Below are 57671 nucleotides of genomic sequence, written 5' to 3' on the forward strand. Positions count from 1 at the left end.
TTGTTGTACACAGACAGGACTTCCTCATTCCTTCCGAAAGATGCCTCGATAAGCCGCCGCTATCACGCGGTTTCTCGCTTAACTAAAGACGGATGGGACATAGAGTTCAGCACGTTGGCTTACCACCCGGATCAGTTTTTCAGCCAGTCTCCCCCGTCTGATGCGCTGGTTTGGCCCGTAGAATATTAATCAATTGGCTCTGTTCAAATCCTCAATTGGTGATAGGTCTCTCGCATCGTGCTGTATATAGAGCCAACATGCAGCACAGGCGGTTCGTTGCTTCCGACAATCAGAGCCGTTTCTTCGATGATTTGCCTCTTGGAGCATCCAATAGAGAGTAGCAATCACCCGGAGCAATGCAGATTATCGCAAGAACATATCGGTCCCGAAAAGCTCTTTAGTCAGAAAGACACCGGCAATATTGGTTTTATTGACGCCATGCTCGGGGGTGTCAACCTTAGAATACAGTAATTTTACCGTAATATGGACTAGACGTATATCCATGCCTCCTGAAGGATATACGAGCGTCACGATTTCAGACGAGACAGCTGCCAAACTCACCGAAATTGTGGTTGGTCAGGATCTGGAAAGCATCGCTGAAGCAATCGACTATGCAGGTGATGTTGCACGAGATCCAGAAACACTCTCAGAGGCCGAATTAGCACGTCTTCTCCATCGAAAACTCGCAGACTAAGCGAGGTTACGGTAGACCTACCGTAATTCACTCTGCTAAGGTTGACACCCTTCCATCAGCATATCAAGGATATAACCCACGCTCTTGTTCGCTGTTTAACTGAGTACGATCCCTCGTTGGTGAAGCGTTCGACCCCACCGCTTGTTCGCCGGGCCACCATCCGCAGCGACCTTTCAGAGGACTCCTCATCTCAGGCAGAGGTATCTGACCAGTCGATGTTGAACGTTATTCACGCTGCCGACTCCCACGCAGCCGCTCGTGAGGAGGCAGGCTCTTGGTTCCCATCGTGGACAGTGGAGGACCACTAGTCGGCGTAGCCTCCGAGAGTCTCGCGGATAGTTTCGCGAAAAGTCGCAAGGTCATCTTCATTCCGGATCACAATGTCTGCCCGCTCCAGAGCCTCTTCCAGCCCATAATTAAATGCTCGGCGGTCCCGGGCGGCGAGTCCCCTTCGTGATTTAATGTCGTCGCTCCGCCCCCGTGACCTGATTCGCTCGAATCTGGTCTCGAAGTCTGCCGCAATATGGATCGTCACGAACTCGTCGCCGAGCGCAGACTCAAACAGTTGTACCTCCTCCCAACTTCGGATGCCATCTATGAACACTCCGTCGCTCGCTGCAATATTGAAATCATCAAGGCAGAGTCGGGCGACGGCACCCCTACCATGCTCTTCCCGGAGGTCAGCCGAGACCTTGGCTAAGTTGTCTTCAGTCACCGACAGACCTCGCCGCTCAATCTCTCGTCGAACGACATCGCCCATCGAGATCCGTCTTAGACCCATCTCTTCGGCCACGCCCGCTGCTTCGGTTTTCCCGCTCCCCGGAAGGCCGACAGCGGCAACAACGGTCATATTGACTGTTATTACCTAGATATACAAATATCTGCACGGCGATAGGGAAGCGTCTCAATTTCGCTCTTGATGAAATGAAGCCTGCTAAGTCCCCAGCGTGTGGAGTAAGAATGGGTGGTAAAGCCTGATGATACACAAGCGTCTCCGAACGCTTGCTCTTGATTGGTCTACGTGCCAAAGAAGCCGTATCATGGGACGCCGCCCTCTGTCTGACAGGCGGCGGCAGCGAGCCCGAATAGGTGTATTTCCGCACCATGCGCTCCCACTCCAGAGGTCACCATGTATTACCTCGGGACCTTCACAAGGACGAATCACACATCGCTGATTACTGCGCCAACTGTTCTGTTGAATCCGCAGAAGGCGGCGAAATAGCATCGCTCTGAAGGAGGAAGCGAAGCGGAAGAAGTGGATGTGCCTAAACTACTCTTCCGCTTCGTTAAGCAAGCGGTGTCGCTGGCTCAAAAGCGCTGTGCTGCCAGTCCAACGGCGGTGAGTGATCCGACTGGCAACAGATTTCCGGGTGGAAGCATGTGACGCTGCACTTTTTGCGGGTTCACATGGACGCGACGTACCGCGAGATCGTCGATTAGGCGAGTGAGATGGATCGCGTTCGTGGTCTATTACAGCTCGCTCGAACGGCATTTCCCGCACCCTCAACGCTGTACCGGTCGTTTGAGAGGGTGCCCATGTCCGTGTGGCGCGGATTCCTTCGGGAGTCCGCGAAACAGTGCGATCCGGGGTCGCACGGAGCTATCAATACCACGTTCTTCGACCGCGAAGCGGCATCGAGACACTACCAACACCGCTCGGATCGCCACATACGCACGCTCAAAACGACGGCGCTGGTCGATACAGACTCGTGTGCCGTCCTCGACATCCACTGCTCGGCACACTGGCCTCACGACACCCAGACTGGCCGTCAAGTCGCCCTTCGCAACACCTAGAAAATAGAAAGTATAGCCGGCGACAAAGGCTATGACGACCAATCTCTCCGGGACGCCCTCCAGTCAGAGGGCGTCCGACCCTTGCTGCGCCACCGGCTGTTCGCGCACTACGATCACGCACACAACGCCCGGTTGGACAGCAAATTATACGGCCAGCGGTGGATGGCCGAGACTGCGTTTTCGGCCATCAAGCGTCGGTTCGGCCCCGCTGTCCTCCCTCGCGCTTGGTACCGCGAGTTCCGCGAACTCGTGTTGACCGCCGCAGTTTACAACCTCGAACAAACTCTCAAACAGTGATCCCCACGCCGTCATCGGATTCAACAAAGCAGAGCCAACCGATCAGAACGCAGTAGTAAAAGCGAGCTGTATATCCACAGCAGCAAGAACGGCCAATCTCGGGCTAGTATAGCTCAGAGCTGTCGCTGACAGCTTAGAGTGATAAGCCGTGGGGTAACCCGGTCAGCCTGCGGTCGTCGCCCACTCGTATGTCTCAGGAACCCCTACACCGTTGGCCTCAAAGTACCAGCGCCGCTCAAGCTCTCCCTCCAGTTCCTTCCGAGTCCAGTCGCAACTTGTTGAACGTGAGCTCCTCGGGCAGGTCGCGCCCGCCCCATTGTGGGCGGGCGGCGACCGCCCATCTCAACACGAGCCAGAGGTTCTCTAATAGTGCCACAACCAGCATGATTGTAAACCGCACGACGGGTTCACGTGTCGTCGTGATCCCTCGTGCTTCCCGGAGCAGTGATAGGTCGTTTCAATGCCTGAGCGCTTCCAGTAGAGCCGTACGACTTGCTTCGGTGACCGATCAGAAACACCACAAGTCACGTATCCACGAACCATCTCACCGTGCTTTTTTCGGCCACCATTCTGGTAAGAGACGACGACAGCGAGCGGGAAGCGGAATTCCCGTTCGCGGTCTTTGTACATGCGATAGGTCGTCATGTAGGACTTATGCACGTCGAGTTTCTCCTTCAGCGGCTCACCTTTTCGGATGCCTTGTTTTGCCGCCAATTGACGACAGTCTCAGCCACCTCATCTCCGATATTCCGTCAGATTAAGTGGGAAATGGACGCCGTCTGGCGATATGGCATCGCTCAGACGGCTTGCATGGATGTGTCGAAACCTTGCCAAACAGCATGTTGACGATCCAGATGTACCCGCCGCGCCGGATGGCGCGGACGGGTACGCCCAATGGACCCAGATCGCGTTGATTCTGTTCCGTGTCGAATTGGAAAAGAGCCTCCGGGAGACGGAAGATTACCTCAATGAGATGCCCGGTGTCCTTGCCGTATTTGACCTCGATGAGGCACCTCACTACAGCTCATTCTGCCGGTGGGAAAACGAGTATCGAATGCGTGAACTCCGCCGCCTGCTCCGCGCTTAATGAGCGCGACGCGATCTGAAAGTTAGCTCAGAATTCGCAGTTTAGGAGCCCTCTACGGCGACATTTCAAGCGGAGTCTCAACGCAGAACGTGGTTTATATGGTGGTGGACAAAACGTCCCTTAGAGAGCTTTTACTGCTTGTCTTCGACACCCAACTTTTTATCCGAAAGTTGTATCAAAAATACTACTATCTCATAGAGACGGCCTCAGATCGCCGTGCACCTAGTGCACGCTTCTCTTAGTCCGTCATATCTAACAATCGAATTAGTTTTCAAACCTTCTCTGAGCCATTATTCTGCGGAGCAGGCGGGCTGGAGTGGTGAAGCCGCAATCGACGCCAGTGGCTTCCAACGCGATCAGACCAGCTACCACTACCGTGATCGCGCGAACTGCTCGCTCCAGTCGATGAAGACCACGATCCTGATCGATGTGAACTCACTGGCGATCAGAGACGTCCATTTCACGACGCAGAAGGCGTGGGACGGACATATTGGGATGCAGGTCTTCCGCCGGAACGCGGAAGACCTGCGGGTTTTGTCTGCCGACGCGAATTACTCATGGAGCGACCTCCGCGAGGAGTGTCGCTCCAACTCGACGCGACCGTTGATCAAACACAGAGAGCAGACACCGCTACAGAAGGCTCACAACGCCCGGATGACCGAGGATTACAACCAGCGGTGGATGAGTGAAACGGGCTTCTCGCAGTTGAAGGAAGACGACGGCGAGAAGCTGCGCTCCCGGAGCTGGCACGGCCAGTTCCGGGAGCTGACACGGAAGTGCATCATCCATAACCTAACGCAGGCGGCGAGTTAGGGCTCGCTGCCTGCTCTCCTTCTCCGGACGTATCCGGGAGAGGAATCGCCGTCGTCACCGGAACAACGAACCAAGATACCATAGTTCTGACCCTTTGATGAACACTGCTGGCGACAGCTACTGCAACTTCTGAATCCGAGAACAGGGTTCTGACACCGTGAAAGTGTGAATAATCTACCCCACCCCGGCGCTGTCTTGCGTTCAACAAGGCATTTTCGGAACGTGGAGGACCGTTGCGACAATTTCACCGGAGGAGCGGACGACACGTTCGTTGTAGAATCCGCTGTCCGCAAGCAGCATTTCGACCTCGAATGAATAGTTCTCGACGCGGTCGAGGCTGCAATCGACCGCGTCGGTACGAACGTATGTTATAGCCATCGTCACGGACGTGCCGTTGGAGACGACGTACGCCGTACAGTAGCGATGGTAAGTGGTGGTGCTCTCTAGGTGCCATCGAGCAGAGTTCGCCTTCATCCATGTAATGGACGCCGTGATAGGAGTTAATGATGGAGTCGGTAGAGCCGATTCTCGACCGGTCAGGGTCGAGAACCGATGGATACCCGCAGTGGGCCCGAGTACGGCCTATGAGAACTGGTGATAAATTATTTCTCCCCGGAAACTAATGTCTTTATATGAGGGTGTTAAACGATGTTGGGGAATATGGTATGCACGAGTATATGTCAGAGATTGCACATTCTGGAGAGGATGTTGTGGTGCCGATGGGTGAGGACGATTGTTCTGTCGTGAAAATAGATGGCACATACCTAATCCAAAGTTGTGACGCAATAAGTTCAAAGCCATTAACTTCAAAATATGGGAAACGGAATCCGAAAGGTGTTGCAAACTATCTAGTCCAAGCCAATTTGAGCGACATACTATCAAGTGGCGCTATACCCCAAGGAATACACACACTTTTTGAATTCCCTAGCTCTTATAGTTATGACAAGTACAAAGAATTTGTCAAAGGATTTTCTGAAATTACAAATCACTATAATATATCATGGTTAGGTGGTGACTTAAAAGAAACAGAAGGTACGCGTTTGGCTGCTATGATTCAAGGTACAGTCTCAAATAAAGAGCAGATCCGTACGAGAGCAGGCGCAGAGGTTGGTGACGTGATTATTGTAACAAGAAATATTGGGACAATAAATGCTGCCACCTTTTTTATTGATAAATATGACAGCATATCAAAAAAAGATGAGGAGTATCTTTACGAAAAAACCAAGATGCCAGAAGCGCCATACGAGGAATCTATATATATGACAAAAAACAATATTGGTAATGGAGGGCTTGATATCACGGACGGATTGGGAATGGATTTGAAAAAATTAGCTGATAAAAGTGATGTTGGTCTTAGGATTAAAGAAAGCAAGATACCAATGGACGATCAAGTTGTGAAAATAATTAATCAATATACTGAGTATCATCCATCAGCTTTCGCATTCACTTTAGGAGGCGATTGGCAAAGTGTGGTAACTATGTCGCCTGACGATTGGAATGAAATCAAGGATCCAGTGAACAATGTTGGAAAAGCAACTAAGATTGGTAGAGTTATTGAGAAGTCTAGAGGTCTAGAGTATATCACTGATGAGGGGGCTCGCACCACTCTCCCGACAGGTGGAAAAGAGATTTTCACAGGATCTACAAGTTTTTCTTCAAAAACAGAAGAATTGCTGAATAAATACCAACAGACCACAAAAAAGGCTTGAATTATGAGTACAGAGAAATGTGAATTTTGTGGTATAGTGTCAGGAATTGAAGAGTTATACCAAACTAATCCACATATTGAAAATAAATATGATCCACCATACTATTCACGGTATTGGGTTGCGTGGCCTGATCCTGCACCCCTGACCAAAGGGCATATTCTTTTGGTACCATATCAACACGAACTAAGTATTGCTAGACTCAGTAGACATCAAAAAGAAGATTTAGTAAGAACGTCTACACTACTATCCGACTCATTACAAGAGTATTTTGATGAACAAAAGAATACCCTCTATTTTGAACACGGGTCCACAAAAATTGACGAAGAGACGGGCTGTATCGTACATCCACATTTTCATCTTATATTTGCTGAGGATGACATATTAGATAGTGTCGACAGTACTATATGGAACTCTTACAATAGCCTCATGACTGCTTGGGATAAACTGAATACAGGTTACTATCTATTTGGAAGGTTAGATGGGAACCGTACATATGGTGCTGGAATTGAAGAGTCAGGGGAATTAAGATGCAAAATGTTCCTTAGGCAATTCTTTGCCAACAAGTTATCAAAACGGGAGTTATATAACTATCACCGATATTCTGAAGGAATGGAGTCCGACGACTTATGTTCCTCAGTACCGATGTATGATCGTATTTTACGGAGCTTTCGTAATCCATAATATGGGATTAAATATCTCTATGATTATTAGCAAAGTATAAATTATGGCTCAAAATGGACCAACACTCGTTGAATATATTGGATCTCATAATGCAAAGAGAATAGTTGACTTAATCCAATTCTTTGGATTGGCTTCGCTCACTGTTGTATTTGGTACAAATATAACTACTAGATATGCATATCCAATTTTATTTATACTTTTCATATCCGCGGTGGCAGATTTTATTGGTTACAGATCCCGCAGCAGAAACTGGTTATCGCAAAGAATCGAAGCACGACTTTTGGCACTCAACCGAGTACTTGAGTACCCTGAAGGGTCTCATGTACGTTTCACTTACCATCGTGTCCTTCCACGACATATTCGAGAAAAGAAATTCATTATGGATACTGACATTATATGTAATGGGAATGAACAAAGGGGTGGAGGGGGGAGGCTATTTGACCTTGATAAAGGTGTAATTGGGGAGGCTTACAGAACGCGAGAACCAGTTGTCTATAATTGTTATAGTCGGGAAGATTGCATTGACAAGCTCACGGAAGGTCAAAATTTTGATCGTAAAGAGGCGAAAGAACACGCCTACAAACGTTCATATCTAGCATTTCCAATCGTTGACCCATCGAGATCATCAGAGGTAGTTCACGGGGTGGTGTATTTTGATTCACAGTTACCCGATACTTTTCCTCAGGATGAAAGCGAACACAAACTCGTCAATATTCGGGAGAGAGATCGATCCATGGTAGACGGGTTCGCTGTGAGAGCTGAAGACATTTTGAGTTCATCAAATAGTTCGGTTAAATTATATCTACAAGAATTAGAGCAAGAAACATCCAATACGGAGTACCTTTCCAAAGGTTGTACAATAAGAGTGTCATGGGGAGAGGTTCTACCTACAAATGCTGATGCAGTAATTTCTGAATCAAATGTCGAAATAGAGGATGGAACTGTGATTATTGACTCAGAGGTGATTTTAGGTGGAATAAGAGGTAAAAATGTCGATCAAAATACCAAAAAAATTATATCTACGTGCAGGGATATCAAAGCCGATGTGATTTCATCCCCTTCTTGGTGAACGGCACTCAAAAATTCCAGTATCAGCCTTAGCTTTTAATTGCTGATCGTTTTCGAATTGTATTGTGAGTTTCCGTCGTACATCTCTTAGATCCTCCTCCGAACAGTAAGTCTTTGACCTACTCTTGTGTAGCACGTTGTTGATTTCAGAAAGTCGCTTTGAGGGTGTGTTTAGGTGCTCCTTGTCCGGGTTTGTAATAAAGATGCCTTGTTTTGCCGCCAATTGACGACAGTCTCAGCCACCTCATCTCCGATATTCCGTCAGATTAAGTGGGAAATGGACGCCGTCTGGCGATATGGCATCGCTCAGACGGCTTGCATGGATGTGTCGAAACCTTGCCAAACAGCATGTTGACGATCCAGATGTACCCGCCGCGCCGGATGGCGCGGACGGGTATGCCCAATGGACCCAGATCGCGTTGATTCTGTTCCGTGTCGAATTGGAAAAGAGCCTCCGAGAGACGGAAGATTACCTCAACGAGATGCCCGGTGTCCTTGCCGTATTTGACCTCGACGAGGCACCGCATTACAGCTCATTCTGCAGGTGGGAAAACGAGTATCGAATGCGTGAACTCCGCCGCCTGCTCCGCCGAAGCGCGGAGCAGGCGGGCTGGAGTGGTGAAGCCGCAATCGACGCCAGTGGTTTCCAACGCGATCAGACCAGTTACCACTACCGTGATCGCGCGAACTACTCGCTCCAGTCGATGAAGACCACGATCTTGATCGATGTGAACTCACTAGCGATCAAGGACGTTCATTTTACGACGCAGAAGGCGTGGGACGGCCATATTGGGATGCAGGTCTTCCGCCGGAACGCGGAAGACCTGCGGGTCCTGTCTGCCGACGCGAATTACTCATGGAGCGACCTCCGCGAGGAGTGTCGCTCCAACTCGACGCGACCGTTGATCAAACACAGAGAGCAGACCCCGCTACAGAAGGCTCATAACGCCCGGATGAACGAGGATTACAACCAGCGGTGGATGAGTGAAACGGGCTTCTCGCAATTGAAGGAAGACGACGGCGAGAAGCTACGCTCCCGGAGCTGGCACGGCCAGTTCCGGGAGCTGATACGGAAGTGCATCATCCATAACCTAACGCAGGCGGCGAGTTAAGGGCTCGCCGCCTGCTCCCCTTCTCCGGACGTATCCGGGAGAGGCATCGCCGTCGTCACCGGAACAACGAACCAAGATGCCATAGTTCTGACCCTTTGATGAACACTGCTAGCGACAGCTACTGCAACTTCTGAATCCGAGAACAGGGTTCTGGCACCGTGAAAGTGTGAATAATCTACCCCACCCCGACGCTGTCTTGCGTTCAACAAGGCAAGATAGAACCAAGCACGTCTCAATCACACTCGCTGGTCGACTATGTCTTGCTCGAACGACGTCTGCCTAAGAAAGCATTATTCTCATTCATGCGGACCTGAAGGGTGTCAATCTTAGTAGAGAGAATCACAGTAAAATTATTGTAACCACGCTCAGTCTGCGATTTTTCGATGGAGAAGACGTGCTAATTCAGCCTCTGCGAGTGTTTCTGGGTCTCGTGCAGCATCAGCTGCATGGTCGATCGCTTCAGCAATGCTTTCCAGATCTTGGTTAACCACAAATTCGGTCAGTTTGACAGCTGTCTCGTCTAAAATCGTGACGCCCGTCTATGCTTCAGGAGGCATGGACACATCTGGTCTATATTACCGTTAAATTGCTGTACTCTAAGGTTGACACCTCTAGAATACGGAACATTAAACTCAGTATTCATCGTTGAGTTGTACCTATCAGAATACAAAAAAGAAACTAATCGAAATGTACATCGGTCATACGGTGACCACATCCAGTTGAATGAGCAGCGAACAACAATCTCGGAACCGAACGGATCGAACCACCTCATCGATGAACCGGATTTTGGATGAAGAGTTGCTCGCAGAGATCCAGCGCCTCCATGACGAACTCGGGCACGTCCCAAAAGTCGTCGAAATGGAAGAATACGGTGCTTATTCGTACGGTGTGTACTACAAGCGTTTCGGCGGATGGGAAGCGTCGATTTCGAAAGCCGGCTTCAAAACGGATCAAATTCCCCGTAAAACGGGCTGGATTCCTGAGAAAGAGTTGCTCGCAGAGATCCAGCGACTTCATAATAAGCTTGATCGTGTACCGAAAACTCTCGATATGATCGAACACGGTGAGTACAGTGACGTTACGTACCGGAACCGGTTCGGATCATGGGACGAAGCGATTACGCAGGCTGGGTTCGATCCGGCGGATATCCCACGCGTATCGCGAATTCCCGACGAAGAACTCCTTGCAGACCTACGTGATCTCGCTGAGGAAATTGATCGCATTCCAAGGCAAATAGATATGTTCACATACGGGACGCATGCGCCAAACACGTATCGCGTGCGCTTCGGTTCGTGGCCTGATGCGCTTGAGAAAGCAGGGATCAAATGAGTTGAGTTGCATCCGGATCACCCCTCAAGATCGGTCCCATATCTCTGAGGGAAGGCGCTGTTGAAACCCTATTCTTTAGACAGATTCTCATCTGAATCAACCGGTCGATGAGAGATGCGTATTGAGTGCTTCAGGCACGGGTGAGTGGCTGTACAAATGCGTCCAAGCAAACGAGTAGTGTGAGTACGAAGAAGTGAGCGGTCACGAGTGAATGTCTGGTCCGAACGTTCAACATGACAGACGGAGATTGGAAGTTATGAGACGGCCATTTGTGTTCTGCTGTGTTGTCATCATGCTACTCCTTGCGGGGTGTGCTGGCCTCCCCGGTGATGACGGAGTCTCAACTGACGACGTTCTCGTTGATGACCAAGCCGATCACGACGACGTTGCGGATTCTGATGACGACACTGGAGATGACAGCGACACCGACGATCAAACAGACGAGCGTGAGACACCAGCCACGGCCGATGGCGACCTCGAGATCCACCACATCGATGTCGGGCAAGCCGATGCGACGCTGCTCATCACGCCCACGGGCGAGACCATCCTGATCGATACCGGTGACTTCCGTCAGCGGGGAGCAGGCGTCATCGAATATCTCGAAGATCAAAAAATTGACCGGATCGACCACCTCGTCGCGACGCATGCACACGCCGACCACATTGGCGGGCACGACGCTGTGATCGAGTGGGCGGAGACTGAGGGCGACGGCATTGGCGCTGCCTATGACTCCGGGGTGCCGCATACCACTCGGACTTACGAGCGATATCTCGATGCGGTAGAGGAATACGACGTCGATCTTTTTACCGTCGAGGAAGGCGACGAATTGCCGATCGATGGCGATCTCAACGCGCTCGTCGTGAATCCACCAGCTGGTGACTCCGGGAGCAATTTACACTACAACAGCGTCTCGCTCGTGTTCGAGTTTGGCGAGTTCACCTATCTGACGACCGGCGACGCCGAGCGCGACGCCGAAGAACGGATGGTCGACGAGTGGACTGGCGAACTTGACGCCGATATGTATCAGGCAGGCCATCACGGCTCGCGCACGTCGTCAACGCCGGCGTTCCTTGACGTCGTGACGCCGGAGATGGTGATCATCTCGAGTGCGTACGAGTCACAGTATGGGCATCCACACGACGAGGTGCTCGATTCGTTCGCCGACCGCGAGGTCGAGACCTACTGGACAGGCGTTCACGGCGACGTTGTGGTGACTGCCAACGGTACGGGCTCTATCGACATCGCGAGCACAGAGGCGTTCTCCACGGACGCCGCCGACCTCCGGGCAGAAAAGCCAAGCGACGACGACCAGCAGTCGATCGAGCAGCCAGCAATCGGGAACGCACTACTCGGACACTCTACTGACTACACGCCACAGCAGGAGGCGAGCACCGGATGAGCACCTATACCGCGGTCGTCGACCGCATCGTTGACGGCGAAACCGCTGTGCTCCTACTCGAGGAGGTCGACGAGCACGATACGCAACTCGACCTGCCGGTAGAGAGGCTCCCGGCGAACGCACAGCGTGATGGAGCCGTCCTGACCGTTACACTCGTCGACGGGACGGTGACGTCGATACAACACGAGCAGGCGAAAACCCAGAAACGTCGAGAGGCCGCACAAAAGCGATTAGATCGGCTCTCAATGCCACTCCGTGAGCGAGATCAAGAGAATGCGGACGACGCCGCGGAACATGACTCTTGATCGACCACGCTCGTCAAGCACGGATTTGTTCCTCCGGATAAAGCGTGGATATTATGAACCAGATAAGGAAGGAAGTAAAGTATCTTGCCGGAGAGGTCGACGCTTCAACGCTTGAGGCAGCTGACTTCGCAGAGTAAGGTATCTGTGCTGCGGGTCACCGCTTTCGCTCCCAACATTCAATATATACAGATCCGACGCCTACTTGATAGCTTCTGTCGATAGCGTTAATGACTCAACCCACAAACCGTTCGTTATTTAAATTTGACTAATTAGATGGCACAGAATAGTGTAAAACGTCACATAAATTATAAGTGGGCGTATGACATGGTTTTTTTATGGGACTTTTCGATAACAACGATGACGCCCCGTTGGAAAACGCTGACCTAGATTGCCAACCACAGAACGAATTCGTAAGTAAGAGCGAAGTAAAAAAAATAGACGAATACTTGGACCCCGGAGAGAAGGTACATTTCTTAGCCGTGAGTGCCGGAGAGGGATTCGAGATTGATGGCGAAAGTATAGGTGATGTTTCAGCTCAACGAACCGCTGTAACTGATAAACGTATTGTGATCAAAAAGAAAAGGGGCCTATTTGGGCTTGAGTCGCAGAGTATTTGGTATGACAATATCTCTTCGGTTGATTTGAGTTCCGGTCTAGTAAACAAAAGGCTACGCGTGGAGACATCATCAAAAGTATATGGCATTGGAATTGGGGGTCTCGCGGATGATGCTGCTGAGAACATGAGTAATTTCATACGAACCAAGGTGTCACAAGCTAATCAGTCCGGTAGCAACAGCGGAGGTACAAGTGATGATCCACTTGATAAACTCGAACGACTACGTGATTTAAAAGACGAGGGAGTAATTACTGAACAGGAATTAGAGGAAAAGAAATCAGATATTCTGGATCAAATCTAAAAAATAATAAATAATATGAACAGAAACACAGCAATTACCACCAGATAGATAAGCCAGCTCGGAATTTCTGTACTACCCTCTTTTTGTCGAAGCTTACTCGTAAGTTCTGGTGGTAATTTTCCCGTGTATGGGGGAGATTCTGGTGAGATCCCATGTACTACTTCTACACAATCCTCGCAAACAAGATACGCCGATACGTCGGGAAGACGCGTCTCGCTTTCCTCAAGTTCGAATTGAATCTCTTGATCCCAGTTACCTGCATCTGCAAACTCACGACTGACTGTTCCTTCGCCCAGAAGAACTGCGTACCCTTGAGGTTCAATCACATCTTCAGGGACATCATCCATGGCAACTTCCTCACCACAAACATCACAGTAACTAGTTGAATACGATATCTCCTCAGTGATTGCAGTCTCTTTAGGCATGGATCACTCAGGGAAATTGTATACGGCTTTGGCACATGATTTGCATAGATACTGTTGTTCTAATGGGCTCTTTTTTTTGCCCAAGAACCACTTCACGATTACTTTCGGCGTGCGGTAGTTTCTTGCATGAGCTACTGGTGAGGTTTGATCAACGCTAATGTGATTGCCGCCGCCAACAAAAACAGGTGTTCCCCGCGGAAGATTATCTATATTATCTATGTCGTTATCAATGAAGACCTCATCGCTACAATGAACACAGACAGATGTTTCATACTCCACAGTTTTCGATTTTGCGGTTGTTCGCTCGCTCATAGCCGATAACGGGTCATAGATACCTAGCCTTATTGTATTTTCCCTGTAGGCGGTGGTGAAAAAGTCTTCACAAGGAACCGGTGAGACGAATTTGCGTTGTACCTGTCTACTGCATTCACCAGCCATTCCCACCCTAATTTCCGATAATCTTCCCTCCCGGAAAGTGAACCCAATGTGTGCCGCATGAGGCATGCATATATAACTTATATTTTAATAGAGCCGTGAAGGAACCAATCTACTAGTAGTATCTAGATATGGGCGTTCATCAGCGTCGTCTTGCCCACGCCGGTCGGCCCGGAGAACAACACGACGCCGTGGTGTTCATACAGCATCCACAACAGCGTCACCAGCTCCGTCGATATCGCCTCACGCTCGATGAGGTCGACGGGCGTCATGACGTCGCTCGCCTGTTTGCGGATCGAGACGTGGGGGCCATCCTCGGAGATGACCGGAAGCGCGACCGCACAGCGGATCGTCTCTTTTACCCCCTCGAGATCGAGGTTGACCTTCGCGGAGGGACGCGAGGCGTTGAGTTCGGTGCCGTCACGTGCGGCGAGCTGCGTGACCACGTTGATGAAGGCGGTTTCGTTCGCGAACGTGAGGTTCGTCGGCATCCGTCCCACGACCCCCTCCTCGGTCGTCCCGATCAGGTCACGGGGAACGACTTTCACCCGTTCGCCGACGCGGTTGGCTTCGATGTCCTCGAGGTTCGGGTCACGGATCGGGACCGTGAGGATCCCCTCGCCGACGAGGTCGCGGAGGACGTAGTACACGAGGTCATCGAGCCGGTCGCGTGCATACCGTGAGTCGACGGGAGGGACGCCGAGCCCGTGGTCGGCGAGCACCGTCCGGGTACGGACGTAGGTCGCATCGAGCCACGCTCGGGTGTTCCGTGCCGTGAGCTGTCGCGAGAGGAACCGCCGAGCCCGTTCGGTGACGAACGTCTCCCGATCGGTGATGACATCCTCCACCGTCGTCTCCCAGATCCGTTCTTTACACTCCTCGATGAGCGTTTCATCGCCCGGAAGGAGGTCAGGTTCGAGAACGGCGTACTTGAGCGAGAACTGATCGGAACCCAACAGCCGTTCGCGGTGGATGACGACCTCGACGTCGAACCCACCGAACGGCACGGTGTACCGATGGAGCCGCTCGCCAGTTATCCGCTCGACGTATGGCGTCTCGGGGTCAAACCCGGTTTCGACGGGTGCGAACGATTCCGTGTGAACGACGAGTTCCTCAGCGTCGCCGACGTCCGCGACCTCTATCCGGTCGTCGAGCGCGACGGGCGTCAACGGCCCGAGCAGCCGGAGTTCGCTCAGTGCATGGTAATCTATCCGGCGTCTGGCGGCCTCGCTCACCTCGAGGATCCCGTCGAGGACCCGTTCGTATTTCGGCTCGAATCCGGCTTCCGCCCGCTCTATCACCCCGGCGCGCGTCAGCGGACGGCGATGCCGAACGGCCGAGAAGTGGTCCCGTACCGTCTCCAATGCCCGTTCGTCGGCGGGCGAGAGCGGCGGTTCGCGCACGTCGTATTCGAACCGTCCCTCGTCGTATTCGCGTATCGTCGCCACCACCCCGGGTGCGGGTGCGTACTGCGCCCGGACGTCGGGTGCGTACCACGCTTCCGGATCGTCCGGCGGCACCGGCGCCGGCACCCGTCCGTTTCGCTCCGTCGTGTCCTCTCCGATCCGCAACGTCGGTCCCTCCGTCACGTCGATCCTCTCCGATGAACGGGGTTGCCTCCGTTCAGTATATAAGCGTTCGTTCACACAATATTTTAGAAAAAATAAACAAACGTGGATGTCATCGCACCGGTATCCGGTCACGCTCTTTTATATACCGTCACCGACGAGCCGGTATGTCCATGAACTTTTTCGTATATAAAATGAGGACGAGCACGGCCCGGCCGCCGAACGCCGCGGCATTCCACTGCGTGTGGTCCGTTCGACCTTCGGGTCCGCTCGACGGCGACTTCGACCATGCGGAGGGGAAGCGACGCCGCTGGCGGGTCAGGATCGAATAAAAGGGTGCAGGTCAGAGATGCGGGAGCGTCGGGCTCAGTGCGTCGCCGAGTCGAGCACGAGGGTGTCGTCCTCGAGGTAGTGTTCGAGGTGGTGGGTGTGCTCTTCGAGCGTCACGATCTGCTCACGTAGGATCTCGCTCGTCGCGTAGTCGCCGAGCCCCTCCGCGAGTTCGATGTGTTCGCGGTAGCTCTCGATGATGTCGCCCATCATTTCGATGTCGTTCGCGAGCGACGTCCGAATGTCGTAAACGTCCTCGTCCTCGACTTCGACGGTCGCGTTCTCGGCGAGCGTCGTCATGCTCGCGTGGGGAACGCCGCCGAGCGCCTGGAGCCGCTCCGCGAGCTCGTCGGCGGCCGCTTCGACGTCCTCATAGACCTCCTGAAGGAAGACGTGGATATCGAGGAACTCCGCGCCCTCGACGTTCCAGTGATGCTTGTGTAGCTGGTGATAGAGCGCGTACGCGTTCGCGAGGTCGGCGTTCAACGCGTCGATCACCTGTTCGGCCTTCTCCGTCTCCAATCGAAGCCCGTTCTCCTCGACGGTGCCGGCCTGTTGTCGGACCTGTTTCTGGGTGCTCATAGCGTCTATACATACGTTCTCCAGCGGCTTAAAAGCCGGTACGGGTGTGATACGCTCACGCATCAAAACGGTCCGAGGCGTCACGCGCCGTGGGCACGCGCTGTCCCCCTTCAGCGTTGAAGGCCCCGATCGATCCTCGAAAAACAGGACGATCTATTTACATATTGTCGAACGCCGTTTTAGTATCATGTCGCCGTCCGAGGAGGAGGCGGGGAAGCTACTGGATGAACTCGAGGGGAGCGATCTCCTTTCCGAGCGCATTGAACAGGAGATCCGAACCGTCCGTGAGAACGGCACCGATCTCGATGGGCTGAGAACCTTTCTCGAAGAGCGACGAAGCGACGACTGAACCCTCTTCGGTCGCTCCGTCACATCGTGCTTTCGTGGCGAAAAACCGTTCCGAGCACGCGCTACACCACCATAGCCGCTCAGTCGTCGGCCCCGTCGAGCAGCTCCTGAAAACCCTCGTTGACCTCGCCTATCATCGCGGCTTGTTCCTCCACCGCGGCGCTGATGGCGTCGGTTTCGTCGCTGATCTCCTCGGCGTTCGAGGCGGTCTGATCGACCATTGCAGCGACCTCCTCGGTGCTTGCAGCCTGTTCGTCGGTCGCGTGTGCGACCTCCTCGATGCCGATGTTGAGTTCCTCGATCGAATCGCTGATGCCCTCGAACCGCGAGAGCGTCGATTGGACCTCCTCGATACCGTCGTTGACTGATGTTTCGTTCTCCTCAAGCCCCTCGACCGCACGGTTCGTGTCGTCTTGGATCCCGTCAACGAGATTCTCGATATCGGTCACACGCCGCTGTGAGCGTTCGGCGAGCGACTTGATCTCCTCCGCGACGACCGCGAAGCCTTCGCCCGCATCGCCCGCACGCGCGGCCTCGATCGAGGCGTTGAGCGCCAGCAGGTTCGTCTGGTCGGCGATGTCGTTGATCACCGCAACCATCTCGTCGATCTCCGTGACGCGCTCTTCGATCCGGTGAACCCGTGTACTCACTTCGTCCGAGGACTCGTCGATCCGCGACATCGCCGTTCGAGTGTCACGGGCCGCCTCGCGGCCCTCCTTCGCGAGCTGCATGACCTCCTGTCCCTCGCTTGCGACCTCTTCGGCCGATGACGCCACTTCCTCCACGGCAGCGCTCATGTCGGAGACTTCGCTCCGCACCTGTCCCATCCCGTCGGACTGTTCACGGGCGAGCGCCGCGATCTCCTCGGTACGGACCGCGACATCCTCGGATGCCTCTTGGAGTTCGATAAGCGCGTGCGCTGCCTCCTCGACGTCGTTACTGTGGTCCTCTGCGGCGGTATCCAACGTATCCTCGATGGTTTCGGCTGTCGCCATTGTATCTCACACTGACAGTAGACCACACTTAACAGTAGTCACTGAATAAACAACTTGGATAACCAATACTTCACTCGTTGGGGGTTAGTTTCAACACGGATAATGAACCTTCGTCATCGAACTGTCGACGTCGATCCCATCCGTGACGTCTACAAAAAACACGACAAGCACCTCGGGACGCCGGTGTCAATCGGTCGGTGATGCGGTATCGTCGTCGAACTGTGCCGCGAGAACCGCGTTGATTCCGCGGCGGAGCCGCTGTGACACGGCCGTATCGGAGACGTCGAACTGTTCGCTGAGCTGTGAGAGCGATGTCCGTCGGGGAACCTCGAAGTATCCGGTCTCGTAGGCGGTGTGGAGTGTTCGGCGCTGTGCCGGCGTGAGTATGGGTTCTTCGTTCCGGCCCGCTCCATCGATTCGATCCACAGCGGCCGTCGCGCCGGCACGGGTACACTTCTCGACGAACCGATCGATGGCATCGCACTCGTAGGCCCGCACGCGAAACGTCCACTCCTCGGCCGTTCCCAGTCCTTCAAGAACGTCCAATCCGGCATTGACCAGCGAGACGAGGATTGCGTCGGCGTGCCATGGATACGTGACATGTACTAATGCGTAGGCGACGAACTCGTCGATCACCCGAACGTCCGTGACGGCGCTCTCCCTACGACCATCCAGTTCCCCGTGAAACTCATCGAGCCCATCCCGTCGGACGAGCACGTAGGAGATCACGATATTCTCGGAACCAAACATGAACGGGATCCGAACGATCCCTTCAGGTGCGGCCTCGACCAGCATGTTCGTCTCGTCGGCCGGCGTTCGAACGGTGATATCAGCGATGACAGCCATTCTCGTCTCGGTGTTCCTTGACTTTCCGTATCGGCTTCAACCGCGGTTGTCAAGCCCACTTACCATGGCATATTCGCGGATTGAACATATGACACTGTATTACTCTATTTATTCGAGATATCTTGCTTCTTCGATCCCTGTCCTTGCTTCGAGTACGGCTGCCATTTCCGTTTCGTGTGGTCTGCTAGTGTATTGAACACATAGTACAATATTAACTTATGGATTCAAGATACGGTTACCGATAACACCGCTGTCAGACGTCGACAACCGCCGATTTTAATTCATTGAGATGATACCTATCCGATGACCGGTCCCGTGACAACGTTCAACTCCTTGCCGATCAACATCTCGGTCAGAGCGATGACTACCGATCCGAACGTGACGGCCGGTTCACCGACCAGACGCCGGTTCCTCCGTGAAACGGCCATCGTCGGGGGAACGGTGGCGGTAGTCGGCTGTCTCGACGACACACCGGAAGGTACAGCCGACGACGCTGCTGCCGATGACGACGACGGTCCGGATGACCGGGACGGACCATACGCCGTCGAGAGGGTCGCCGAGGGGCTCGATCGGGTGTGGGGGCTCGCGTTCCTTCCGGCGGACGGCCGCCTGCTGGCGACCGAACGCGACGGCGACCTCAGACTGATCGATCCCGGTGATGCGACCAACGACGACGCCGTGGACGGGCCCGACGCCGACGAGGGTCCGCCCGTCGTCTCGGGCACCCCGGACGTGCTCGCGGCCGGGCAAGGTGGCTTGCTGGACGTCACGACCCATCCCGAGTATCCGGACGAACCCTTCGTCTACCTCACCTACGTCGCGGCGAACGCCGACGGTGAGTCGACCACGCACCTCGGCCGCGGGCGGCTCGATCCCGATGCGCCCGCGCTTGCGGGGTTCGAGGCGCTTCACGCCGCGGAGCCGTTCCTCGGCTCCTCACAGCATTTCGGCTCCCGGGTCGTCTTCGGCGCGGACGGGATGGCGTACGTGACCGTGGGGGATCGGGGATCCAAGGACTTCGGTCCCGATCACTACTCACAGGACCCCTCGAACGAGCTCGGCGCGATCCTCCGGCTCGAACCCGACGGGTCGATCCCCGAGGACAACCCCTTCGTCGACGACGCCGACGTCGCCGACTCGATCTACGCCTACGGCCTTCGGAACACCCAGGGGCTCGCCCGTCATCCCGAGACTGACGCGCTCTGGGCGTCCGAACACGGCGAGCGCGACGGCGACTCGATCACGATCGTCGAGCGCGGCGGCAACCACGGGTGGCCGATCGCACACTACGGCTGTGAGTACGGGAGCGACGACCCCGTCGGCGACCGTCCCGACGAACGCGACGACGTCGTCGACCCCGTCTACTACTGGGAGTGTGGTTCGGGTGGCTTCCCGCCCGCCGGGATGACGATCTACGACGGTGACGCCTTCCCCGACTGGGCAGGCGACCTGTTCGTCGGCAACCTCGCGGGGACCTATCTCGGTCACTTCACGATCGATGACCCTGCCGCCGATCGCCCCGTCGTCGAGGAGGTCGATCCGCTGCTCGAAGCGGAGGGATGGCGAGTTCGTGACGTGGCCATCGGTCCCGACGACGGGGCGCTCTACGTCGCGCTCGATGAGACGAACGCGCCGCTCGTCCGCGTGGTTCCCTCCTGACCCGCGTTCAGTTGGCCGGGACCAGATGAACCATACGTTCCCGTCACCATCCTCCCGAAGAATGTCTTCGTCCCCACCCGCGAACCGAGCCGACCCGTGGCGGGCTCGACTCCTCGCCACGCTTCGGGTGCAGTACCCGGACACGCTCGCCGAGCGCGGATTTCGGCTCCTCGATCCTCGAACCGGAGACCCGTACACCGCCGACCGACGTCATCTCGTGGCGACCTGCCGGGCGACCGCGAACTTCGCGCTCGGAGCGCTCGCGTCCGGACCGGACTGGTGCGTCTCGGCGGCCGAACACGGGCTCTCGTTCCTTCAGGACGGACACCGGGGCGAGGAGGGCTACCACCTCGTCGTCACCGCCGACGGCGACCCGGTCGATCGGACGCGTTCGGCGTACGGCCACGCGTTCGTCCTCCTCGCGTGTGCCCGTGCGACCGAGGCAGGTATCGAGGGCGCGAGATCGACTCTCGAAACGACCCATCGGCTCATCGAGGACCGGTTTTTCGACGACCGCGGGATGTTGGGAAGCGACCGCGACGCTGTATGGAACGAGTTGGAGCCGTATCGCGGACAGAACGCCAACATGCACGCCTGTGAGGCGTATCTCGCCGCGTACGAGGCGACCGGCGAGGAGGCATATCTCGACCGCGCCCGGCACCTTGCGCGGACGATCACGGTCGACCTCGCGGCCGCGACGGACGGTCGACTGTGGGAACACTACACCGCCGACTGGGAGCACGATTTCACGTACAACGAGTCGGAGCCGCGCCATCAGTTCCGTCCACCGGGATATCAACCGGGACACCATCTCGAATGGGCGAAACTGCTCGCGCTGCTCGACCGCTACGGCGACGCCCCCGGTCCAGCCGAGGGATGGTACGCCCGGGCGCTCTCGTTGTTCGATCGGGCGGTCGCCGACGGCTGGACCGAGAACGGATTTATATACACCCACGGGCATGACGGGTCGCCGATCGTCTCTGACCAGTACGGATGGGCGCTCGCCGAGGCGATCGGTGCGTCCGGGGCGCTCGCTGAGCGGGCGGCCGCCCGGGATAAAAATGGGACGGCCGACACCGCTTCTCGCCTCCGTCGACTCAACCGTCGATTCACGGTCTGTACGGACCTGTATCGTGGCCCTGCGGGCGTCTGGTATGAGAAACGACTCGCGCCCGAGGCCGGCGGCGACCTCGTCGCACCCGAGCCCCCGGGTGTCGAACCGGACTATCACCCGGTCGGCGCTTTCTATGAGTGCTGGCGATCGGTTCGGGCGATGTCGCCCGAGGCGGGAAGCGATCCACCTCGATAACGACCTCCCGTCGATGGCTTTCTAACCCCGCTCGGTAAACGGGGAACGATGGTCGAGTTACTCCACACGTATATCGAGGATCGCAACCGCATCCAGCCGCACCACGCGAACAACCTGGGAAGCACTCACGGCGGCAACGTCCTCCGTTGGATGGACGAGGCGGGGGCGATGTCGGCGATGCGGTTCGCGGGCAACCCCTGTGTGACCGCCCACATCAACTCGGTCGATTTCGAACGCCCGCTGGACATCGGCAACATTGCGCTCGTCGAGGCGTATGTGTATAAATCGGGCCGAACGAGCGTCAACGTCCGCGTTCGTGCCTACGGCGAGGACCCGCTCACGGGCGAAAGCGAAGTGACGACGGAGTCGCACTTCGTCTTCGTCGCCGTCGATGAGGATCGCCGCCCCGTCGAGGTTCCGGAACTCACCGTGGAGACCGAAAAGGGCGAACGGCTCCGCGAAGAGGCGCTCGCAGCCGAGGAGTAGTTCCTTCGTTCTCTTATCAACTCAGATCTACGGGGCTGCTCCGACGTTTACCGCCGGCTGCGCGCCGCGATACTCGCCACGAGGAGGAGCGACACGATCGCGACGAACGCGACAGCCGGACCGAATCCGGGGATCGAGTCGTCCGTTCCAACCTCCTCTTCGAGTGGCTCGTCGGGAGCGGTCTCCGTTTCTGTGGACTCCTCAGCGTCATCGGATGTCGGCTCCTCGACGTCTTCCTCTGTCGTTGGCTCCTCGTCGGGGGTCGCTTCCTCAACGTCTTCCTCTGTTGGCTCCTCGTCGTCGGTCGCTTCCTCAACGTCTTCCTCTGTTGGCTCCTCGTCGTCGGCTGCTGAGCCGGACGAGCCGGACCCGCTTCCGCTGCCGGAGGATCCAGAACTGCTGCTCGATCCGTCGTCAGCTTCCTGTGCCGTTTCAACGGTGAACCCGGTCTCTGCCGTTTCCACGTTGCCGGCGGTATCGGCAACGGTGACGGTCGCGCCGTAGGACTCGCCCGGTTCGACCGGCATGACGTGTTCCGCACTCGAGGAAGTGATGCTGGTCTCTTCGTGGCCGGTGACGTCCTCACCGTCGATCTCAAGGGTTACCGATCCCACGTCGACGCCGGACCGGTCGTCCTCGTACTCGAACCGAACCGTGGTCTCCTCGGTGTCCGCATCGAGCGTGGAACCGTCCGACGGGGACGCGTCGGTGATCCGCGGTGCGTCCGTGTCGGGCACGAACGCGCCGTACGTCGAGAACCCGGTGACTGAGGCACTCAAGAACGGATCGTTCCCGTCTAACCCGGTCGTTGAGTCAATGATTGGATCAGTCGTCCAGCTTTCACTTGCGTCGTCGTAGTACTGCAACTCGACATCGCCGGCCGACGCGCCGTCAGGAAGTTCGGACTCGTCGATTGCCATCATGATCGACGCGTCGATGTCGTTGAGTTCGCCGTCGAAGGTGCCAGTGAGGAATCCCACACCCAACTGGTCATCTTCAAGATTCGCGTTGGCACGTGTCTCCGACAGCGATGTGAACCGTTCTTTGTCTTTGTCAGCCCCCGCAGCGCCAGTGAATTCGACTTTCGTACTGCTATCTCCAACCTCGAGGACGGGATCATTGAGCGTGAATCCGGGATTCAGGCTAATCGACGTCTCATCGACCACGTCGTTGCCTGCGAGGTCGGTTCCGACGTTCCGCAACGCGTACGTGCGTGGTTTATCGGGCTGCACAGCGAGACGGGTGTCGCCGGGCTGAACGAAGATGCGAGTGTCACCCGGCTGCACCGACGTGGCACCGTTGTCTTCGAGACGTGTGTCGCCGGGCTGAACGAAGATGCGAGTGTCACCCGGCTGCACCGACGTGGCACCGTTGTCTTCGAGACGTGTGTCGCCGGGCTGAACGAAGATGCGAGTGTCACCCGGCTGCACCGACGTGGCACCGTTGTCTTCGAGACGTGTGTCGCCGGGCTGAACGAAGATGCGAGTGTCACCCGGCTGCACCGACGTGGCACCGTTGTCTTCGAGACGGGTGTCGCCGGGCTGAACGAAGATGCGAGTGTCACCCGGCTGCACCGACGTGGCACCGTTCCCACCGGACACGGCGAGCTCGCCGCCCTCATCGACGAAGATACGGGTGTCGCCCGGTTGAACGGCTGTCTCGTCGTTGTCTTCGAGACGAGTGTCACCTGGCTGGACGAAGAGGCGATCACCTTGGCTGGTTCCGATCCGCGTGTCGCCCGGCTGGACAGCGGTCTCATCGATTTCGCGCGATACTTTGAGCTCACCGTCATCGATGAAGATGCGGGTATCTCCGGGCTGGACGAAGATGCGAGTATCGCCCGGTTGGACGGTGTTCTCACCGTCAGTAATTTCGATGTCACCACCCTCGTTGACGAAGATTCGCGTATCACCAGGTTGAACCGAGGTCACGCCGTTTTCATCTCCAACGTTGAGTTTCCCGCCTTCATCGACAAAGATGCGGGTGTCCCCAGGTTGAACCGATGTCTCGTCGTCTCCACCGGCGATGTTGAGTTCGTCATTCTCAGCGAAGATTCGGGTGTCACCCGGTTGAACCGATGTATCACCGTTGTCGTCGAGGCGAGTGTCGCCGGGCTGAACGAAGATACGGGTGTCTCCAGGTTGGACGAAGAGGCGCATATCGCCCGGCTGAACCTGTTCATCGTCGCCGTCACGGGTGTCGCCGGGGTGGACGGCGACCGGGGTGCCGTCGTCCTCGCTTGTAATCTTGAGCTTGTCGTTCTCGGCGAAGATTCGGGTATCGCCTGGTTGAACCGACGTATCGCCATTCTCATCGTCGTCGCGTGTGTCTCCGGGCTGGACAAAGAACCGCGTATCGCCCGGTTGGACGAAGATGCGGGTGTCACCGGGTTGAACCTGTTCGCCCCCGATATCGAGTTCGACAGAGCCGCCGACGAAGTCGCCCAGCAGGGCTTCAACGTCGGCATCGATTTCAGGAACGTTCGCGAGCGGCGTGTCGCTTTCCACCAGCAGGCTCGGGCCGTTCCCGCTGGCGTTCTGTAGCGTCGTCGAAACGGCCGGTGTCTCGCGATCGATTAGCAGGACCTCGTCGGCGTCGCCCGTTGTGACGGCTCCGTTCGTATCGGTGGTGTCCGCAACAATCTCGTACCGTCCATCGTCTTCGATCGCGGCGAGAGTCACCGTTGCCGTCCATGCGTCACCGCCCTGGTGGGTCGCCTCGAATGTGCGCGTGTAGGTCGTCTCGAGCGAGCTAACCGAAACCGCTACGTCCTCCAATTCGACATCGGAGACAACCTCGAGTTCAACGGACACGTCCTCGCTCGCGTAGACGCGGGGCATCCCGGTTACGGGATCGGTGTCTTCGCCATTGCCGATAACGTTGGTGACCGCAACTTCTGGCCTTGGTTGGTCGTCAGCTTCGACGGTCACCTCGACGCTGTCCGTTTCACCTTCGTACGTTGCGGTCACGGTCGCCGTTCCTGAACTCTCAGCTGTAAGAGCAGATCCATCAACCGACACGACCCTGGTATCGCTGCTGTCGAAGGCTGCATCTCCGGTGACGTCTTCGGTTGAATCATCGTCGAACGTCGCCGTCACAGTCACCGGGGTCGTCGATCCCTCGGTAAGGGTTGTCTCTGCGGCATCGAGCGTGACCGATTCCAGCGTGGCTGGCTGCTCGGACACCGAGAGGCTGATCGTATCGGACCCAACGATCGTGTTATTCTTAATTTCGCTCACGGCGACTACCGCATCGGCGCCATCAAATTCAGGCTTTGACGCAACTGCGAAGGTTTCCGTAATCGTATCTTCTGGAGCGAGAACGAGCGGAGATTCTCTGAAATCCACATCCAATGGGTCGACATCTGTAGGGAGTTCGTCTCCGTCTATGACGCCAGCGGCCATGACGGTGATCACAGCGGCTGTGACGTCGCCATCGTTGGTAATCTCAGCAACGACCGTGATTTCCTCGCCGTCTTGGACATCGACCGTACTTTCATTCCCGAGGATATCGACGGTGAATTCGACCTCATCCGGGTCGGGTATCGGTTCAGCAGTGAGGTCAACGTCTTCCACCGCTTCTCCTTCATCTACGGTTACCGTAATCGGTGCTGCGATCAACTCCTCGGTGAAGATGCTGACTTCATAGGTTCCGGGTGGCACGTCGATCGCATACTCGCCGGTCTCGTTCGTGACGGAGCCCAAATCAATCAGTTCGCGGTCGTCCCTGTCCGTCTGCATAACGGTATCCACCGATTCGCTCGGACTACTGACGATCTCGCCGGTTTCCGCGTCAATAACCTGTATCGGAACGCCGGTGATCGGATCCTCATCTCCATCAGTGACGGTACCAGTGATCGTCGCGGGCTCAGGGACGGGTTCGAGAGCAACATCGACGGTCTTGGTTTCGCCGTCGGCCACTTCGACGTCGCTGACGGTCGTCGGCTCTAGTCCGAGGCCCTCGACGGACACCGAGACCTCATAGGTACCGGGAGCGACGTCGACCGCGTACTCGCCCGTTTCGTTCGTGGTTACACTTTTAGAAGACTCACCGATGACCCGCACGAGAGCGCCGGGGACGGGTTCCCCGCTATCGACAGCCGTGACCGTTCCCTCGATCGTTCCGAGCGGTATCGGTTCGAGTTCGACGGAAACGGTTGTCACCGAATCCGAGCTCACTTCGACATTACTGACGCTTTCACTGTCGAGCGCGGGATCCGACGTTGTGATCGTGACGGTGTATGTCCCGGGCGCGACATCGATTGCGTACTCACCGTCGGCATTCGTTTCGGTGCTCGTGCCGGCCACGGACACGCTAGCACCGGAGACTGGCTCACCGTCGGCAGTGATGACGCCGGTGATCGTTCCATCTTCCTCAGGCACATCACCGTCTCCCGGGTCTTCCGCGCCGCTCTGTGGAGCTGTCGCGACCGGCGTGAACTGGATCGGCCCGCTGTCGACCTGGATCGCGTCACCGTCGCCGTCCGCTTCAGCACCTGTTCCGGCATCGACGAACGGCCCGTCGCTTCCAGTCGTGCTTGGGCCGCTCTCGGCACCCCACCAGTTGTCTGTCGCGTCAAGTGTCGAAGTGCCGCCGTCGTATCGGAGGCCGAAACCACTGTTTCCATCGATATCGTTCCCGGTTATCGTGATTTGATTGGCATTTGGACCGACATAGACACCACGGGTGTTAGCCAAAATCTGGTTTCCCGTGACGCCGACACCCTCATCGCCGACGGATTCGATCCGTAGTCCGTCTGTGTTGTCCTCTATCGTATTCGACCCTATCGTGATTAGCCCGTCTGCGTCGACTCTCAGACCAGCAGCATCGTTTAGGATTCCACCATCATCGTGGCCACGTATACTGTTATCTTCAACGATCACATCAGCGACCGTCTCTATCTCAATGCCATGGTCTGCGTTATCGGCGACTGTATTGTTCAGAATGGTAACGATGTCGGCATTACGAGTATATATCCCGAATCTGTCGTTGTTCTTGATTTCATTGTTTTCGATATCGACTGTTGTCGCAGACGTGATTTGGATTCCATCACCCTCGGTAAAACGGTCGTTCCCGTGACTCTGGAGAATCGTGTTGTTCCGGATCGAATCGATATTGGAACTGCCGACGATTCCGTTCCCGTTATTCTCAACGTGGTTGTCGGCGATGACTCCATCCGCGTTGATCCCGGTTCTCTCGTTGTTACGGACCGTGTTGTTCGTCACCGCCTCGGCATCGCTTCCGGAAATCCCGACGTCATCGCCATCCGTGACACGATTCGAGTCGATAACTGTCGCAGTCTCGAATTCAGGCGGTATACCGGCCGAAAAAGCATTTATTCCTCGTTCGGTAGTCTCTTGGACATCATTATGAGAGATGTCTACCGCCCCTGAGTTCCGGACCCATATTCCTCTCTCGGAACTGTTGACTTCGTTCGACTCAATAGTTCCCACCTCGACCTCGTCGAACCGAATCGCGTGGGATGCGTGTCCAGATAGATCACTCATCGCAATCGTGACGTTGGTCGAATCGGCTGCGACGATGCCACCGGCACCGTCGCCCTCACCGGTTGTGTCGACAATCTCTCCGTCGGTGAAAGTCGCGTTTTCAACCCCCTCGAACCAGATACCGGTGTTATATCCGGTAACTGTCGTGCCAGAAATATCGATTGTCGTTTCGCCAAGGACTGCAATCCCGCGGTCACCGCCCGAACCCGCCTCGGTCACGGACATATCAGTAACTGACACATCATCGCTTTCGAAGACAAGCAGACCGATCGGCACTCCCTCACTCTCGATCGCATTAACCGTTACATCGGTAGAACCGACGACAAAGACCTGTCTCGCATCCGATGGGGCTTCGGTCCCGGACTCACCAGTCGCGTAGAACAGCGGCGAGTCGTCTTCGAAAACATTGTTGTCGGCGCCGTGTGCGAAGTGCTCGAGTTCCTCACCGTCGACGAGTATTCCTGCCTCGAATGTGTTGTCAAACAGTTCAACATCGCTCACGCGATCGAGAACGAGGTCTGTGTTGTGGTCGACGTAGGTGTTGTTCTCAATCTCAATTTCGGAAACGTAGGGTGTGAACACGGTGCCGTCCCCGTTCGACTCAAACTGGTTGTCGGTCACGAACACGCCCGACGGGAACTCGTTCTCGGGGTCAGGATCACTAGATCCGCCTCCGCCGCTTCCACCCGGCGTAATGGGGTTGGCGATGGTATCGACGTACAGTCCGATCTCGCCACTGCCAATGATTTCGTTTCCGGATACGGTGGTGTCCTCAGCCGCACGGAAGAAGTCCTCTGCGATGCCGTCAACGGTCGAAGAGCGGTATGCAAGACGGACCCCATGTTCCGCGCTGTCGGTGATTTCGTTGTCTCGGATTTCGATACCGGTCCCGAAATCGACACGGACGCCGTCGACGCCGGCGTTCGAAATCTCGTTGTCGATCAACAGCGCCTCGTTGCGCTGGTCACTAAATGCTCCACCGGTCGACCGCGGGGTGCCCGTACCTTGCCAGAAGTTATCGTAAAACATCACGCCAAACCGGCCGACATCGGTGATCGTGTTGTTTTCGAACGTGCCGCCTCCCGCCGAGCCGACCTGAATGCCGTTCCCATCACCGCCTTCGATGTGGTTTCCGTACGCGTGCAGATCACCAGCAGCTTTAGTGAACCGAATTCCGGCGTCAGTGCTGTCTATAATCTCGTTGTGGCGAATCACCGTGTCGGTCTGGTTCAGCGTCGAAGAGATCCCGACGTCGTTTCGAGCGAGAACGTTGTCTTCGACAGTGGCGCGCGTGGTTGCTTCGAGCCTCACACCCGCGTTGCTCTCGTTGAGTCGGTTGTTCGTGACCGTGACGTCAGTCGTGTCTAGAAACGTTAGATCGGGATCGGTCAGGTCGAATCCACCCCCTCGCTGAACTTCTATTCCTGATGGGCCCGCGTTCGTTACATCGTTGTTTTCGATGACGGTTCCCGACGAAAGCCCGACAAGGAGGATAGAAGCGCTCGAGGTGTCTTCGATGACGTTGCCCTCGATGAGAGCGTTCGCGGAGCCGTTATACGTCTCGGAAGGTCCTGGACTGAATCCGAGTTGGATCGCCGGGCCGTTCTCAACGTTCGTGATGTCGTTTCCACGAATCTCCGCGTTAGAGGCGTCAAACGGCTTATCTCCAAACGTATCGAACCCGTCTTCAGAAACCAGTATTCCCTGACCGACGTCCGTCAGGGTATTGTCCTGAATAACGACATTTTGTGAGTCTATCGCCTGAAGCACATGGCTTGTCTGGCTACGCGGATCTGAAATATCGTTCTCGCGTATCTCAACGTCAATCGTTTCCTCGGCGATGATCGCACCTCGGAGAGTCTGTTCAAGCGTGTTGTCCGTAACCAGTGCCCCATTGACACTCTGGACAAAAATCCCAGTGTATGGCGCGTCTCCCGCCGTGGATTGGCTGTTGTTACTAATCTTGTTCCCGCGAACCTCAATACCTGTTAAGACTCGCTGCTCGTCAACGAACTCATCGCTGCCTTGAACGTGAATCCCGCGGAACCCGTTGTCCTCAGCCGTATTGTCTTCAATCGTCACCGAATTTGCATCTTGGATATAGATTCCAGACATCTCGTTCCCCGTGACGGTGTTCGATTCGACCGATGTACCCGCCGAGAGGTTCCATACGTTGATCCCCTGCCGGGCGTTGTCGCTGGCGTGATTCTCGCTGATCTCACCATCCGGTGAATCAAAGAACCGGATTCCGGGGGCGTCCTCGTCGAGCTCGAACCCGTTTCCGGTGACGGTACTTCCTGTAACAGTCCCATCCCGCGCGTTCTCGAAGAGGATCCCAACACCACCGTTGTTGGTAGCGGTTACGTCATCAACGGTCACATCGGTTGCTCCGTCGACTCGGATTCCATGTCCCGGGAAGTTCTGCACAGTGATCCCAACGACTGAGGCCTCACTCGCCGAGATACTGATTCCCGTTCCATCCGCATCACCCGGTTCAAGTACCGGTGATGCTCCCGGGACTGATTTAAGTGAAACCTGTTTGTCCAACACCACCGATTGCTCGTACGTTCCATTCTCAAGACAGACCGTGTCGCCTACATCTGGGTCCGTGATAGCATCCTGTATCGAGTCACCGGGCGATACAGTAACGTCACACTGTGGGGAATCTATTGCAGCCGTTGTTCCAGCGAACACGCTGAGGCCCAATACGAACAGGAGAATCACGAGACCGACTGTGGCTGTTCCGACAGCTCTGAGCAATCCCGTACGATCACGCGAGCCTACTCGATTACGAACGCGATGATGTTCATGACTGCTCGCTGGGTCTGCGCCCTCACGCACCGCCCTGCCTTCGTCCGCCCTGCCCTGCTCGGCTCCAGTAGTTGAATATCCGTCTCTCATATTGCATTCTCCACTCACGACCCGCGCCGTCAACGGCAAAGAGCCGCTCCGGTGGTCACCGCCGCATGGCGGCGGGACCGACACCCCGTTTGGCAACCGACGACGTCGGTGCCCGAACGGATCTGCCCGTCGGATTGTCCCGATCGGTCCCCCCGGATCGATCGATCCGATCGGTGACGACCGCGGATTCGTTCGCCGAGAGCCTCACGACGCTGGAGACGGCACGATCGTTCCCGTGCAAGAGGCCACCGTTCGCCCCGTCCCGGTCGTGGCTGGTCTCGGTTGTTGATATCTCCCAAGGAAAGGTAATAACGGCTCGCGAACCTCGAACTCACCTACCCACTTACCTTGAAGTAACCTCACGGCTGGCCACGCCGATCGACGCGTAGGCTATCGATCCTCGTCCGGGGGCTCCGGCACGGCCGGCAGCGTGAACGCGACCGTCGTCCCCGATCCCGGCGTCGAGTCGATCGTCAACTCGCCCCCGTGCCGAACGACGATCCGCTCACAGATGGCGAGCCCCATTCCGGTTCCGGCGTCGCGGTCGACGTCGGCGCCCCGAGTGAACGGCTCGGCGGCGTACTGCAGTTCCCTCGGGTCGATCCCGACACCGTCGTCGCGAACGACGATCCGCCACATCGACCCCTCCCGCGTCGCCGACAGCGTGACCGTCGGCGCGGGCCCGGCGTGCTCTACGGCGTTCGCGATCAGGTTCTGCAGGAGCCGTCGAAGCAGGTGTTCGACCCCGTGTACCGTCGGGAGGTCCTCGATCGCCACGGTCGCCTCGCACTCGTCGATCCGGTAACGCAGCGCGTCGAGCACCTCTCCGACGAGCCGATCACAATCGACGGGCTCCGTCGGCTCGTCCTCGATGCCGATCCGCGAGTACGCCAGCAGGTCGGTCACCATCTCGTGACCCCGCCGGCTGTTCGCCCGTGCGACAGAAAGGAGCATTTCGGCTTCCTCATCCAGGTCATCACCGACCTGCCGCTGCAGCGCGCCGAGATAGCGTTCCGTCGTCCGCAACGGCGCTCGAAGGTCGTGTGAGATGACGCCGGTGAACGCCTCCAGATCCTGCTCGCGGCGCTTTTGTACCGTGACGTCGCGGAGCACGATCACCTGCCCGAGATGTCTCCCCCGCCGCCGGAGCGGCCGTGAGCGGACCTCAAGGAACTCGGCATCCCCGCCGGCGGGGAGTTCGACCGTCGTTCGGATCGTTTCCTCGACCTCCATGGCGTCCGTTCGCTCGTCCGTCCGTCCGCCGGTATCCCGAGCGCTCGCGATCTCCTTCCCTCCGTTCGGCGCCGCAGCTCCCGAAATCGCCGTCGCCAGCGGACCCTGCTCTGGCCGGTCTCCGATGGTCGGCGCTTCCTCGCCGAGCAACGAGGAGACCGTCGGATTGGCGTGGACGACGCGCCCACTCGCATCGAGGACGAGGATACCATCCGGCGTGTCGTCGATAACGGCTCGATAGGCGATCGGCCGGAGGTCGAGGACTCGATAGCGGACGGTCGCCACGCCGAGCGCGAGCGAGGAAACGACCGTCGAGATGGGTACGTAGTTCACGGCGTCGACGGTGAACGGCGGCACCGCCGCGGAGGTGAGCGCGCTCGTAGCGATGGGCGTGATGATGGCGACGACGAGGAGGGCGGTCTGTGGGAGGTATGTCCGTCCCCGTCGCACGCCTTCGATCCCGACGAGCGTGAGCGTCACGAGCGCGATCAACGCGGCATAGGTGAAACTCAACGCGACGTGTGCCGGGCCGGTCGTCGTTCGCAGGACGACCAGCCCGTCGACATCGACGACGTGGGTTCCGGCGATGACGATCCCGGATGGGTTCCAAAAGAGCAGCAGCCAGAAGACGACCGGAACGGCGAAGAGCCCGGCGATGAACCGCGGGCGAAGCCATCGCGTCCGACCGGTGTATGCGAGGACGAACAACAGCAACAACGGCCCGACCGAGGAGCTACCGAAATAGAGCAGCCGATACGCGTGAAACTGCACGCCAACGTCGGCGCTGAGCAGCTTCAGCGCCGAGAAGCCGGTCCAGACCGCGATCGCGACGTTCATCGCCGCGAAGGTGAGCAGGACGGAGTCGTCACCCGGCGTGACGGGATGGCCGTCGATCCCCCGTCGATATCGAAGCGCGTAGGCCGCAAGCGCCAACGAAATGGCGGCGGCAAGCAGGATCGGATACGCGTAGATCGTGTGTTGCCACGCGAAGGCTGGTTCCATCTCGATCCTCCCTACTCCTCGCTACGTCCCGCCGTTCGACACGGCGCGCGCGGCAGCGTGACCGTTATCCGTGGGCCATCCCCCTCCCGTTCGACGTGGATGTCGCCGTCGAACGACTCGAAAAGCGTCGCCGCGAGGTACGATCCGACCCGCATCGCCGAGCGCGGCGGGTCCCGGTCGCTCGGACCGTCGCCGGCGGTCGTTGACCTGCCGGCCATCGGTTCGGTTGCGCTGTCGTGATGCGTACCGAATCGGCCATCGATGTCGCCCGTGAACGCCACGGACGCGCTCGTTTCGGTCACTTCGATGGTTGTGTCCACGCGCGGATCGGGTCGGTCGACGCGGTCCACGGCGTCCGAGAGCAGCTGCACGAACGCCGACTCCAACATGGGCGATGCTCGCACCGTGATCGGTTCATCGACGTCGGTATCGGTCGGATCGACAACGACCCTCACGGCGGTTTCCGCGTGGACGCGATCGATCGCGGCATCCAACGCCGCATGGAGGTCGCGCACGGAACCGACCTCGTCGGTCGAGATGACGTCGATCACGTCCGCGGCCGTGTCGGTCAGTTCGGCCGCGCGCTCGGCCGCCTCCAGTAAGGTCTCGACCGCGTCGACCTCCGCCGGCGGGACGGATTCACGGAGGCCGTCGCCCAGTCCGATGACGACGCTCAGTTCGTTTCGGATGTCGCGCCTGACGATCCGGTGTAACAGGTCGAGCCGATGGTTCCGGTCGGCGAGTTCCCGACGGGTGCGGCTTCGTTCCATCGCGTTGCGGAGCGCGCGCAACACTCCTTCCCCGGTAATGTCGTCCTTGTTTAAATAGTCCTGCGCGCCGCGCCGCACGGCCTCGATCCCGACGACGGGTTCGTCCTGTCCGGTGAGGACGACGATGGGGATCGTCGGTGCCCCGTCGAGCATGCGTTCGACGGTCGTGAGCCCGCGGCTGTCGGGCAACATGAGATCCAACAGGACGACGTCCGGCGGCTGTTTCGAGCGAACGCGTCCGATGGCGTCGGCGAGTCGGTCGACGTGATCGATGCTTCTCACCTCGATCATCGGGGTCCCCCCGTCGGTGCGTCGGAGCGACTGTCGTTCGTGTACGAGCCGCTCGACGAACCGTGCGTCGTCGTGGTTGTCCTCCACCAGCAGCAGGTCGACGTCTTCTATCCCCTTGCCGGCGCTTGGACCGTTCGTGGCCTCGCGGTCGGCTCGGTTATCGATGTTCTCGCGGCCTGTTCGGTCGTCGGTCATCGGTGTCCTCGACGGAACGGTATCCCACGCCGATCGCCGAACGATGCGGGTGCCGATCGCCGTCGTCTCGACGGTGGATCTCGTGACCGATCCGTTTTCGGTGGGGAGTCGGTCACGGGGTGTTCGGGAGCGGGTACTGTCATGGAAACGGGTTTATCGACCGTGACGGGGGCTCAAGAGTTATATCTTCGTCCCGCGCAGGAAATGACATGTCCAGGGACGGACCGGATGCGTCGTCGGACCGACGGCCGGCGCTCGATGCGCTGTCGCTGCTCGCCGGAAAGTGGCGTCCGACCGTTCTCATCCTCCTCATCCGGGAGGGTCCACTCGGCTTCAACGACATCCTCGGACGGATCCCCGACGTGTCGGGGAAGGTCCTTTCCGAGACACTCGATACCCTCGTCGACGCCGGACTGATCCGCCGTCGCGTCACGAGCGAGTCCCCCCTCCGCGTCCAGTACACGGCGACCGAGGCGGGTCAGGGTATGGCCCCCGTCTTCGACGCGCTCGACGACTGGGGCCGACGCCATCTCGAACCGGACGACCCGGTCGTGTTGCTCGCGGACGGCGATCGCCGGATCACCGAGATGTACGGAGGATGGATGAGCGACCGCTACACCGTGATCCGCGTTCACGACGCCGACGAATTCGCCGATCACCGTGGAACGGAGCCGACGGTCGTCGTCTTCGACGAGAGATTCCCGGGACTCTCGCTCCCGCGGATGCGGCGGGTCGTCGGATCGACCCCACGAACGATCGCGCTCATCGGTGACCGACCCACCGTCGACCTCCTCGATCTCGACTGTGACGACGTTCTCCGCAAGCCCGTGGTTCGATCGACCCTTCTCGAGGCCGTCGATCGCCAGCTTGCACGTCGAGACGAGCCGTCCGAACGCCGTGAGCATGCGGCGATCGCGGCCCGAATCTCGCTGCTGGAAGCGGTTCATCCGCCGGGGCGCTTGGAGGCGTCCGACGCCTATCTCGATGCATGCGAACGCCTGGACGAGCTCGAATCGCTGCTCGCGGACGACTGATAGCCCCGCTATCCTCGACACCCGCCATCCCCGAACCCTGTGACACGGCGTCGCATCCGGTTCAGGCAGCTTTTCACCTCGAGGGACCCAACGGCCGCCGATGACGCGTTCACCCGAGGAGATCGACCTCGAGTTCGTCCCGCTCGGCCGTACCGGTATCCGAACGAGCGAGCTGCAACTCGGCACGTGGCGCTTCGGTCGCACGACCGAGGCGGGGAATACGGAGATCGATGAGGCGCGGGCACACGAACTCCTCGACGCCTACGAGGCGGCCGGCGGCCGCTATATCGACACCGCCGACGTCTACGGCGGCGGCGCGAGCGAGGAGTGGATCGGCGACTGGCTCGAAGAGCGCGACCGCGAGCGCTACACGATCGCCTCGAAGATCTACTGGCAGATCCGTGATGGCGACCCGAACAGCGTCGGGACGAACCGCAAGAACATCCGCCATCGCGTCGACGCGCTGCTCGATCGGCTCGGGACGGAGTACGTCGACGTGCTCTACATCCATCGCTGGGACGACGAGACGCCGGCACGGGAGCTGATGAAGACGCTGAACGGGCTCGTCGAATCCGGTACGGTCCACTATTTGGGTGCCTCGACGATGCGGCCGAACGCGTGGAAGGTCGCCCGTGCGAACGCCATCGCGCGTGCTGAGGGGTGGGAGCCGTTCACCGTCCTTCAGCCGCGATACAACCTCGTCGACCGCGAGATCGAGGGGGACTACCTCGAGTTCGCCCGTCAGCGGAACCTCGCGCTCTGTCCGTGGAGTCCGCTCGGACAGGGGTTTCTCACCGGGAAGTACGATCGCGCCGAGGACCTGCCAGAGGACTCCCGGGTCGCGGAGTCGAGCCGCTTCCGTGACTCCTACCTCACCGCGGAGAACTTCGACCTGCACGACGTCCTCGACGACGTCGCCGACGAGGTGGACGCCTCGTCCGCCCAGGTCGCGCTCGCGTGGCTCTCCCACCGTGAGGGCGTCACCGCCCCGATCGTCGGCGCGCGAACGGTGGAGCAGCTGACCGAAAACCTCGCGGCGGCGACGCTCGACCTCTCGGACGAACAGGTCGAGCGGCTGACGGCGGCGAAAGCCGGCCCATACGACGGGCTCTGAACACGGGCTCGTCGGTTTATAAAGCACAGGAGAATACCTGACCCTTTGGGGTCAGGATGAATCCGACAATTCCTCCACAATCCACCGTTCGATGACGTCGAGCCCGATATCCGGATCGCCCGCGGGGAAGTGTTTGGATCGGCGCCGTTCGTGATGACGTTCTCCGAGTTTCCCGAGGCGATCGAGATCGCCAACGACGTCCCGTACGGGCTGATCGCTGGCGTCGCGACGACCGTCACTCCGCCGCCCATCGCGCTGCAGCCGACATCGACGCGGGGAGCGTGTGGATCACTCAGTGGTTCGGGGCGGTGCCGGGCACGCCGTTCGGCGGCTACGAACGCTCGGGGATCGGCCGTGAGTGTGCCATCCAGACGATCGACGAACACTCCGGACGAAATCCGTGAGCATGGCACTCGAGGATCCGCCGTACTGACCGACGGAGCCGTTACACTCTCGGAATGATTTATGTCTGCGGCCTCGAGAGGTGGATCTGATTCGAAAACGATGTGCATCCATCACACGCCGACCGATCGACTAGCGATCGACCGAGTAGCGACCGATCGACCAGCGATCGACCGACCGGGTGATTCCACCGCCCTCGGGTGGTGGTGATCGCCGTGGGAGAGCGTACGGACACCGCGGTCGATCGGATGCGTGACCGGATCGCCGCGGATGGGATCGATCACGTCTTTCTCGAGTTTCCGGACATCAACGGCATCTCACGGAGTAAACAGGTTTCCCCGGAGTACTTTCTCGAACATTGGGAGGATGGGTTTACGGTCAACCTCTTGATCCTCGCACAGACGCCTCGAAACGACGTTCCTGAAGGGTCCGGACTCGGCGAGGAGATCGGCTACGGGGATGGGATGCTCCAGCCCGTCCCGGGGACGGTTCGGCCGCTGCCGTGGCGTGATGACGCGGTCCGGGTGCTCTGTGATGTCACGACGGCTGCTGGCGACCCGCTTACGGCGGCCCCTCGAACCGCCTTACAACGGATGATCGACCGTATCGAGGGTCGTGACGATGCCATCGCGTTCACCGTCGGGAGCGAACTCGAGTTCTACCTCCTCGATGCGGTGGACGGGCGGTATGAGCCGGCTACCTCACACAAACACGAGTTCATGTCGTGGGCGACCGAGGAGCTGTCGGCGTACACGAACGACCTCGCGGCGTGGAGCGACACGTATGGGGTTCCGGTTCACTCGATCATGCACGAACACGGGGCCGGCCAGCTCGAGGCGCTGTTCGAGTACGGGGATCCGCTGACGCAGGCGGATCGGACGTTCGATTTCAAACGGCTGGTCAAACAGACCGCCCGGGAGCATGACCGCTGGGCGACGTTCATGGCGAAACCGTTCGGCGACCGTGCCGGCAGCGGCTATCATCTCCACGTCGGCGGCCGATCAGCTGGTCACAATGTGTTCGCAGACGGCGATGGGCTCTCCGCGTTCGGTCGACGGTTCGTGGGCGGGATCCTCGAACACGCCGACGCGCTTGCGGCCCTCGGAACGCCGACGCTCAACGCGTTTAAACGATATAAGCCAAACTCTTTCGCCCCGTCGACGGCCTCCTGGGGATTCGATGATCGAACGGTGGGCGTTCGCATTCCGTCGGGAACGACGCGGGTGGAGAACCGGATCCCGAGCGCGGACGCGAACCCGTATCTGGTGATCGCGAGCACGCTGGCGGCGGGGATCCACGGCGTGGAAGCGGGTATCGAGCCACCCGAGCCGGTCGATTCGGATCCGGATGGGGAACGTCCATCCCTGCCCATCTCACCCGAGCGATCGCTGCGGGCGTTAGCGAACGATGACGTGATCCGTTCGTGGCTCGGCGAGGACGTGATCCGCGTCTACACCGCCTCAAAACGTGCGGAGCTCCAGGCGTTCCGCGATGTCGTCACCGACTGGGAGCGAACCCAGTACGTGCAGAACTTATAACGGGAGACGGGACTTCTTCGTCGTCACCCACTCGCGACGCGTGATACCGGCTCCCGTCGTGTCAGCGGCTCACCCTCGTCGCCGGCGTTTCGACCCATCATGTATTAGCGCGTCGACGCCTACGGTCAGCCGATGATACTCGTCGTCGACCTTGAGATCGACCCGAACTATCGCTATCTAGGCCCGGAGATCGCCCACCATCTCCCCGCCGAGACCACGTATGTCGCGTTCGTGGACGATCCGACCGTGCCGGACGTGGAACAGTACGATGGTGTGGTGCTCAGCGGAAGCACGGCCAGCGTGTATGCGGACGACCACGACGACTGGCTCACCCCCGCCACCGAGATCGTCCGACGCTGTCGTGATGCGCGGGTGCCGCTGCTCGGGGTCTGTTTCGGTCACCAACTGATACACCAGGCGTTCGGTGGAACGGTCGAACGCGACACCCGGCGGGCGCACTTCGTCGAGATGGAATCGGTGGCGGAGGACACGATCCTCGATGGGGTCGATCCGGTGGTCCCCGTCCTCCACGCCGACCTCGTCGTCGACCCGGCCTCGGAGCTGATCACGACGGCGCGAACGTCCTACAACGAGCACTTCTGTAGCCGTCATCGGGACGCGCCGATCTGGACGGTGCAGTTCCACCCCGAATTCACCGAGCGGGTGCGCGATGAGCCGAGCGACTGGTCGAACGGCGAGTTTGACTTTCCTGACGCCAACGCGACGAAAGTGCTCGAGAACTTCGCCGCGTACTGCACCCGGACAACTGCGGCTGACGCACCATCACATAGCTAGGATCCGCCATCATCGGTGACACGTCTCCGCCGATCGTCGTTCCGCCCGTTGAATAATATTCAGTGGAGGGGCCGAGCGACGAACGTTCTCCAGATACCGATCCTGCCCCAAAGAATTATTGAGTTTGACCGCACGTTTCCTGCAATGAGTTCAGGACGAGAGATTACCCCTGATCATGCAACGGCTCTTCGCGAGATGACGCCGCAGAGCGAACGGTTTCACGAACGCGCCCGGCGAATAACGCCGCTTGGGGTCGAATCGAACGTTCGGTCGTTCGATCCCTATCCGTTCTACATCGATCGAGCCTCCGGATCGTACGTCACCGATATCGACGACAATCGATATCTCGATTTCCTCTTGGCGCTCGGTCCCATCGTGCTCGGCCATAACCATCCGGAGGTGCAAGCGGCGGTTAAACAGCAGGTTGACAGGGCGGATCTCACCGCGACCCCTCAGCCGATCGCCATCGAGTTCATGGAGAAGGTCGCGGAGATGACGCCGTCGATCGAACAGGTGCGGCTGGCGAACAGCGGCAGCGAGGCGACGATGCACGCGCTGCGTGTCGCCCGATCCTACACGGGCAAGGACCTGATCGCCAAACCTGAGGGTGGATACGCCGGCGCGCACGACTACGCGCTTATGAGCGTGTACGCCGACGAGGAGGCGCTCGGTCCGAAGGAGCGTCCGAACACCGTCCCGTTCGGGACGGGTATCCCCGATGCGATACGCGACACCGTCGTCGCCATCCCGTTCAATGACAAGGAGCACACCGAGGCGGTGTTGCGTGAACACGCCGAGGACCTCGCCGCCGTCATTATCGAACCGGTCATGTTCTCGGCCGGCTGTCTCAAGCCCCGCGACGGGTATCACGAGTTCCTTCGTGACCTGACCGAGGAGTTGGGAATCGTGCTCATCTGGGATGAGGTCATGACTGGTTTTCGGCTCGGTCCGGGAAGCGCACAGGGCCGTTTCGGCATCGAGCCCGACATGACGACCTTCGCGAAGGCCGCCGGAGGCGGGTACCAGATCGCCGGCTTCGGCGGGAGTCGTGAGATCATGTCGGAGATCGTTCCGCCCGACTCCGACGACGAGGAGCCGTGGAACACGACGGCGTTCCACGGCGGCACGTACAACGGCCATCCGGTCTCGTGTGCCGCTGGGCTGCGAACGCTCGAGATCCTCTCTTCGGAGGACGTGTACGATCACATCGATCGCATGGGGGAGCTCCTCTTTGAGGGCCTCCAGGAAGTCGCCGACGACGTCGGCGTGCCCGCCACCGTCGAGTACGTCGGATCGATGGGACAGGTGTATATGACCGACGAGGCGCCATACCACTACCGTGATACGTGGGCGGCGAACGTCGATCGGTTCGCCGACTGGTGGCTCGAAGCGGCGGCCGGCGGTGTCCTCTTCGGCAACCCCATGCAGAGCGAGCGATTCTTCACCACCTACACACACACCGAATCGGAGATCGAGGCCGCCCTCGAAGTCGCCGAGGACGCGTTCAAAGCCGTCGACCACGCCTATGAGTGACTCCTCTACCCCGATCTGTATGATGCCACGAAGCAGCCCACACATGGGTGTCCCGATCCCACACATGAGGTGTCCCGATGAGTGACCAGACGCGCGTCGCCATCGTCGGTGGCGGTGTGACCGGGTGTGCGATCGCTCGAGCGTTGGCCCCGGATCACGCCGTCGACGTCTTCGATCAGGGCCAGATCGCCGGCGAAGCGACCGCCCTCGCTGCCGGCGAGATCACCATGCTCTCGAGTTACGACGACCGCCCGGCGATCGGGTGGCACGCGGTCGAGTTCTTCCGTGACTACGACGGGACGGGGACGTTTTCGTTCGCCGAGCGCCCGAGTATCGGGCTGATCACGCCCGACCGTGAGGAGGCGAAACGGCGGTACGCGGCGCGTGCTGCCGACAACGGGTTGCCAGTGGCGTTTCTCGACCGTGAGACGGCGGCAGGGCGCTATCCACGATTCGACTTCTCGGGGTTCGCCGGTGTGGTCGAACACGGGGTATCCGGCTTCGTCGATCCATATACGTTCGCGGTGACGCTTCAGCACGACGCCGAGGCGGACAGCGCGCGCTTCCATACGAACACGCCGGTGACGGACGTTCTCACGGATGGGGGTGCCGTCACTGGCGTCGAGGCGGGCGGGGAACGGTATGATGCGGATCACGTGATCGTTGCCGCCGGCTGGCGCTCCCGTGCGGTGTTGTCCGATCAGGTGAACGTCGAGATTCCGATTCGTCCGTATCGGACGCAGTGTATCGTCCTCGAACCCGAGGAGCCGCTCCCCGATTCGTTCCCCATGGGTTGGTATCCGGGTGAACACGTCTACTTCCGCGCCGAACACAACGGTGACCTTCTCGTCGGTGGCTGGTCCTTCGCCGAGGACGACCCCGAGGGTGCCAGTAGCAACGCCGATGAGGCGTTTAGACGGCACGTCGCCGACCTGCTGCCGACCTTCCTGCAGAACGGTGATCGGGCCGGGTACGTCGACGACTGGGCCGGGATCGATGCCGCAACGCCGGACACACGTCCCATCCTCGATACGCCCGCCGAGGGGCCGGACGGGCTCGTCGTCGCGACCGGGTTCAACGGACGTGGTATCATGACTGCCCCGGTCAGTGCGACGGTCGTTCGTTCGCTGATCACCGACGAGACGGCGCCGTTTTCGACGGACCCGTTCGCGCTCGACCGTTTCGACACGCGGTCCGCTGACTTCGAATTTATCAGCATAAGCGCGAGCGAGTGAATTCAGTGGATCGGTTCCTTTTTCGAATAACGTAGCAAAAAGTATCCGAGGAAGATTATTTGAATAACTATTGCTGGATATGGGAGAACATACACCAACATTCATGCTGATGGGCGCATATGCGTCGGTATGGCCAGTCAACAGCACGAAAAAAACGAGATAGAACGACTCGACCGCGAGTATACGCTCGGCACGTGGACCCGTCAGGCGGACTTCAACCCGACACAGATCGCCGACACGGAGGGGCCGCGGATCGTCACCGCCGACGGCGACTCGATCCTCGATTTTAGCAGCCAGTACGTCTGTACGAGCCTCGGTTATGACGCCGAGCGGATCGCTGACGCGGTGAACGAGCAGATACGAACCGTGCCGTACGTCAATCCCGGCTGGTCGACGGAGCCACGGGCACGGCTCTCGGAGAAACTCGCCGAGATCACTCCGGGCTCGCTGAAAAAAACGTTCTACTCGACGAGTGGGACCGAAGCCAACGAGGTGGCGTTCAAGATCGCCCGATCCTACACGGGAAAACACAAGATCCTCTCGCGGTATCGATCGTATCACGGCGCGACCGCCGCCTCGCTGTCGGCCTCCGGCGATCCACGTCGCGTCGTCCAGGGACCGGAGATACAGCCCGAAGTACCCGGAATGGTGAAGGGACCGGACCCATACGCCTACGGGTCGAGCCTCGATCCCGAACAGAGCCTCGAGTACATCGATGAGATGCTCGGGCTCGAGGGCGACACCGTGGCCGGCGTGCTCGTCGAGCCGCTCGTCGGCTCCAACGGGGTGTTGACGCCGCCGGACGACTATCTCCCCCGGCTCAAAGAGATCGCCCACGATCACGGCGCGTTGTTGATCTGTGACGAGGTAATGACCGGCTTCGGTCGGACCGGCGAGTGGTTCGCCTCGACGCTGTATGAGACCGAACCCGACATCATCACGATGGCGAAGGGGCTCACCGGCTCCTACCAGCCGCTCGCCGCCACGACGGTCACCGAGGAGGTCGCTGAACACTTCGAGGAGCACCTGCTCAATCAGGGCCACACCTTCTCGGGACATCCGACGGCGTGTGCGGCCGGCTTGGCGGCCATCGAGACCTACGAGGAGGAGAACCTGGTCGACCGCGCCAAGGAGATGGGGGCGTACCTCAAAACCGAGCTCGAAGCGCTCGCGGACCGTCATCCGAGCGTCGGGGAGCGCCGTGGTGTCGGGCTCCACCAGGGCATCGAGCTGACCCGCAGCGAGGAGAAACGCGTCCCGTTCGAGCGGCGTGAGGACAAAATGTCTGGAGAACCGACCGTTCTCAACGAGGTCGGTGCCAGCGCGCTGTCGGAGGGCGTCTACTTCTATACGTCGGTGAACACGATCGTCGTCACGCCGCCGCTGACGATCGACGAGGACGATGTCGACGAGGCGATCGCCGCCCTCGACGTCGCACTGGAGATTTCGGACAACGCGATGGAATAGGGGCGCGAATCGGCCGCCGCCACCGCTTCCGATCCAGTTTGTTCAAAACATCTCGACGTACTGTCGTCGTTCCCACTCGGTCGTGACGTCGTAGAACGCGTCGATCTCCTGTCGTTTCTGTCGGACGTACTCCGAGACGAGGGATTCACCGAGGATCCCGGTCAACGCCTCGTCCGCCTCAAGCGCGTCGAGCGCTTGGTGTGGCGTTCGCGGGAGTCGTGGACTCGCGTTCTCGGGATCGCCGCTTACGGGCGCTGGCGGCTCGATCTCCGTTTCGATGCCGTCTATCGCCGCCGCCAGCGTGCTCGCGATCACCAGATACGGGTTCGCGTCCGCGCTCGGGATCCGGTTCTCCACCCGCGTCGTCCCATGTGTCGGCACACGGATCGAGGTCATTCGATTCCCGTATCCCCATGCGATCGACGACGGAGCGAAGGTTCCGGGCTGGTGTCGCTTGAACCCGTTCAGGTTCGGCGTTCCGAGCGCCGTCAGGGCGGGTGCGTGTGCCAACAGCCCGCCGATGGCATGTCTGCCGGTTCGTGACAGGCCATCATCGCCGGCGATGACGACGGCGAGTTGACCTACTTCAGCTGGGGTGCCTACATCGACGACGCTTGGATCGCTCCGTTCGAGGAGGATACCGGCATAACGGTCAACACCGAGACGTACGAGTCGAATGCGGATGCGATCAATCAGATCGACAACTCACCAGAGGGAACCTACGACGTCTGGACGCCATCCGCACCGGGTGCGGATTTCGAACGGGCGTATCGAAACGACCTCCTCGAGCCGATCAACGTGGACAACGTGCCGGCATGGGATGACCACATCTTCGAGGAGGTGAAACTCGATGCGTTTTGGCAGGAGGACGAACTCTATGCGGTGCCGATGACGTTCGGGTTCGATGGGGCGATCTACAACCACGACGAGGTCGGTGATCTCGGTGACACGATCAGCTACGACCTCCTCTGGGACGACGAGTACGAGGGAGATCTGACCACCCGGGACGACGCGGCGACACAGATCTGGACCGCAGCGAAGTACCTCGGACAGGATCCCGATGAACCCGAGGACCTCGATGCGATTCAGGAGGCGTTGTCGGACGACGTCGATCTCGTTTCGACGTACTGGACCTCCTCGGCGGCGTCGATCCAGAACTTCCAGGAGGGTGAAGCGACGCTCGGGACCTCATGGGACGGCGCCTACCATCGGCTCGCCGCCGAGGGTGAACCCGTGACGCTCGCCTTCTGGGAGGAGGGAACCATCGGCTGGATCGATAGCTTCTGTATCGCTCGTGGTTCCGAAAACACCGAGGAAGCCGAACAGTTCATCGACTATATGCTCTCGGAGGTGCCCCGCGAGTGGTTCGAAGGGCCACAGTACATCGTGGTGTCGGACGCCGTCGACTACACCGACGAGGAACTCGAACAGTACGCGCTCGAGGACGCGCTTGCACAGACGGAGTTCCCCGCGTTCAACGACGACGAGACGATCCAAGCGTACGACGAGATCTGGACGGACGTGACGGCGTAATCGGTTTTTATCGTTTATGAGCTCCGATCTACACGTTGACGGCGTCACCAAACACTTTGGGGACGTTCGTGCCGTCGATGACGTCAGCTTCACCGTCGAGGAGGGAACGTTCGTCACCCTGCTTGGCCCCTCGGGCTGTGGCAAGACGACGACGCTTCGCATGATCGCCGGCTATGAGACGCCAACTACGGGGCGCGTTACCCTCGGCGATCGTGACATCACCGATGAGAAACCGTATCAGCGGCCGACCAGCATGGTGTTTCAAAGCTATGCGCTGTTCCCGCACAAAACCGTGGGTGAAAACGTCGGCTTTGGACTCAAGATGCGCGACGTCCCCTCCGAGGAGCGCGACCGACGGGTCGCGGAAATACTCGAACTGGTCGAACTTCCCGGTACGGAGGATCGGGCGATCGACGAACTTTCCGGCGGCCAACAGCAACGGATCGCTCTCGCCCGTTCGCTCGTCATCGAACCGGAGGTGCTGCTCCTGGATGAACCGCTCGGGGCACTCGATCTGAAGCTCAGAAAGAACATGCAGGTCGAGTTGAAAGACCTACAAGAGGAGTTGGGGATCACCTTCGTCTACGTCACCCACGATCAGGAGGAGGCGCTGACGATGAGCGATGAGATCGTCATCCTCAACGATGGCCGGATCGAACAGCGTGGAACCCCGGCGGAAATATACGAGAGCCCACGGACGCGTTTCGTCGCCGAGTTCATCGGCGACACCAATCTACTTGACGGGACGTACGTCGCAACCGACTCGGGTGCTTATCTCGAGTGTGGATCCGTCGAGTTCCCGGTCGAACCGAATCCGGCCGCCGAAAGTGGAGCTACCCTTTCGGTCTCCATCCGCCCCGAGAAAGTCTCTCTCGAGGAGTCGGCTGCGCGAAACGGCGGCTCGACTGAAACCGATATCACGCTCGATGGCGTCGTCGACGATGTCATCTATCAGGGCAACGTCGCCAAAATACACGTTCGGATCGGCGACAGCGAATTGATCTCGGAACGCCACGTCGTGAACAGCACCGACCTTCCGACGCCCGGAAGCGAATGTAGGGTACGCTGGACCAAGGAGCACGCCGATGTCCTCGTCGAGTGAGCTATCCGGCGGCGAGACGACCGCCCCATCCGGATTCCGTGCTCGCGTGCTCACGATGGCCGACAACAGCCGGTTAAAAGGGCTTACGAGCCTCGGACCGATCGTCACGCTGCTTACGGTTTTCTATGCGATCCCGGTGGCGCTTTTGATCGTCTACAGCGTCTTCGTCGACGATCCGTTCGTCACGGCGATCACCTTCGAGCATTTCGCGCGCTTTCTCGACCTCTCGGCGGTGATCTCGTTGCAGATCGGCGACCTCCCGTACGTCCGTCTCCTCGCTCGCTCGTTGGGGATCGCCGTCGTCGTGACGGTGCTCTCGCTCATTATCGCGTATCCGATCACCTACTATCTCGGACAACACGCCCCGGAACGGTGGCAGATGCTGCTCGTTCTGTTGGTCATCATCCCGTTTTGGACCTCCTACCTCATCCGAACGTACGCTTGGATACCGATACTCTCACGGAACGGCTTCATCAACGGGGCGTTGGGGGCCCTCGGGCTCCCGACGGTTCCGCTTTTGAACACCTACTGGGGGAGCATCATCGGGCTCGTCTACGTGTTCGTTCCGTTCGTCATCCTTCCGCTCTACGCGAGCATGCGCAGTCTCGACGCCTCCCTCATTGAGGCGGCACGGGATCTCGGTGCCTCGCGGAGCGCCGTCTTCCGTGAGGTCGTGTTTCCACTCACCTTGCCGGGCGCGCTCGCGGGAGCCGTTTTCGTCTTCATCAAGTGTGCGGCAGCGTATGTCACGCCGGCGCTGTTGGGCGGGACGAGCGGACGGATGTTCGCACAGGTGATAGAGACGCAGTTCGGGACGGCGTTCAACTGGAACTTCGGCGCGGCGCTGTCGGTCATTCTCGTTGCGGTAGTTCTCGGATCGTTATGGATCGCGATGCGGCTGGGGATCGATGTCGGTAAATCACGTGGGCTCGGCGGTGGTGGGTTATGAGCACGGCCGATGGGCTCCAGGAACGACTTGGACTCAATTCCGATGTCAGCCTCGGATTGAAGACCGCGGCGGTGCTGACCTACGTGTTCCTCTACGGGCCGATATTCGTCATCCTCGTGATGTCGTTTGACGCCGGACGGTACGGGCTCCGGTGGGAGTTCTCCCCGGAGTGGTACCTCAATCTGGCCACCCGTGGCGACCTGATCGGATCGTTGTGGTTGAGCCTCCAGATCGGGGTCGTGGTCATGATCGTCTCGACGGTGTTGGCGGTCGTCGCGGCGTTCGGACTCGTGCGGTTCGACTGGCCACGACGCAAAGGCGCGCTTTCGACGTACCTGATCTTCGTTCCGCTCACGTTGCCGATCATCATCTACGGGATCGGCCTCTTCGTGTTTTTCTCCCAACTGGGGCTCGGTCGGGGATTCATCCCGATCGTCATCGGACACGTCATGTATACGTTCCCGTTCGCGACGCTCGTCGTCGCGGCGGGGGTGATCGACCTCGACAGGAGCCTTGAGGAAGCCGCGATGGATCTCGGTGCCGATCCGATCACGACGTTTCGGGAGGTGACGATCCCGGCGCTGATGCCGAATATCGTCGCGGCGGCGCTGTTTTCGTTCACCCTCTCGTTCGATGAGTTCCTCATCTCGTTTTTCGTCAGCGGCGCCGGAAGCATTCCGCTCCCGGTTCGGATCTGGGGAATGGTGCGTGCGGATATCGAACCGGAGGTCTACGCGATTAGCGTCGTCGTGCTCGTGATCTCGATGACGATAGCGGTGATCGCCACGCGACTTCGTCGCTTCTGAGCGACCGTCGCCTCCGGGCTTTTTCTCGGGCTCGCTGACTGGACAGGACGATTCATCGTCGTTGTTCGTCAGTCGGATCGAACGTTCTCACGCATTTCATCGGACATGTTCGCGAGGACCCGTCCGTCCGATTTGATCTCGTCCATGACGAACGTCGAGGAGGTTTCGTTCACCCCATCGATCGCGATCAGCTTCGCGATCACGTCGTTGATCTGATCGCGGTTCTGCGCCCGAAAGATGACGATGAAATCGACATCGCCCATCGTATAATACACGTCCTGCACGCCGGTCGTGGCCGCGATCGCCTCGCCGGTGTCGGCGGCGTACCCTGACTCGTGTGTCACGTACACCTCCGTGATCACGAGCATCTCGAGGCCAAACCGCTGTGGATCCAGATCCGCGGAGATAGCGGTTATCACGCCGTCCTCCTTGAGATTATTGAGTCGATAATGGATCGCCGATTTTGAGAGACCGATCTCCTCGGAGAGATCCGAGAGATTGAGGTCGTGATCCGACTCAAGCCGTTCGAGAATCTGTAAATCGATCTCGTCGAACCGTCGCTCGGTAGAATCTGATTCCATAATGTGGGACGATCCCGAATCAATTTAAAATCTTTGCTAATATCTCTCCGCTCTTTGGATGATGTTCACTACCTCCGGGTGAGGACGTCGAACCTATGATTGCTAATATACTTCAGAAAAACGAACGAATATGTGCACGAAATCCTCCACGCTCGATCATCTTTGAACGATATTCTATTCTCATCTGTTGAACCGAACCGACGCCAATATTTAATATCCACTCGCCGTGATGTGTCGTATGGATCTCTGGGAAGACACGGAAGCGGCTTATCGCGAGCGGACGCCGACTAGCGAGCGGATCTACGGTGAACTCGTCGAGGACATCCCTGCGGGCGTCGCCAGTACGTATCGTGCGTTCGAGCCATACCCGATGATCATCGAGCGGGCGGAGGGTCCGTATCTGTACGACGTCGACGGCAACCGGTACCTCGATTTCGATCTGAACAACGGTGCCGGTATGGTCGGACATAGCCATCCGGCAGTCACCGACGCCATCCGTGACCAACTCGACCACGGAACGCTGTTCACGCACCCACACGAGCTGCTCGGCGAAGCCGCCCGTGAGATCAAAAAACGGTGGGATGTCGCCGACTTGGTTCGGTTCACCAACAGCGGCACGGAGAGCACGATGCACGCGATCCGGGTCGCTCGCGCCTACAGCGGCCGTGACAAACTGCTGAAGATCGAGGGTGCCTACCATGGCGTCCACGATTACGTCCTGCTGAGCAAGGCGGCACCCGAACACAAACTCGGTCATCCAAAACGGCCGGCGACGTACGTCGAGAGTCATGGCGTCCCCGAAGCGATCGAGGACACCGTCGAGGTCGCCCCGTGGAACGATCTCGAGGCCGTCGAGGAGATCATGTCCGAGAACGTCAACGAGATCGGCGCGCTCATCGTCGAACCGATCGTAATGAACGTGGGGATGACCCAACCCCATGCGGAGTTCCTCCAGGGCCTTCGTGAACTCTGTGATGAGTACCAGGTCCCGTACATCTTCGATGAGGTGAAGACGGGCGTGAAGGTGGCGCCGGGTGGCGCCGCGGAGTACTACGACGTCGAACCGGATCTCGTCACGATGGCCAAAAGCATCGGCGGCAACTACCCCGTCGGCGCGTTCGCCGGTCGCGAGGAGATCATGCGCGGCATCGAGCACGGCACGGCACACTACGGAACGTACAACGGAAGCCCGCTCGTGCTTCGTGCCGTCACGACGGTGTTGCGCGACGTCCTGACCGATGACGCCTACGATCACGTAAACGATCTCGGCGAACGGTTGGTCTCGGGATACGAGGAGATCATGGCCGATGTCGGCCTCAACGGGCACGTCGAGTACGTCAACTCACAGGGCACGGTCGTATTCGCGAACGAACGGATCACCAACTACCGTGACTTCGCCCGGCACGTCGACGTCGACTTCCATGAGAACTACTGGTTCGAGATGCTCGACCGCGGCGTCCTCCCGCATCCCCACGACGCCTCCCAGCAGTGGAGCATCAGCGTCCAACACGAACGGGAGCACATCGAGGACCACCTCGACGCGTTCGCGGAGGTCGCCCCCCTCCTCGCCGACCGACAGGAATGACCTCGCCGATGAGCGAACTTCCCAACGTCTACGGCGGCGAGATCCTTCACGTCTCCCTCGATACCGGGACGACGGAGCGAGAGGCGATCGATCCCGAACACGCACGGCTGCTCCTCGGCGGCAACGGGTTCGTCGCCAAACAGGTGTCCGACCACGTCCCGCCGACGAGCGATCCGTTCGATCCGGAGAACGTCCTCGCGCTCTCGGTCGGCCCGATGAACGCCACGCCGTTTCAGAGCACGAGCCGGGGCGTCGTCGGCTTCATCAGCCCGATGACGAACGGCTTTTTCGACAGCACGTTCGGCGGGACGTTCCCCCGGGCACAGAAGACGACCGGCTTCGAGACCATCGTCCTCCATGGCGCCACCGATGAACTCTCGTATGTCCTCGTCGACGAGTCCGGCGCGTCCATCGTCCCGGCTCCCGACCTCGCGGGCTTGGACACCTACCGTACCTGTGAGGTGATCCGCGAGCGCGAAGAGGAGGACGATGACGACGTCCACGTCCTCGCGGCGGGTCCCGCCGGCGAGAACCGCGTCCGATACGCCTGTTTGGTTCATAAAGGACGGGACCGCGAGGGGGTCGCCGGCCGCGGCGGCGCCGGTGCCGTGCTCGGCTCGAAGGGGATCAAGGCGATCGCGATCCGCGAGGGCTCGTTCGAACCACAGCTCGCCGACGAGGACGCCCTCCGTGAGCTCGCGGCGAGCCGAATGGGACCGCTGATGGCGGAGACGGAGATGCTCCAGGAGTACGGCACGAGCGGCCTCGTGAACCCGATAAACGAGATGGGGAAACTCGGTCGCCGGAACAACCGGACCGAGCAGGTCTCACTCGAAACCGCCGACCGGATCAGCGGCGAGACGCTCCGTGAGGAGTACGTCACGGAGCATACGACCTGTGCGAACTGCGCGGTCCGCTGTGGCAAACACGTCACGGTACAGTCGGAAGGGCTCACGGACGCGAAGATCCCGGAGTTCGAGAGCCTCTTCGGGACGGCGACGATGCAGGACGTGTTCGATCCCGAACAGGTGATGGTCGTCAACGATCGTTGTGATCGCCTCGGCATGGACAGCATCAGTTGGGGGGTCACCGTCGCGTTCGCCCGGGAGTGTGCCGAATCGGGCGTGCTCGACACGGCGGATCTCTCGGACGCCGACGCCGACCGCCTACGCTTCGGCGACGCCGAGGGCTTAGTCACGCTTGTGGACGATACGGCCGCCCGGGAGGGTATCGGCGACCGACTCGCTGAGGGATCGTTCCGTATGGCCGAGACGCTCGGCTCCGACGCCGAGGCGTACCTTCACGGCTCGAAGGGCTTGGAGTTCGCCGCCCATTCGCCACGCGGACTGAAGGGAATGAGCATCGGGTACGCCACCTCGACACGCGGCGGCTCCCATCATGATACCCGTCCAACCCTGCAGTACGACGGCGAACATACCGAAACGACGGCGGGCACGCCCGAGTTCGCCGCCCGATCCCAGCACTTCACCGCCCTCGGCGACTCGCTTACACAATGCCGGTTCGTCAGCGAAGGTGGGTGGGGAAAGCGGGTGAACGAACGCTATCGCGACGCCATCGTCGCCGCCACGGGATGGGATCTGACCCGCGAGGCCGTCGAACGGATCGGCGAACGGATCTACAACCTGGAACGCCTGATAAACGTCGAGCGAGGCATCGCCGACCGCGACGCCGACTCGCTTCCTCACCGCGTCACCCACGAACCGATCCCGGACGGTCCTGCTGCCGGGATGCACTGCCCGCCCGAGGAGCTCGATCGGATGCTCTCGGAGTATTATGAATTCCGTGGCTGGAACGACAAGGGGATTCCGACCGACGAGACGCTCGAAGACCTCCGTATTCCTGATTGCCTCGCCGACTGATCGTCCTCTCTCCCTTTCGTCCTTTTATATTCCTTCGACGCCCGCGGCGCACTCGCGGATCAGCCCGTCGACGTTTTCGGGGAGGGTCGGATGATACGCCCGGTCGGGCATCTCGCGCACGTCGAGTTCCATCTCGACGGCGATCTGGAACGTCTTCGCCATGGTGTCGGCGTGATAGTGGAGCCCCTGCCAACCGAGCACCGTCCCGTCCTCGGCGTCGACGACGAGTCGCCCGAGTCCATGCGGGACGTTCTTCGATTTAAATACCCCGTCGGAGTCGGCGGTCCGGGTGGCGACCACCGTCGCGTGGCCGGCCTCCGCCGCTGACCGCGCCGTGTGGCCGACCCGTGCGAACGGATAGACGCCCGCCCCGGAGAAGACGACGTGGTGGTGGACGTTCGTGTACGGCTTCGCCGGTCGGTCGTCGATGTCGCGGAGGATGTTTTCTGCCGCCTGAAAGCCCTGCTCCTTGGCGACGTGGAGGATCGGCTCGCGCTCGTTGACGTCGCCGACGACGAAGGTCCGGTCGTCGTTCGGCGGGCGCATCGTCGCGTCGATCCAGCCCGGTTCGGGCGACAGCGAGGTCTGTTCCAAGCCGAGGTACTCAAGGTTGGGCTTCCGGCCGGTGAACTGAAAGACCGCTTCCGCGTCGACGTGGGTGCCGTCGTCGAGGTGCAGTCGAACCCCATCGTCGGTCCGCTCCAGCGACTCCTCGTACACCTGGGTGCGGATCTCGATGTCGAACTCCTCGCGGTAGATCGAGAGCAACTCGTCGCCGAAGGCGGGATCGGCCTCGTCGAGCGGCCGCTCGTCGTGTTCGATCACCGTGAGGTCGACGCCGGCCTCCGCCAGGTACGGGGCCATCTCCATCCCGACGTACCCGAAGCCCATCACGACGCCCGTCTCGGGGAACTCGGTCGCGTGCAGGGTGTCCTTGCTTTTATATATTCGATCGGTGACCGTGTCGTAGCCCGGCAGGTCCGGGTCGTTCGGGACCGATCCGGTCGCGATCACGACGTAGTCGGCCTCGATGACGGTTCCGCCGTCGCCGCCGATCTCGACGACGTGATCGTCGAGGAACCGTGCGGGCGCGTGGTGGAACTCGATCCCGTCGCGCTCGGCGAGGCTCTCGACCCCATCGCGGCGGTGGCCGGCCCAGCCGCGGGTTCGGTCGTTCTTTTCGGCGACGATCCGTTCGAGGTCGAACTCGTGGGGATCGCCGGTCAACCGGCCGTCATCACGGGCTTCGAACCGATGGGCGGCCGCGGAAAGCAGCTCCTTCGAGGGCATACAGCCTTCGAGGATACAGAGCCCGCCGCCGGGGTCCCCGTTGTCCACGAGGGTGAGGCGGTCGATGGCGTCCCCGACGTGTGGGGCGAGATCCCCGGCGACGGCGGCGCCGGCGCTGCCGTAGGCTCCGATAACGACGACATGCATGGTCGAACTCACGCCCGCCGGCTACTAAGGGTTGCTTACGCCGGCAGGGACGATCGGTTGCTTATATACTCCGCCGCCGGCTTCCCGATGACCAGCGACCTCCCCGATGATCACCGATCGATCCCGCCACCGCCGTCCACGACCGCCTCGACCTCCTCGGGCGTGACGACCGCGAGATCGCCGCCGACGGTTCGTTTCAGCGCGGCCGTCGCCGCGGCCCACTCCAACGCGTCGGCGACGTCCCCACCTCGAAGCCGTTTCGCGAGGAAGCCCGCGACGAAGGCGTCGCCCGTGCCGATCGCATCGACCGTCTCCGCCTCGAAGACCGGCTGTCGGTGGACCTCACCCTCACGGAGGGCGATCGCCCCCTTCTCCCCTCGTGTCACGACGACCGTCTCGAAGTCGAACTCGGCGGCGAGCCCGTGGGCGACCTCGATCGCCTTCCCCTCCCGATCGAGCACCGTGCGGGCGTCACGGTACGGGGCAAAGAGGAGGTCGATCTCCCCGAACAGCTCCTCGTAGGCCTCGCGGGCGGCCTCGGGACTCCAGAGCTTCGAGCGATAGTTCAGATCGAACGAGCGCGACATGCCTGCCTCGCCCGCCGCACGCAACAGCGCCCGCGTCGTCTCGGCGGTCGACTCGGAGAGCGCGGGCGTGATCCCGGTGGTGTGGAACCGCTCGGCGGTCTCGAAGACCCCGGTCGGGAGTTCCGCGGGGGTCACCGTCGTGATCGCGGCGTCCGCCCGGTCGTAGATCACGGACGTTCCCCGTGGCTCACCGCCGTGTTCGAGATAGTACGTCCCGAGCCGGGTCGTCTCCGGGTCCGCCCACGAGACGCCCGTTCGGACGCCGTGGCTCCGGAGTTCGGAGACGATCCGCCGCCCGAGCGGGGAATCCGGGAGCTTCGAGAACCATGCCGCGTCGACGCCGAGGCGTGCCGCGCCGACGGCGACGTTGCTCTCGGCACCGCCGGCGCGCGCCTCGAGTTCACGGGTCGTCTCAAGTCGCTCGCCGTGCGGCGGGGAGAGCCGCAGCATGGTCTCGCCGAACGTTACGAGCGCCGTCATGCCGACCCCCGCCCCGTCGTCGGTTCCCCCGTTATGATCGATTCGGATCGCATACGCTCATCTCTGCGGGGGGATACAAAAGCGCCGGCGATCGGATCCGGCGAGAACGGAACTCACTCCGCCCGCCTGCCCGCATGTCCGGGATAGTCCCGTTCGAAGCGGTCGCCGATCTCGTCGTGATCGATCCGGATCACGACCGGCCGGCCGTGTGGACACGCATACGGGTTCTCACAGCGGTCCAGCCGGTCGAGGAGGTCGACGACGCTGCCCTCCGTCAACGACGTGTTCCCCGTTACTGACGGGTAGCAGGCGAGGTCGGCGAGCAGTTCGTCGACGGCGTCCCGAACCGGCTCGTCGCCGTCGGCGGCGTCGCCGACGAACGCCGAGAGCACGTCCCGGAGCAGCCCCGGGTTCAAGGCCGCGTCGAAGACGGCCGGGACGGCTTCGACGCGCACCGTTCGCTCGTCCTCTCGACTCGCCCGGAAGCCGACCGATTCGAGTTCGGTCGCCAAGTCGGCAAAGAGCGCGGCCTCCCGTGCGGTCAACTCGACTGTCACGGGCGCCGCGAGCGCCTGCGAATCGACGCCGTCGGCGAACGCCGCCCGCAGCCGCTCGTAGTTCACCCGCTCGTCGGCGGCGTGCTGGTCGATCAACACCAGCCCATCGGGGGCTTCGGCGACGACGTAGGTGTCGTGGAGCTGTCCGAGCACCCGGAGCGACGGCAACGAGTCGTAGGTACGCTCGTCGCTCGTCTCCTCGCCCCCGAGGGTCCGCTGACTCGTCGCCGACGGTGCCCTGCGGGGTCCCTCGCGCTCGGGCGGCAATTCGTCGGTCTCGGGACCGCCGGTGACACCCGGCGACGGCCCGCCTGTGTTCTCGCTGGGATCGTCGTTGGATCCCCTTTCGGCGTCATCCTGCCACGTCCGCGGCGAGGGTCGCTCCGTTTCAGTCCGTGTGGCGGACTGTGCCAGATGATCGGTGGCTTCCTCCGAATCGCTCGTGGACGACCCGGTTCCATCGCCGTGGTCGGCTCCGTCGCTTGGGCCACCCCATCCGCCGCCCGGATCGGCCTCTCCGCTCAGGTCGGCTTCTCCGCCGCCCGGATCGGCCTCTCCGCTCAGGTCATCGACCGCCCAGGCGTCCGCGTCGTCCGGTGACAGCTCCCGGGCCGCGGTTGGATCCTCGTCGGCCTCCCGCTCCTCGTCGGCCTCCCCCTCTCGACGCTCGACACTGGCCCGTTCGTGGGCTGTCCCGGCCCCGCCGAGGGTCTCTCCCTCGGGACGCTCGGGCGCGACCGCGGTCTCAGCCGGCGCGGAGCGACCCCGCGGCGCGGTCGACCGGATGAGCCCGTGTTCGAGGAGCGCTTCGGCCGTCGCCGTCTCGACCGCGCGGCGCACGGCCGGCTCGCGATCGAAACGGACCTCCAGCTTTCGCGGGTGGACGTTCACGTCGACGTCGCCGGGGGGAACCTCCACGAAGAGCACGGCGAAGGGGTAGCGGTCGGGCGCGATCTGGCCGCCGTAGGCGTCGATGACCGCCTCGCGGAGGACGTTCGCGGTCACGTACCGGCCGTTGACGTACGTCGTGAGATACTCACGGCTCGCCCGCGTCGTCTCCGGGTGTGAGACGAGTCCTGAGACACGAATGACGGGTTCGTCGCCGTCGCCGGCTCCGATACCAGCCACTTCCGTCCCATCCGGCGTCCACCGCACCTTCCGCATCGACTCCGCGACCTCGCGACCGTAGACGGCGAGCACCGCCGATCGGAGGTCGCCGTTGCCTTCGGTCGCGAACGTCTCGCGGCCGTCGTGTTCGAGCGAGACCGCGACATCGGGATTCGCGAGCGCGTAGCCCGTCACCACCGTGTTCACGTGGTCGAACTCCGTCGCCGTCCGTTTGAGGAACTTCCGGCGGGCCGGCGTATTATAAAAGAGGTCGCTCACCTCGACGGTCGTTCCCTCGGGCGTGCCCGCGGGCCGGACCTCGCCGACCTCGCCGCCTTCGATCGTGACCTCCGCGCCCGTCTCGGCACCACGCGGCCGCGATCTGACGGTCATCCGGGAGACGCCGCCGATGGTGTAGAGCGCCTCGCCGCGGAAGCCCAGCGTCGAGACGCCGCGGTCGAGGTCCTCGATCGTCCCGATCTTCGAGGTCGCGTGTTCGGCGACGGCCGCCTCCAGCTGATCGGCGGCGATCCCCACGCCGTCATCACGGACGCGGATCCCCTCGGTGCCGCCGGCTTCGACTGCGACGGCGACGCGGCTCGCGTCCGCATCGAGGGCGTTCTCGACGAGTTCCTTCACCACGCTCGCGGGACGCTCGACGACCTCTCCGGCGGCGATCTGCTGTATCGTTCGCTCGTCCAACCGTTCGATCTCGGGCGGCTCCATTCGATTCATCCCTCGGCGAGCGCGTACTTGAAGCCGTTGTCGTTCCGGCACGCGCCGCCGGTGACCCATCGATCACGACCCGTCCGCCGTCCGCGGCAACCGGATCGTGACTGCCGTTCCCTCACCCTGTACGGAGTCGACCTCGATGCTCCCGTCGTGCTCCTCGATGATCTTTCGACAGAGCGCGAGGCCCATTCCGGTTCCGGATGACGCCGCCGGGTCGGCTCGATAGAACAGCTCGAAGACGTATTCAAGCGCCGCAGGGTCGATCCCCGGGCCGTCGTCGCTCACCGTCACGACGTGGTCTGTCCCGTCGCGCTCGCCGGCGATCCGGACCGTCGGTGCCGGCTCATCGGCGTGCTCTATGGCGTTCGCGATCAGGTTCTGGAACGCCCGTCGGAGGAGATGTTCGACGCCGTACACGGTGGGAAGATCCGACACGATCACCGTCGCGTTCGCCTCCTCGATGGTGAACCGGAGGCTCTCGCGGGCATCCGCGACGACGCGGTCGAGTCGAACGGGCTCGAACGTCGCCGCGTCGGCCCCGACGTAGGAATACTCGAGGAGGTCCGCGATCATCCGCTGCATCCGCGTCGCGTTGGCGCGAGCGATCTCGATGAGTTCGACCTGCTCCGCGGAAAGCGTCCCCTCGTCCTCGGTCGCCAACCGGGCGAGGTACCGCTCGGTGGTTCGGGCGGGGCCGCGGAGGTCGTGTGAGACGGCCCCGGTGAACGCCGCCAGCTCCGCGTTGCTCCGGATGACGTCCTCGAGCTGTGCGGCCAGCTCCGCTCTAAGGACATGGGTTTCGGTGATGTCGCGAATCGTGACCGTCCGGCCGATGTGGTCCCCACCCAGATCATACAGCGGCGCGATGGTGTACGCCAACACGAGTTCCTTCCCGTCGATCGTTCGATCCGCCTCTCCGTCGACCGTCCGTCCCCGCTCCATACCGTCCGTTCGACCGATCCCCCGGCCGGCTGCCTGCCCCGTCTCGTCGTGTGCCACATACGGTGGAAACACCTCGGCTATCCGTCTCCCGATCGCCGGTGCATCTTCTCCACCGCCCCCGAGAATTTCGGCGGCAGCCGGGTTGTAGTCGACGATCCGGCCGCTTCTGTCGACGACCACCACGCCCT

At 59.8% G+C, this 57671-nt stretch carries 44 protein-coding genes and 5 pseudogenes (1 of these 49 running past the window's edge); 31 read left to right on the forward strand and 18 right to left on the reverse strand.

Features of this window, described 5'->3' with window-relative positions; translation table 11 throughout:
- Positions 1-502 precede the first annotated feature (502 nt).
- Positions 503-694: a hypothetical protein gene (locus tag CHB65_RS04190; protein ID WP_089383816.1), complete on the forward strand. Its 192-nt coding sequence runs from the start codon at positions 503-505 to the stop codon at positions 692-694.
- A gap of 304 nt (positions 695-998) precedes the next feature.
- On the opposite strand, the gene CHB65_RS04195 is transcribed toward CHB65_RS04190, so the two are convergent.
- Entirely contained in the window at positions 999-1544 is a 546-nt protein-coding gene (locus CHB65_RS04195; protein ID WP_089383817.1) for an AAA family ATPase, read from the reverse strand.
- A gap of 411 nt (positions 1545-1955) precedes the next feature.
- Between CHB65_RS04195 and CHB65_RS04200 the strand changes: the two are divergent.
- Positions 1956-2785 (forward strand): annotated as a pseudogene (locus tag CHB65_RS04200) (IS5 family transposase).
- A 162-nt stretch (positions 2786-2947) separates the two neighbouring features.
- Here CHB65_RS04200 and CHB65_RS04205 read toward each other — a convergent pair.
- Positions 2948-3478 (reverse strand): annotated as a pseudogene (locus tag CHB65_RS04205) (ISH3 family transposase); the annotation flags it as partial.
- Between the two features lie 94 nt (positions 3479-3572).
- Here CHB65_RS04205 and CHB65_RS04210 point away from each other — a divergent pair.
- The gene (locus tag CHB65_RS04210; protein WP_394335406.1) at positions 3573-3872 is read left to right on the forward strand and encodes a hypothetical protein; all 300 of its coding nucleotides are present in this window, start codon (positions 3573-3575) and stop codon (positions 3870-3872) included.
- 225 nt (positions 3873-4097) lie between these two features.
- Entirely contained in the window at positions 4098-4685 is a 588-nt protein-coding gene (locus CHB65_RS04215; RefSeq protein WP_281251550.1) for an IS5 family transposase, read from the forward strand.
- 213 nt (positions 4686-4898) lie between these two features.
- Here CHB65_RS04215 and CHB65_RS04220 read toward each other — a convergent pair.
- Positions 4899-5232: pseudogene (locus tag CHB65_RS04220) on the reverse strand (ISH3 family transposase); the annotation flags it as partial.
- A gap of 130 nt (positions 5233-5362) precedes the next feature.
- Here CHB65_RS04220 and CHB65_RS04225 point away from each other — a divergent pair.
- The 8 genes from CHB65_RS04225 to CHB65_RS04255 all read left to right on the forward strand — a co-directional run bounded on the left by CHB65_RS04225 (position 5363) and on the right by CHB65_RS04255 (position 13205).
- A complete protein-coding gene (locus CHB65_RS04225; RefSeq protein ID WP_179213575.1) occupies positions 5363-6394 on the forward strand; it encodes an AIR synthase related protein in 1032 nt (343 codons plus the stop codon).
- A 3-nt stretch (positions 6395-6397) separates the two neighbouring features.
- Positions 6398-7075: an HIT family protein gene (locus CHB65_RS16730; RefSeq protein ID WP_143420340.1), complete on the forward strand. Its 678-nt coding sequence runs from the start codon at positions 6398-6400 to the stop codon at positions 7073-7075.
- Positions 7076-7118: 43 nt separating this feature from the next.
- A complete protein-coding gene (locus tag CHB65_RS04230; RefSeq protein ID WP_089383819.1) occupies positions 7119-8144 on the forward strand; it encodes a GAF domain-containing protein in 1026 nt (341 codons plus the stop codon).
- A gap of 295 nt (positions 8145-8439) precedes the next feature.
- Positions 8440-9255, forward strand: a complete 816-nt coding sequence (locus tag CHB65_RS04235) for an IS5 family transposase (RefSeq protein WP_089383820.1) — start codon at positions 8440-8442, stop codon at positions 9253-9255.
- A gap of 723 nt (positions 9256-9978) precedes the next feature.
- Positions 9979-10584, forward strand: a complete 606-nt coding sequence (locus tag CHB65_RS04240) for a homing endonuclease associated repeat-containing protein (protein WP_143420341.1) — start codon at positions 9979-9981, stop codon at positions 10582-10584.
- A 256-nt stretch (positions 10585-10840) separates the two neighbouring features.
- On the forward strand, positions 10841-11983 hold the full coding sequence (locus tag CHB65_RS04245) for a ComEC/Rec2 family competence protein (protein ID WP_089383822.1): 1143 nt from the start codon (positions 10841-10843) through the stop codon (positions 11981-11983).
- The gene (locus CHB65_RS04250; protein ID WP_089383823.1) at positions 11980-12288 is read left to right on the forward strand and encodes a DUF3006 domain-containing protein; all 309 of its coding nucleotides are present in this window, start codon (positions 11980-11982) and stop codon (positions 12286-12288) included. Before CHB65_RS04245 ends, CHB65_RS04250 begins: the two co-directional genes overlap by 4 nt.
- A gap of 335 nt (positions 12289-12623) precedes the next feature.
- On the forward strand, positions 12624-13205 hold the full coding sequence (locus CHB65_RS04255) for a PH domain-containing protein (protein ID WP_089383824.1): 582 nt from the start codon (positions 12624-12626) through the stop codon (positions 13203-13205).
- Here CHB65_RS04255 and CHB65_RS16735 read toward each other — a convergent pair.
- The 4 genes and pseudogenes from CHB65_RS16735 to dpsA all read right to left on the reverse strand — a co-directional run bounded on the left by CHB65_RS16735 (position 13202) and on the right by dpsA (position 16545).
- Positions 13202-13630: a hypothetical protein gene (locus CHB65_RS16735; RefSeq protein ID WP_143420342.1), complete on the reverse strand. Its 429-nt coding sequence runs from the start codon at positions 13628-13630 to the stop codon at positions 13202-13204. The two genes, CHB65_RS04255 and CHB65_RS16735, sit on opposite strands and share 4 nt — an antisense overlap.
- Positions 13631-13633: 3 nt before the next feature.
- Entirely contained in the window at positions 13634-14134 is a 501-nt protein-coding gene (locus tag CHB65_RS17600) for a hypothetical protein (RefSeq protein ID WP_218818914.1), read from the reverse strand.
- A 62-nt stretch (positions 14135-14196) separates the two neighbouring features.
- Positions 14197-15654 (reverse strand): annotated as a pseudogene (locus CHB65_RS04265) (ATPase, T2SS/T4P/T4SS family); the annotation flags it as partial.
- 345 nt (positions 15655-15999) lie between these two features.
- Positions 16000-16545, reverse strand: coding sequence for a DNA starvation/stationary phase protection protein DpsA (dpsA, locus tag CHB65_RS04270; RefSeq protein ID WP_089383827.1), 546 nt, complete (start codon positions 16543-16545; stop codon positions 16000-16002).
- A gap of 187 nt (positions 16546-16732) precedes the next feature.
- On the opposite strand from dpsA, the gene CHB65_RS17290 reads away from it, so the two are divergent.
- Positions 16733-16894 carry a hypothetical protein gene (locus tag CHB65_RS17290; protein WP_179213576.1) on the forward strand — a complete coding sequence of 54 codons (162 nt, stop codon included), beginning with the start codon at positions 16733-16735 and terminating at the stop codon, positions 16892-16894.
- A gap of 79 nt (positions 16895-16973) precedes the next feature.
- Here CHB65_RS17290 and CHB65_RS04275 read toward each other — a convergent pair whose 3' ends face one another.
- On the reverse strand, positions 16974-17888 hold the full coding sequence (locus CHB65_RS04275; protein ID WP_089383828.1) for a methyl-accepting chemotaxis protein: 915 nt from the start codon (positions 17886-17888) through the stop codon (positions 16974-16976).
- 186 nt (positions 17889-18074) lie between these two features.
- Positions 18075-18734: a helix-turn-helix domain-containing protein gene (locus CHB65_RS04280; RefSeq protein ID WP_089383829.1), complete on the reverse strand. Its 660-nt coding sequence runs from the start codon at positions 18732-18734 to the stop codon at positions 18075-18077.
- Positions 18735-19094: 360 nt separating this feature from the next.
- Here CHB65_RS04280 and CHB65_RS04285 point away from each other — a divergent pair, with 360 nt between their 5' ends.
- The 3 genes from CHB65_RS04285 to CHB65_RS04295 all read left to right on the forward strand — a co-directional run bounded on the left by CHB65_RS04285 (position 19095) and on the right by CHB65_RS04295 (position 22188).
- Positions 19095-20393, forward strand: a complete 1299-nt coding sequence (locus tag CHB65_RS04285; RefSeq protein WP_089384040.1) for a PQQ-dependent sugar dehydrogenase — start codon at positions 19095-19097, stop codon at positions 20391-20393.
- Between the two features lie 61 nt (positions 20394-20454).
- The gene (locus CHB65_RS04290; RefSeq protein ID WP_089383830.1) at positions 20455-21702 is read left to right on the forward strand and encodes an AGE family epimerase/isomerase; all 1248 of its coding nucleotides are present in this window, start codon (positions 20455-20457) and stop codon (positions 21700-21702) included.
- 48 nt (positions 21703-21750) lie between these two features.
- Positions 21751-22188: an acyl-CoA thioesterase gene (locus CHB65_RS04295; protein ID WP_089383831.1), complete on the forward strand. Its 438-nt coding sequence runs from the start codon at positions 21751-21753 to the stop codon at positions 22186-22188.
- Positions 22189-22235: 47 nt separating this feature from the next.
- Here CHB65_RS04295 and CHB65_RS04300 read toward each other — a convergent pair whose 3' ends face one another.
- The 3 genes from CHB65_RS04300 to CHB65_RS04315 all read right to left on the reverse strand — a co-directional run bounded on the left by CHB65_RS04300 (position 22236) and on the right by CHB65_RS04315 (position 34087).
- Positions 22236-30596 (reverse strand): right-handed parallel beta-helix repeat-containing protein, encoded by an 8361-nt coding sequence (locus CHB65_RS04300; RefSeq protein WP_089383832.1) that lies wholly within the window; start codon positions 30594-30596, stop codon positions 22236-22238.
- Between the two features lie 390 nt (positions 30597-30986).
- The gene (locus CHB65_RS04310) at positions 30987-32831 is read right to left on the reverse strand and encodes a histidine kinase N-terminal 7TM domain-containing protein (RefSeq protein ID WP_089383834.1); all 1845 of its coding nucleotides are present in this window, start codon (positions 32829-32831) and stop codon (positions 30987-30989) included.
- Between the two features lie 11 nt (positions 32832-32842).
- Positions 32843-34087 carry a response regulator gene (locus CHB65_RS04315; RefSeq protein ID WP_089383835.1) on the reverse strand — a complete coding sequence of 415 codons (1245 nt, stop codon included), beginning with the start codon at positions 34085-34087 and terminating at the stop codon, positions 32843-32845.
- A gap of 209 nt (positions 34088-34296) precedes the next feature.
- Here CHB65_RS04315 and CHB65_RS04325 point away from each other — a divergent pair, with 209 nt between their 5' ends.
- The 9 genes and pseudogenes from CHB65_RS04325 (at position 34297) to CHB65_RS04355 (ending at position 43205) form a co-directional block, all read left to right on the forward strand.
- Positions 34297-35121 carry a winged helix-turn-helix transcriptional regulator gene (locus tag CHB65_RS04325; protein ID WP_089383837.1) on the forward strand — a complete coding sequence of 275 codons (825 nt, stop codon included), beginning with the start codon at positions 34297-34299 and terminating at the stop codon, positions 35119-35121.
- A gap of 100 nt (positions 35122-35221) precedes the next feature.
- Complete coding sequence (locus CHB65_RS04330; protein WP_089383838.1) at positions 35222-36235, forward strand: aldo/keto reductase; 1014 nt, start codon at positions 35222-35224, stop codon at positions 36233-36235.
- A gap of 129 nt (positions 36236-36364) precedes the next feature.
- Positions 36365-36409, forward strand: a pseudogene (locus CHB65_RS17865) (hypothetical protein); the annotation flags it as partial.
- 107 nt (positions 36410-36516) lie between these two features.
- A complete protein-coding gene (locus CHB65_RS17870; RefSeq protein ID WP_281251548.1) occupies positions 36517-36639 on the forward strand; it encodes a hypothetical protein in 123 nt (40 codons plus the stop codon).
- Between the two features lie 213 nt (positions 36640-36852).
- Positions 36853-38175, forward strand: a complete 1323-nt coding sequence (locus tag CHB65_RS04335) for a glutamine synthetase family protein (RefSeq protein WP_218818915.1) — start codon at positions 36853-36855, stop codon at positions 38173-38175.
- Positions 38176-38307: 132 nt separating this feature from the next.
- The gene (locus tag CHB65_RS04340; RefSeq protein WP_089383839.1) at positions 38308-38970 is read left to right on the forward strand and encodes a type 1 glutamine amidotransferase; all 663 of its coding nucleotides are present in this window, start codon (positions 38308-38310) and stop codon (positions 38968-38970) included.
- A 144-nt stretch (positions 38971-39114) separates the two neighbouring features.
- Positions 39115-40503, forward strand: coding sequence for an aspartate aminotransferase family protein (locus CHB65_RS04345; protein ID WP_089383840.1), 1389 nt, complete (start codon positions 39115-39117; stop codon positions 40501-40503).
- 77 nt (positions 40504-40580) lie between these two features.
- Complete coding sequence (locus tag CHB65_RS04350; protein WP_089383841.1) at positions 40581-41738, forward strand: NAD(P)/FAD-dependent oxidoreductase; 1158 nt, start codon at positions 40581-40583, stop codon at positions 41736-41738.
- Between the two features lie 129 nt (positions 41739-41867).
- Entirely contained in the window at positions 41868-43205 is a 1338-nt protein-coding gene (locus CHB65_RS04355) for an aminotransferase family protein (RefSeq protein WP_089383842.1), read from the forward strand.
- A gap of 42 nt (positions 43206-43247) precedes the next feature.
- On the opposite strand, the gene CHB65_RS04360 is transcribed toward CHB65_RS04355, so the two are convergent.
- Positions 43248-43901, reverse strand: a complete 654-nt coding sequence (locus CHB65_RS04360; protein ID WP_143420344.1) for a type I glutamate--ammonia ligase — start codon at positions 43899-43901, stop codon at positions 43248-43250.
- Here CHB65_RS04360 and CHB65_RS04365 point away from each other — a divergent pair.
- From CHB65_RS04365 to CHB65_RS04380, 4 genes are read left to right on the forward strand one after another with little or no spacing between them, the layout of a single operon-like run.
- Entirely contained in the window at positions 43782-44738 is a 957-nt protein-coding gene (locus tag CHB65_RS04365; RefSeq protein ID WP_179213578.1) for an extracellular solute-binding protein, read from the forward strand. The genes CHB65_RS04360 and CHB65_RS04365 overlap by 120 nt on opposite strands.
- Before the next feature lie 16 nt (positions 44739-44754).
- The gene (locus CHB65_RS04370; RefSeq protein ID WP_089383845.1) at positions 44755-45840 is read left to right on the forward strand and encodes an ABC transporter ATP-binding protein; all 1086 of its coding nucleotides are present in this window, start codon (positions 44755-44757) and stop codon (positions 45838-45840) included.
- Complete coding sequence (locus CHB65_RS04375; protein WP_089383846.1) at positions 45824-46789, forward strand: ABC transporter permease; 966 nt, start codon at positions 45824-45826, stop codon at positions 46787-46789. The genes CHB65_RS04370 and CHB65_RS04375 overlap by 17 nt, the downstream gene beginning before the upstream one ends.
- Complete coding sequence (locus CHB65_RS04380) at positions 46786-47595, forward strand: ABC transporter permease (RefSeq protein WP_089383847.1); 810 nt, start codon at positions 46786-46788, stop codon at positions 47593-47595. The genes CHB65_RS04375 and CHB65_RS04380 overlap by 4 nt, the downstream gene beginning before the upstream one ends.
- Before the next feature lie 68 nt (positions 47596-47663).
- Here the strand turns inward: CHB65_RS04380 and CHB65_RS04385 are convergent, their stop codons facing one another.
- Positions 47664-48176 (reverse strand): Lrp/AsnC family transcriptional regulator, encoded by a 513-nt coding sequence (locus tag CHB65_RS04385; RefSeq protein WP_089383848.1) that lies wholly within the window; start codon positions 48174-48176, stop codon positions 47664-47666.
- Between the two features lie 238 nt (positions 48177-48414).
- Here CHB65_RS04385 and CHB65_RS04390 point away from each other — a divergent pair, with 238 nt between their 5' ends.
- Positions 48415-49761 carry an aspartate aminotransferase family protein gene (locus CHB65_RS04390; protein ID WP_089383849.1) on the forward strand — a complete coding sequence of 449 codons (1347 nt, stop codon included), beginning with the start codon at positions 48415-48417 and terminating at the stop codon, positions 49759-49761.
- Between the two features lie 8 nt (positions 49762-49769).
- On the forward strand, positions 49770-51641 hold the full coding sequence (locus CHB65_RS04395; RefSeq protein ID WP_179213579.1) for an aldehyde ferredoxin oxidoreductase family protein: 1872 nt from the start codon (positions 49770-49772) through the stop codon (positions 51639-51641).
- Between the two features lie 24 nt (positions 51642-51665).
- Here CHB65_RS04395 and CHB65_RS04400 read toward each other — a convergent pair whose 3' ends face one another.
- From CHB65_RS04400 to CHB65_RS04415, 4 genes are all read right to left on the reverse strand, one after another.
- Positions 51666-53078 carry a dihydrolipoyl dehydrogenase family protein gene (locus CHB65_RS04400; protein ID WP_089383851.1) on the reverse strand — a complete coding sequence of 471 codons (1413 nt, stop codon included), beginning with the start codon at positions 53076-53078 and terminating at the stop codon, positions 51666-51668.
- 110 nt (positions 53079-53188) lie between these two features.
- Positions 53189-54145, reverse strand: coding sequence for a bifunctional 2-dehydro-3-deoxygluconokinase/2-dehydro-3-deoxygalactonokinase (kdgK1, locus tag CHB65_RS04405; protein ID WP_089383852.1), 957 nt, complete (start codon positions 54143-54145; stop codon positions 53189-53191).
- A 113-nt stretch (positions 54146-54258) separates the two neighbouring features.
- A complete protein-coding gene (gene mutL / locus CHB65_RS04410; RefSeq protein WP_089383853.1) occupies positions 54259-56535 on the reverse strand; it encodes a DNA mismatch repair endonuclease MutL in 2277 nt (758 codons plus the stop codon).
- Positions 56536-56607: 72 nt separating this feature from the next.
- Positions 56608-57671, reverse strand: the 3' portion of a protein-coding gene (locus CHB65_RS04415; RefSeq protein ID WP_218818916.1) for a sensor histidine kinase. It continues 799 nt past the right edge of the window; only the last 1064 of its 1863 coding nucleotides appear in the window; the start codon falls outside the window, past its right edge — the gene reads right to left on this strand; it ends in the stop codon at positions 56608-56610.

Source organism: Halorubrum vacuolatum (genome assembly GCF_900188065.1).
Taxonomy (GTDB): domain Archaea; phylum Halobacteriota; class Halobacteria; order Halobacteriales; family Haloferacaceae; genus Halorubrum; species Halorubrum vacuolatum.

Excerpts from the sequence above, each read along its gene's own strand:
- dpsA (WP_089383827.1), bottom strand. The coding sequence starts at position 16,545 with ATGAGCACCCAGAAACAGGTCCGACAACAGGCCGGCACCGTCGAGGAG.
- CHB65_RS04275 (WP_089383828.1), bottom strand. The coding sequence starts at position 17,888 with ATGGCGACAGCCGAAACCATCGAGGATACGTTGGATACCGCCGCAGAG.
- CHB65_RS04390 (WP_089383849.1), top strand. The coding sequence starts at position 48,415 with ATGGATCTCTGGGAAGACACGGAAGCGGCTTATCGCGAGCGGACGCCG.
- CHB65_RS04285 (WP_089384040.1), top strand. The coding sequence starts at position 19,095 with ATGACTACCGATCCGAACGTGACGGCCGGTTCACCGACCAGACGCCGG.
- CHB65_RS04225 (WP_179213575.1), top strand. The coding sequence starts at position 5,363 with ATGTCAGAGATTGCACATTCTGGAGAGGATGTTGTGGTGCCGATGGGT.
- CHB65_RS04240 (WP_143420341.1), top strand. The coding sequence starts at position 9,979 with ATGAGCAGCGAACAACAATCTCGGAACCGAACGGATCGAACCACCTCA.
- CHB65_RS04300 (WP_089383832.1), bottom strand. The coding sequence starts at position 30,596 with ATGAGAGACGGATATTCAACTACTGGAGCCGAGCAGGGCAGGGCGGAC.
- CHB65_RS04255 (WP_089383824.1), top strand. The coding sequence starts at position 12,624 with ATGGGACTTTTCGATAACAACGATGACGCCCCGTTGGAAAACGCTGAC.
- CHB65_RS04400 (WP_089383851.1), bottom strand. The coding sequence starts at position 53,078 with ATGCATGTCGTCGTTATCGGAGCCTACGGCAGCGCCGGCGCCGCCGTC.
- CHB65_RS04380 (WP_089383847.1), top strand. The coding sequence starts at position 46,786 with ATGAGCACGGCCGATGGGCTCCAGGAACGACTTGGACTCAATTCCGAT.
- CHB65_RS04230 (WP_089383819.1), top strand. The coding sequence starts at position 7,119 with ATGGCTCAAAATGGACCAACACTCGTTGAATATATTGGATCTCATAAT.
- CHB65_RS04375 (WP_089383846.1), top strand. The coding sequence starts at position 45,824 with ATGTCCTCGTCGAGTGAGCTATCCGGCGGCGAGACGACCGCCCCATCC.
- CHB65_RS04250 (WP_089383823.1), top strand. The coding sequence starts at position 11,980 with ATGAGCACCTATACCGCGGTCGTCGACCGCATCGTTGACGGCGAAACC.
- mutL (WP_089383853.1), bottom strand. The coding sequence starts at position 56,535 with ATGGAGCCGCCCGAGATCGAACGGTTGGACGAGCGAACGATACAGCAG.
- CHB65_RS16730 (WP_143420340.1), top strand. The coding sequence starts at position 6,398 with ATGAGTACAGAGAAATGTGAATTTTGTGGTATAGTGTCAGGAATTGAA.
- CHB65_RS04310 (WP_089383834.1), bottom strand. The coding sequence starts at position 32,831 with ATGGAACCAGCCTTCGCGTGGCAACACACGATCTACGCGTATCCGATC.
- CHB65_RS04245 (WP_089383822.1), top strand. The coding sequence starts at position 10,841 with ATGAGACGGCCATTTGTGTTCTGCTGTGTTGTCATCATGCTACTCCTT.
- CHB65_RS04195 (WP_089383817.1), bottom strand. The coding sequence starts at position 1,544 with ATGACCGTTGTTGCCGCTGTCGGCCTTCCGGGGAGCGGGAAAACCGAA.
- CHB65_RS04315 (WP_089383835.1), bottom strand. The coding sequence starts at position 34,087 with ATGACCGACGACCGAACAGGCCGCGAGAACATCGATAACCGAGCCGAC.
- CHB65_RS04385 (WP_089383848.1), bottom strand. The coding sequence starts at position 48,176 with ATGGAATCAGATTCTACCGAGCGACGGTTCGACGAGATCGATTTACAG.
- CHB65_RS04325 (WP_089383837.1), top strand. The coding sequence starts at position 34,297 with ATGTCCAGGGACGGACCGGATGCGTCGTCGGACCGACGGCCGGCGCTC.
- CHB65_RS04235 (WP_089383820.1), top strand. The coding sequence starts at position 8,440 with ATGGCATCGCTCAGACGGCTTGCATGGATGTGTCGAAACCTTGCCAAA.
- CHB65_RS04355 (WP_089383842.1), top strand. The coding sequence starts at position 41,868 with ATGGCCAGTCAACAGCACGAAAAAAACGAGATAGAACGACTCGACCGC.
- kdgK1 (WP_089383852.1), bottom strand. The coding sequence starts at position 54,145 with ATGACGGCGCTCGTAACGTTCGGCGAGACCATGCTGCGGCTCTCCCCG.
- CHB65_RS04350 (WP_089383841.1), top strand. The coding sequence starts at position 40,581 with ATGAGTGACCAGACGCGCGTCGCCATCGTCGGTGGCGGTGTGACCGGG.
- CHB65_RS04190 (WP_089383816.1), top strand. The coding sequence starts at position 503 with ATGCCTCCTGAAGGATATACGAGCGTCACGATTTCAGACGAGACAGCT.
- CHB65_RS04295 (WP_089383831.1), top strand. The coding sequence starts at position 21,751 with ATGGTCGAGTTACTCCACACGTATATCGAGGATCGCAACCGCATCCAG.
- CHB65_RS04395 (WP_179213579.1), top strand. The coding sequence starts at position 49,770 with ATGAGCGAACTTCCCAACGTCTACGGCGGCGAGATCCTTCACGTCTCC.
- CHB65_RS17600 (WP_218818914.1), bottom strand. The coding sequence starts at position 14,134 with ATGCCTCATGCGGCACACATTGGGTTCACTTTCCGGGAGGGAAGATTA.
- CHB65_RS16735 (WP_143420342.1), bottom strand. The coding sequence starts at position 13,630 with ATGCCTAAAGAGACTGCAATCACTGAGGAGATATCGTATTCAACTAGT.
- CHB65_RS04330 (WP_089383838.1), top strand. The coding sequence starts at position 35,222 with ATGACGCGTTCACCCGAGGAGATCGACCTCGAGTTCGTCCCGCTCGGC.
- CHB65_RS04290 (WP_089383830.1), top strand. The coding sequence starts at position 20,455 with ATGTCTTCGTCCCCACCCGCGAACCGAGCCGACCCGTGGCGGGCTCGA.
- CHB65_RS04340 (WP_089383839.1), top strand. The coding sequence starts at position 38,308 with ATGATACTCGTCGTCGACCTTGAGATCGACCCGAACTATCGCTATCTA.
- CHB65_RS04280 (WP_089383829.1), bottom strand. The coding sequence starts at position 18,734 with ATGGCTGTCATCGCTGATATCACCGTTCGAACGCCGGCCGACGAGACG.
- CHB65_RS04210 (WP_394335406.1), top strand. The coding sequence starts at position 3,573 with ATGGCATCGCTCAGACGGCTTGCATGGATGTGTCGAAACCTTGCCAAA.
- CHB65_RS17290 (WP_179213576.1), top strand. The coding sequence starts at position 16,733 with ATGTCGCCGTCCGAGGAGGAGGCGGGGAAGCTACTGGATGAACTCGAG.
- CHB65_RS04370 (WP_089383845.1), top strand. The coding sequence starts at position 44,755 with ATGAGCTCCGATCTACACGTTGACGGCGTCACCAAACACTTTGGGGAC.
- CHB65_RS04345 (WP_089383840.1), top strand. The coding sequence starts at position 39,115 with ATGAGTTCAGGACGAGAGATTACCCCTGATCATGCAACGGCTCTTCGC.